The organism is Spirillospora sp. NPDC052269 (assembly GCF_040679435.1).
GTDB lineage: Bacteria > Actinomycetota > Actinomycetes > Streptosporangiales > Streptosporangiaceae > Spirillospora.
The window spans coordinates 1-57,671 of the sequence record NZ_JBFAUU010000034.1 but is presented as its reverse complement, the minus strand read 5'-3'; the positions used below and the strand labels follow the sequence as shown (position 1 = coordinate 57,671).

The 57,671-nt window shown below is 71.3% G+C and carries 48 protein-coding genes, 2 tRNA genes and 1 CRISPR repeat array (1 of these 51 running past the window's edge); of the genes, 19 read left to right on the top strand and 31 right to left on the bottom strand.

Translation table 11 applies throughout. The annotated features are described in order from the left end of the window. Both AB0L06_RS42300 and AB0L06_RS42295 read left to right on the top strand, forming a co-directional pair. Positions 1–1,679: the 3' portion of an RCC1 domain-containing protein gene (locus tag AB0L06_RS42300; RefSeq protein WP_500237305.1), read on the top strand. The gene continues 208 nt to the left of window position 1, outside the view; the window shows 1,679 of its 1,887 coding nt (coding positions 209–1,887); the start codon falls outside the window, past its left edge; its stop codon occupies positions 1,677–1,679. 181 nt (positions 1,680–1,860) lie between these two features. Beyond that, positions 1,861–3,837: an RCC1 domain-containing protein gene (locus tag AB0L06_RS42295; RefSeq protein WP_500237302.1), complete on the top strand. Its 1,977-nt coding sequence runs from the start codon at positions 1,861–1,863 to the stop codon at positions 3,835–3,837. A gap of 279 nt (positions 3,838–4,116) precedes the next feature. Here AB0L06_RS42295 and AB0L06_RS42290 read toward each other — a convergent pair whose 3' ends face one another. From AB0L06_RS42290 to AB0L06_RS42235, 12 genes are all read right to left on the bottom strand, one after another. Continuing rightward, on the bottom strand, positions 4,117–5,697 hold the full coding sequence (locus AB0L06_RS42290) for an AAA family ATPase (protein WP_500237301.1): 1,581 nt from the start codon (positions 5,695–5,697) through the stop codon (positions 4,117–4,119). A 49-nt stretch (positions 5,698–5,746) separates the two neighbouring features. Continuing rightward, positions 5,747–6,280, bottom strand: a complete 534-nt coding sequence (locus tag AB0L06_RS42285; RefSeq protein ID WP_500237299.1) for a GNAT family N-acetyltransferase — start codon at positions 6,278–6,280, stop codon at positions 5,747–5,749. A 31-nt stretch (positions 6,281–6,311) separates the two neighbouring features. Then, positions 6,312–6,734, bottom strand: coding sequence for a S26 family signal peptidase (locus AB0L06_RS42280; RefSeq protein ID WP_500237298.1), 423 nt, complete (start codon positions 6,732–6,734; stop codon positions 6,312–6,314). After that, a complete protein-coding gene (locus AB0L06_RS42275) occupies positions 6,731–8,632 on the bottom strand; it encodes an ABC transporter ATP-binding protein (RefSeq protein ID WP_500237297.1) in 1,902 nt (633 codons plus the stop codon). The genes AB0L06_RS42280 and AB0L06_RS42275 overlap by 4 nt, the downstream gene beginning before the upstream one ends. A gap of 2 nt (positions 8,633–8,634) precedes the next feature. After that, positions 8,635–9,123 carry a peroxiredoxin family protein gene (locus AB0L06_RS42270; RefSeq protein ID WP_500237295.1) on the bottom strand — a complete coding sequence of 163 codons (489 nt, stop codon included), beginning with the start codon at positions 9,121–9,123 and terminating at the stop codon, positions 8,635–8,637. Between the two features lie 191 nt (positions 9,124–9,314). After that, a complete protein-coding gene (locus AB0L06_RS42265) occupies positions 9,315–9,479 on the bottom strand; it encodes a hypothetical protein (protein ID WP_500237293.1) in 165 nt (54 codons plus the stop codon). Positions 9,480–10,034: 555 nt separating this feature from the next. Then, entirely contained in the window at positions 10,035–10,199 is a 165-nt protein-coding gene (locus tag AB0L06_RS42260; RefSeq protein WP_500237291.1) for a hypothetical protein, read from the bottom strand. Between the two features lie 797 nt (positions 10,200–10,996). Continuing rightward, positions 10,997–11,680: an NUDIX hydrolase gene (locus AB0L06_RS42255; protein WP_500237290.1), complete on the bottom strand. Its 684-nt coding sequence runs from the start codon at positions 11,678–11,680 to the stop codon at positions 10,997–10,999. 60 nt (positions 11,681–11,740) lie between these two features. Beyond that, positions 11,741–12,154, bottom strand: a complete 414-nt coding sequence (locus AB0L06_RS42250) for a hypothetical protein (protein WP_500237288.1) — start codon at positions 12,152–12,154, stop codon at positions 11,741–11,743. Between the two features lie 72 nt (positions 12,155–12,226). After that, a complete protein-coding gene (locus tag AB0L06_RS42245) occupies positions 12,227–13,579 on the bottom strand; it encodes an SPFH domain-containing protein (RefSeq protein WP_500237287.1) in 1,353 nt (450 codons plus the stop codon). A 194-nt stretch (positions 13,580–13,773) separates the two neighbouring features. Further along, positions 13,774–13,974, bottom strand: coding sequence for an NfeD C-terminal domain-containing protein (locus tag AB0L06_RS42240; RefSeq protein ID WP_500237286.1), 201 nt, complete (start codon positions 13,972–13,974; stop codon positions 13,774–13,776). A 151-nt stretch (positions 13,975–14,125) separates the two neighbouring features. After that, the gene (locus tag AB0L06_RS42235) at positions 14,126–14,860 is read right to left on the bottom strand and encodes a hypothetical protein (protein ID WP_500237285.1); all 735 of its coding nucleotides are present in this window, start codon (positions 14,858–14,860) and stop codon (positions 14,126–14,128) included. Positions 14,861–15,013: 153 nt separating this feature from the next. Between AB0L06_RS42235 and AB0L06_RS42230 the strand changes: the two genes are divergently transcribed. Beyond that, positions 15,014–15,589, top strand: a complete 576-nt coding sequence (locus tag AB0L06_RS42230; RefSeq protein ID WP_500237283.1) for a hypothetical protein — start codon at positions 15,014–15,016, stop codon at positions 15,587–15,589. Between the two features lie 179 nt (positions 15,590–15,768). Here AB0L06_RS42230 and AB0L06_RS42225 read toward each other — a convergent pair whose 3' ends face one another. Further along, entirely contained in the window at positions 15,769–16,440 is a 672-nt protein-coding gene (locus AB0L06_RS42225) for a lysophospholipid acyltransferase family protein (protein WP_500237333.1), read from the bottom strand. Between the two features lie 448 nt (positions 16,441–16,888). Beyond that, positions 16,889–18,256, bottom strand: coding sequence for an alkaline phosphatase (phoA, locus tag AB0L06_RS42220; protein ID WP_500237281.1), 1,368 nt, complete (start codon positions 18,254–18,256; stop codon positions 16,889–16,891). A gap of 302 nt (positions 18,257–18,558) precedes the next feature. On the opposite strand from phoA, the gene AB0L06_RS42215 reads away from it, so the two are divergent. Beyond that, a complete protein-coding gene (locus AB0L06_RS42215; protein WP_500237280.1) occupies positions 18,559–18,900 on the top strand; it encodes an STAS domain-containing protein in 342 nt (113 codons plus the stop codon). Positions 18,901–18,980: 80 nt separating this feature from the next. Here AB0L06_RS42215 and AB0L06_RS42210 read toward each other — a convergent pair whose 3' ends face one another. From AB0L06_RS42210 to AB0L06_RS42180, 7 genes are read right to left on the bottom strand one after another with little or no spacing between them, the layout of a single operon-like run. Next, positions 18,981–19,862, bottom strand: a complete 882-nt coding sequence (locus AB0L06_RS42210) for a glutamate ABC transporter substrate-binding protein (RefSeq protein WP_500237279.1) — start codon at positions 19,860–19,862, stop codon at positions 18,981–18,983. Between the two features lie 2 nt (positions 19,863–19,864). After that, a complete protein-coding gene (locus AB0L06_RS42205; protein WP_500237278.1) occupies positions 19,865–21,493 on the bottom strand; it encodes a GlnX family signal transduction membrane protein in 1,629 nt (542 codons plus the stop codon). Then, positions 21,490–22,239: a double zinc ribbon and FHA domain-containing protein gene (locus AB0L06_RS42200; RefSeq protein ID WP_500237277.1), complete on the bottom strand. Its 750-nt coding sequence runs from the start codon at positions 22,237–22,239 to the stop codon at positions 21,490–21,492. Before AB0L06_RS42200 ends, AB0L06_RS42205 begins: the two co-directional genes overlap by 4 nt. A gap of 5 nt (positions 22,240–22,244) precedes the next feature. Further along, positions 22,245–23,546: a vWA domain-containing protein gene (locus AB0L06_RS42195; RefSeq protein ID WP_500237275.1), complete on the bottom strand. Its 1,302-nt coding sequence runs from the start codon at positions 23,544–23,546 to the stop codon at positions 22,245–22,247. Then, entirely contained in the window at positions 23,543–24,988 is a 1,446-nt protein-coding gene (locus AB0L06_RS42190) for a PP2C family protein-serine/threonine phosphatase (protein WP_500237272.1), read from the bottom strand. Before AB0L06_RS42190 ends, AB0L06_RS42195 begins: the two co-directional genes overlap by 4 nt. Beyond that, a complete protein-coding gene (locus AB0L06_RS42185) occupies positions 24,985–27,477 on the bottom strand; it encodes a serine/threonine-protein kinase (RefSeq protein WP_500237271.1) in 2,493 nt (830 codons plus the stop codon). Before AB0L06_RS42185 ends, AB0L06_RS42190 begins: the two co-directional genes overlap by 4 nt. Beyond that, a complete protein-coding gene (locus tag AB0L06_RS42180) occupies positions 27,474–28,727 on the bottom strand; it encodes a hypothetical protein (RefSeq protein WP_500237269.1) in 1,254 nt (417 codons plus the stop codon). The genes AB0L06_RS42185 and AB0L06_RS42180 overlap by 4 nt, the downstream gene beginning before the upstream one ends. A 548-nt stretch (positions 28,728–29,275) precedes the next feature. Here AB0L06_RS42180 and AB0L06_RS42175 point away from each other — a divergent pair. From AB0L06_RS42175 to AB0L06_RS42160, 4 genes are all read left to right on the top strand, one after another. Continuing rightward, positions 29,276–30,799, top strand: coding sequence for a hemolysin family protein (locus AB0L06_RS42175; RefSeq protein ID WP_500237267.1), 1,524 nt, complete (start codon positions 29,276–29,278; stop codon positions 30,797–30,799). Beyond that, entirely contained in the window at positions 30,787–31,806 is a 1,020-nt protein-coding gene (locus AB0L06_RS42170) for a hemolysin family protein (RefSeq protein WP_500237265.1), read from the top strand. The genes AB0L06_RS42175 and AB0L06_RS42170 overlap by 13 nt, the downstream gene beginning before the upstream one ends. Positions 31,807–31,900: 94 nt before the next feature. Further along, positions 31,901–32,959: a cation diffusion facilitator family transporter gene (locus AB0L06_RS42165; protein ID WP_500237264.1), complete on the top strand. Its 1,059-nt coding sequence runs from the start codon at positions 31,901–31,903 to the stop codon at positions 32,957–32,959. Positions 32,960–33,057: 98 nt separating this feature from the next. Next, entirely contained in the window at positions 33,058–35,625 is a 2,568-nt protein-coding gene (locus AB0L06_RS42160) for a coiled-coil domain-containing protein (protein ID WP_500237263.1), read from the top strand. 92 nt (positions 35,626–35,717) lie between these two features. Here the strand turns inward: AB0L06_RS42160 and AB0L06_RS42155 are convergent, their stop codons facing one another. Both AB0L06_RS42155 and AB0L06_RS42150 read right to left on the bottom strand, forming a co-directional pair. Further along, positions 35,718–36,101, bottom strand: coding sequence for a phage holin family protein (locus tag AB0L06_RS42155; RefSeq protein WP_500237262.1), 384 nt, complete (start codon positions 36,099–36,101; stop codon positions 35,718–35,720). A gap of 97 nt (positions 36,102–36,198) precedes the next feature. Next, positions 36,199–36,942: a hypothetical protein gene (locus tag AB0L06_RS42150; protein ID WP_500237261.1), complete on the bottom strand. Its 744-nt coding sequence runs from the start codon at positions 36,940–36,942 to the stop codon at positions 36,199–36,201. A gap of 178 nt (positions 36,943–37,120) precedes the next feature. On the opposite strand from AB0L06_RS42150, the gene AB0L06_RS42145 reads away from it, so the two are divergent. Next, positions 37,121–37,792, top strand: a complete 672-nt coding sequence (locus AB0L06_RS42145; protein WP_500237259.1) for an HAD family hydrolase — start codon at positions 37,121–37,123, stop codon at positions 37,790–37,792. 72 nt (positions 37,793–37,864) lie between these two features. Beyond that, positions 37,865–39,865, top strand: a complete 2,001-nt coding sequence (recQ, locus tag AB0L06_RS42140) for a DNA helicase RecQ (RefSeq protein WP_500237258.1) — start codon at positions 37,865–37,867, stop codon at positions 39,863–39,865. A 200-nt stretch (positions 39,866–40,065) separates the two neighbouring features. Here recQ and AB0L06_RS42135 read toward each other — a convergent pair whose 3' ends face one another. The 3 genes from AB0L06_RS42135 to add are packed head-to-tail and all read right to left on the bottom strand — an operon-like array spanning position 40,066 to position 44,182. Further along, entirely contained in the window at positions 40,066–40,830 is a 765-nt protein-coding gene (locus AB0L06_RS42135) for an MBL fold metallo-hydrolase (protein WP_500237256.1), read from the bottom strand. Beyond that, positions 40,827–43,154 carry a phage holin family protein gene (locus AB0L06_RS42130; RefSeq protein ID WP_500237254.1) on the bottom strand — a complete coding sequence of 776 codons (2,328 nt, stop codon included), beginning with the start codon at positions 43,152–43,154 and terminating at the stop codon, positions 40,827–40,829. The genes AB0L06_RS42135 and AB0L06_RS42130 overlap by 4 nt, the downstream gene beginning before the upstream one ends. 23 nt (positions 43,155–43,177) lie before the next feature. Continuing rightward, complete coding sequence (gene add, locus AB0L06_RS42125) at positions 43,178–44,182, bottom strand: adenosine deaminase (protein ID WP_500237252.1); 1,005 nt, start codon at positions 44,180–44,182, stop codon at positions 43,178–43,180. 203 nt (positions 44,183–44,385) lie between these two features. Here add and AB0L06_RS42120 point away from each other — a divergent pair, with 203 nt between their 5' ends. The 3 genes from AB0L06_RS42120 (at position 44,386) to AB0L06_RS42110 (ending at position 47,252) form a co-directional block, all read left to right on the top strand. Next, positions 44,386–44,886 (top strand): hypothetical protein, encoded by a 501-nt coding sequence (locus AB0L06_RS42120; RefSeq protein ID WP_500237250.1) that lies wholly within the window; start codon positions 44,386–44,388, stop codon positions 44,884–44,886. A gap of 118 nt (positions 44,887–45,004) precedes the next feature. Continuing rightward, positions 45,005–45,688, top strand: coding sequence for a response regulator transcription factor (locus AB0L06_RS42115; RefSeq protein ID WP_500237248.1), 684 nt, complete (start codon positions 45,005–45,007; stop codon positions 45,686–45,688). Positions 45,689–45,854: 166 nt separating this feature from the next. Continuing rightward, positions 45,855–47,252 carry a sensor histidine kinase gene (locus tag AB0L06_RS42110; RefSeq protein ID WP_500237246.1) on the top strand — a complete coding sequence of 466 codons (1,398 nt, stop codon included), beginning with the start codon at positions 45,855–45,857 and terminating at the stop codon, positions 47,250–47,252. Here the strand turns inward: AB0L06_RS42110 and AB0L06_RS42105 are convergent. Both AB0L06_RS42105 and AB0L06_RS42100 read right to left on the bottom strand, forming a co-directional pair. Continuing rightward, positions 47,237–47,713, bottom strand: coding sequence for a macro domain-containing protein (locus tag AB0L06_RS42105; protein ID WP_500237244.1), 477 nt, complete (start codon positions 47,711–47,713; stop codon positions 47,237–47,239). The two genes, AB0L06_RS42110 and AB0L06_RS42105, sit on opposite strands and share 16 nt — an antisense overlap. Beyond that, complete coding sequence (locus AB0L06_RS42100) at positions 47,685–48,716, bottom strand: DUF6923 family protein (protein ID WP_500237241.1); 1,032 nt, start codon at positions 48,714–48,716, stop codon at positions 47,685–47,687. Before AB0L06_RS42100 ends, AB0L06_RS42105 begins: the two co-directional genes overlap by 29 nt. Before the next feature lie 219 nt (positions 48,717–48,935). On the opposite strand from AB0L06_RS42100, the gene AB0L06_RS42095 reads away from it, so the two are divergent. Further along, complete coding sequence (locus tag AB0L06_RS42095; protein ID WP_500237239.1) at positions 48,936–49,556, top strand: SMI1/KNR4 family protein; 621 nt, start codon at positions 48,936–48,938, stop codon at positions 49,554–49,556. Between the two features lie 269 nt (positions 49,557–49,825). Here the strand turns inward: AB0L06_RS42095 and AB0L06_RS42090 are convergent, their stop codons facing one another. Then, positions 49,826–50,659, bottom strand: coding sequence for a hypothetical protein (locus tag AB0L06_RS42090; protein ID WP_500237237.1), 834 nt, complete (start codon positions 50,657–50,659; stop codon positions 49,826–49,828). A gap of 248 nt (positions 50,660–50,907) precedes the next feature. Between AB0L06_RS42090 and AB0L06_RS42085 the strand changes: the two genes are divergently transcribed. Then, complete coding sequence (locus tag AB0L06_RS42085) at positions 50,908–51,318, top strand: Imm10 family immunity protein (protein ID WP_500237234.1); 411 nt, start codon at positions 50,908–50,910, stop codon at positions 51,316–51,318. A 767-nt stretch (positions 51,319–52,085) separates the two neighbouring features. Here the strand turns inward: AB0L06_RS42085 and AB0L06_RS42080 are convergent. Then, positions 52,086–52,158: transfer RNA gene (locus AB0L06_RS42080), tRNA-Arg, on the bottom strand. 254 nt (positions 52,159–52,412) lie between these two features. Here AB0L06_RS42080 and AB0L06_RS42075 point away from each other — a divergent pair. The 4 genes from AB0L06_RS42075 (at position 52,413) to AB0L06_RS42060 (ending at position 56,374) form a co-directional block, all read left to right on the top strand. Next, positions 52,413–52,841, top strand: coding sequence for a hypothetical protein (locus tag AB0L06_RS42075; protein WP_500237232.1), 429 nt, complete (start codon positions 52,413–52,415; stop codon positions 52,839–52,841). Between the two features lie 91 nt (positions 52,842–52,932). After that, positions 52,933–53,025, top strand: a tRNA-Ser gene (locus tag AB0L06_RS42070). A gap of 832 nt (positions 53,026–53,857) precedes the next feature. Further along, a CRISPR array of direct repeats spans positions 53,858–54,269; the repeat unit is 37 nt; unit sequence CCTTCACCGGCCTCTGCAGGCCGGTCCGCATTGCGGC. A gap of 502 nt (positions 54,270–54,771) precedes the next feature. Next, on the top strand, positions 54,772–55,647 hold the full coding sequence (locus AB0L06_RS42065; RefSeq protein ID WP_500237231.1) for an NBR1-Ig-like domain-containing protein: 876 nt from the start codon (positions 54,772–54,774) through the stop codon (positions 55,645–55,647). Between the two features lie 274 nt (positions 55,648–55,921). Next, positions 55,922–56,374, top strand: a complete 453-nt coding sequence (locus AB0L06_RS42060; RefSeq protein WP_500237229.1) for a hypothetical protein — start codon at positions 55,922–55,924, stop codon at positions 56,372–56,374. A gap of 736 nt (positions 56,375–57,110) precedes the next feature. Here AB0L06_RS42060 and AB0L06_RS42055 read toward each other — a convergent pair. Continuing rightward, the gene (locus tag AB0L06_RS42055) at positions 57,111–57,593 is read right to left on the bottom strand and encodes a transposase (RefSeq protein ID WP_500237332.1); all 483 of its coding nucleotides are present in this window, start codon (positions 57,591–57,593) and stop codon (positions 57,111–57,113) included. Positions 57,594–57,671: the final 78 nt, after the last annotated feature.

The following is a 57,671-nucleotide window of genomic DNA, read 5'->3' as shown; positions in this document are numbered from 1 at the left end:
CCCAGGTCTCCGGCGGGGACTACCACAGCCTGGCGCTGACCTCCGACGGCCGCGTCCTGGCCTGGGGACGCAACGACTACGGGCAGATAGGGGACGGGACCGGGACCAACCGCAACACCCCCGTCGAGGTGCACATGCCGTCCGGCGTCACCGTCACCCAGATCGCGGCCGGGAGGTCACACGGGCTGGCGCTGGCGTCCGACGGGCGGGTCTTCGCCTGGGGCGCCAACGGCGCCGGGCAGGTGGGAGACGGCACCAATACCAGCCGGTACACCCCGGTGCAGGTGCATCTGCCGCCCGGCACAACCGCCACCTGGATCGCCGCCTCGCACCACAGCCTGGCGGTGCTCTCGGACGGCCGGGCCTTCGCCTGGGGCCAGAACCCGCGCGGGGAGCTGGGGGACGGCACCACCACCAGCCGCAACACCCCGGTCGAGGTGCACCTGCCGCCCGGCGTCACCGTCAAGCGGGTCGCGGGCGGCACGAACACCGGCCTCGCGGTGACCTCGGACGGGCACGCGCTGGCCTGGGGCGACAACAGTTCCGGGCAGCTGGGGATCGGGTCCACCACCAGCCACCTCACCCCGGTGCAGGTGCATCTGCCGACGGGCTCCACCGTCACCCAGGTCTCCGCCGGGACGGCCCACTGCCTCGCGCTGACCTCGGACGGCCGGGTCCTGGCCTGGGGAAGCAACGTTCAGGGGCAGCTGGGGGACGACACGACCGACACCCGGTATTCCCCGATAGAAACGCATATGCCGCCGGGCGCGACCGCCACCCAGATCTCCGCGGGATGGTCCTTCAGCCTGGCGGTGACCTCGGACGGGCGCGCACTGGGCTGGGGACTCGGCGGCAGCGGACGCCTGGGAAACGGTGACACCGCCAACCGCTTCACCCCGGCGCCGATGGTGCTGCCCGAGTTCACGGCGGCGACCGCGGTCGCAGCGGGCAGCTACCACTCGCTGATCCTGGCCGAGCCGTTCGCCAGCAGAACCTCGCTGGCCGCCCACCCTCCCCACGCCCGTCCCGGACAGCAGGTCAGCCTGACCGCCACCGTCACCTGCAACGCGGGGATCCCGACCGGCACCGTCACCTTCACCGAAGGCGACCAGGTCATCGGCACCGCCGAACTCCAGGCCGACGGCACCGCCACCCTGACGACCACCGAACTGGACGAGGGCGAACACCACATCACCGCGCACTACGAGGGCGACGCCGTCTGCCCGCCGTCCACGTCCGACACCGTCACGGTCACCATCACCAACGAACCCTCGACCGCCGGCCTCCACCTCTCCAAGGAGTTCGACGGCTTCGTCGAACCGTCCGGCACCAAGGCCAAGCACATCCACCACGCCGCGAACAGGCACAACGCCCGCATGATGAGCGCCTGGCGCGAACACGACGCCATCCGCTACCGCTTCGTCGTCACCAACACCGGCGACGTGCCCATCAGCACCGTCCACATCCACGACTCCCATGTCGGGACCATCACCTGCTCGTCCCACGCCCTGGAGCCGGGCCAGTCGGCCACCTGCCATGGAACCCACAAGGTCACCTCGAAGGAGAAGTCCCGCGGCCACGTCGACAACACCGCCACAGCCACCGGCACCAGAACCGACGACGGCGAAACCGTCACCTCAAACAAGGCCCACCTGAGAGTCGACATCACCTACAAATGACGATCACGCTCGCCGCCCCCGGCCTCCCGGAGGGCGGCGAGCCCCGCCCTTCTCCCGAGCAGGTCAAGCGCATCGGCAATCCCCGCACAGAATCACCACGCCCCCCACCTCGGACGATCACTTTCCGCCTCCCCGCGGATACTGTGTGCCTCGACGAATTGATCTTGCCGGGGGATGTGCGATGAGTGTCGGGCAGGTCGGCCGGCCCATGAGCCGGGAAAGCGGTTGGACGCGACGGCACCGGTCGCGTGCGTGGACGCGCGGCCTGGTGGCCGCACTGCTGTTCGCGGCGTGCACGGTCGGGGGCCAGGCGCTGGCGCAGCGTCCGGTGGCTGCGGCTCCCCCCACCGACATCGTTCTCGCCACGGGCATGAACAGCTCCAGGCAGTTGGGGGACGGCACGACCACCAACCGCCTCGTCCCGGTCCGGCCCCTGCTGCCCGAGGGGGTGACCGTCACCCAGGTCTCCGCCGGGATCTACCACAGCCTGGCCCTGACCTCCGACGGCCGCGTCCTGGCCTGGGGGAGCAACGACTACGGAAGGCTGGGGGACGGCACCACGACCCCGCGCACCACCTACGTGTGGGTGCGCCTGCCGGCAGGCGTCACCATCACCCAGGTCTCCGCAGGTCACGACCACAACCTCGCGGTGGCCTCGGACGGTCGGGTCTTCGCCTGGGGACGCAACACCGAGGGGCAGGTGGGAGACGGCACCACCACCATGCGCCCCACCCCGGTCCAGGTGCACCTGCCGGCCGGTGTCACCGCGTCCCAGGTCTCCGCAGGCTCCGTCAACAGCCTGGCGGTGACCTCCGACGGCCAAGCCCTGAGCTGGGGCATGAACGCCGGGCGCCTGGGGGACGGCACCACCACCAACCGCTCCACCCCGGTGTACGTGCACCTGCCGCCGGACGTCACCGTCACCCAGGTCTCCGCAGGTCATGACCATGGTCTGGCGGTGACCACCGATGGCCGCGCGCTCGCCTGGGGGAGCAACGGCGAGGGAAGGCTGGGGATCGGCGGCGGCGCCGGCAGTCTCACTCCGGTGTTCGTGCACCTGCCGCCGGACATCACCGTCACCCAGGTCTCCGGCGGAGCGGCCCACAGTCTCGCGGCGACCTCGGACGGCCACGTCCTGGCCTGGGGAAGCAATGCCCAGGGGGCGCTGGGTGACGGCACCACCACGCATCGCTCCTCCCCGGTGTACGTGCACCTGCCGTCGGGCGCCCACATCACCGAGGTGTCCGGCGGGTGGTCCTTCAGCCTGGGACTGTCCTCGGACGGCCGCGCCCTGGGCTGGGGATCCAACGGCCAGGGACGCCTGGGGGACGGCACCGGCGCCAACCGCCTCACCCCGGTGTCCATGGTGCTGCCCCAGTACACGGTGGCGACCGCGATCAGCGCGGGAAGCTACCACTCGCTGCTTCTGGCCGAGCCGACCGCCAGCCGGACCGTGCTGACCGCCCATCCCACCCACGCCGCACCCGGTCAGGAGGTCACCCTGACCGCCCAGGTGACCTGCGTCATCGTCTACGGGAGCGGCACCGTCACCTTCATGGACGACAACGACCAGGTGATCGGCACCGGCGAACTCGGCCCCACCGGCATCGCCACCCTGACCACCACCGACCTGGCGGAGGGCCAACACCACATCACCGCCTTCTACGAAGGCGACGCCAACTGCCCACCGTCCACGTCCAACACCGTCACGGTGACCATCAGCACCGAACCCGCGCACCCCAGCCTCCACCTGGACAAACACTTCGACGGCTTCGTCAGCCCGACCGACCACGGCACGAAGCACACGGCCAAGCACGGACACCGCACAAAGCACCACCCCAGGCGCAACGCCAGGATGATGAGCGCCTGGCGCGAGCACGACATGATCCGCTACCGGTTCGTCGTCACCAACGACGGCGACGTCCCGATCAGCGCCATCACCATCCACGACTCCCTCACCGGGACCATCACCTGCTCGTCCGACACTCTCGAGCCGGGCCAGACGGTCACCTGCCACGCCGTCCACAAGGTCACCTCGGCAGAGAAGTCCCGCGGCCACGTCGACAACACCGCCACCGCAACCGGCACGAACGAAGACGATGGAACAACGGTCATCTCCAACGAAGCCCACCTGAGAGTGGACGTCACCTACGCATGACCACCACGCCCGCCGCCCCCGCGCCCCGGGGGCGGCGGGCCCGTTCCCGCCGGACGCCTCAGCCCACGCGCCCCAGACTCCGGATGGCCCTGCCGATCAGCTCGTCCGCGCGCCGCTCGTCCAGCGTCACGTTTTCCTCGTCGGCGTCGGTCTCAGCGCTGACAAGCCCTGCCTGCGCGAGTCCCCGGTGGAGTTCGCGCCACCACGCTATCGAGCGCGTTCGTCCTTGATGGCGGGCGAGGGCGCGCCATTTCCACAGCCCGCGGTAGCGGCTGCCGCTCAGGCGTGGACGAGCGTGATCTTCCGTCCTGCGGGCGATTCGACGGACTCCACCGAGGTGCGGACGGCGACGGGCGGGGCGCTCTTGCGGCGGTCGAACACGATCAGCGTGCCGGTCTCCAGGCCGAGGCCGTCGAGGTAGCCGTCCAGCTGCGTCAGACCGTTCGGAATCGGGTCAACCGACTTGTCCGCGTGGACATTGAGTTCGTATGCCGACCACTGCATCGCGCGACGTCCGTCCTCATCGACGTACGGCTTGCGGATGGTGAGATCGACGCGTTTGCGGCCGAGCGCGTACTCGCGGTCGATGAAGCCGCCGCCGTTCACCGCTCGCTGCAGGAACGCCATGAACGCGAGGTGGCAGGCCGCCTCATGGTAGGTGTGATGGTTGTCCAGGATCTCCGCGTTCGCTATCCAGAACGCGATGAACTCTTCGAGCAGCTTGTCAGTGTCCAGACGTCCGTCCGGGAGCAGGAAGGCCTGCGGTTCGATCCGCACATCGTTCTGGACGGACCGGGACAGGACCCGGAGGATCACTTCCTGATAGATCGGGTTGGAGATCTGCGGCGGCAGTGTCCGAGTGACCAGGCCAAGGTCAACCGCGTAAGACAGGTCTTCCACATACGTCTGACCGAAGGTTTCCCCACCGGCGATCATCGGCTCAATGATGCGCTGAACACGCGGCTCGTCCAACCGCGCGGCCAGAGAGTCGAGGTGCGTGGCCTGCTGGTAGATCAGTCGCTCCACGGCCTGATCCATCAGATCGTCGGTGATCGACTCGGACACGGGAACGTCCATGACCTCGATGATGTCCCTGGCCAGGGCGTTCACCAGCCACGGCTGCCCTTGACTCGCCTCGAACGCGAGCTGGACGGCCCGCGCCTCGAAGACCTGTCCCGTCGCCTCGGTGTGCTGGCCGTACAACTCGGCAACCTCGTCAAAGCTGAAATCGCCGATGCGCAGCGACGCGACACTGATATTGAACGGGCTGGCCGTGCCCAGGCGAGCCGGGTCTCCCCCCGACGCCGCCTTGTAGTCACGGACGTTCCGCATCCCGCACAGCACCACCGAATGCGGGAACGGCGCAGGACGCTCGGTGTAGCCGTCGCGTAGCTGTGTGAGCACACTGATCAGGCTGTTTCCGGCCAGCGCGTCGACCTCATCGACGAACAACACCACCGGGCGCGGGCAGGTCACCGCCCACTCCTGCAGGACGGCGTGGAGCAGCAGTCCAGGGGGCGCCTCGGGCCACGCGTCCGGCGGCTGACAGTCGAGCGGCAGGTCCGAATAGCGCGCGGCCTTGCGCAGCGACCCGATCAGGTTCTGCTGGGCCCCGACGAAGTCTTCTCCGTTCACACGTGCCGCTTCGGCAGAGAAGCGAAGGGCGGCATGGCCACCCGCCGCATTCAGTTCTCGCGCCAAGGCCGCCAGCGTGGTGGTCTTGCCCGACTGCCGGGGAGCGTGGACGACGAAGTACTTGCCCTGTTCGGCCAGCCTTCGTGCTTCCGGCAGGCGGGCGAGAGGGTCGAGCATGTAGTGCTCGCCCGGGATGCAGGGGCCTGCCGTATTGAACTCCTTCACGCTTCGTACCGTATCGGTCACGCAGAGCCCCTGCGGGTGGTTCAGGACGTCAGGGGCGAGAGTGCCATTCGGAGGCGAGGAGGCCGTAGAGCTCGTCGTTGTGGAAGGCGCCGTTGGCCCAGAAGGAGTCGCGGAGGCTGCCCTCGTGGGTGAAGCCGATGCGTTCGGCGGCGGTGCGCATGGCGACGTTGTCGGTGAGGGTCTCGAGGGCGATGCGGTTGAGGCCGCGGGTGACGAAGCCGTAGTGGCAGAGGGTGCGGACGACGTCGGTGGAGAAGCCCTTGCCCCGGGCCACCGGACGGAGGGTCATGCCGATGTGGGCCGAGCGGCTGTGCAGGTCGATGCCCCAGAGGACGGCCGCGCCCGCGAGTTCGCCGGACGCCAGGTCGACGACGGAGAAGTCGGCGGCCTTCAGATCGTCCGGGTCCTGGACGGCGAACGGGGACGCTTCCGCGCCCAGGGGACGCCATGGGCGCGTATCCGCACGTGAGCGGGTTTCGACGTCGTTGTACAGCTCGTCGTGGAGGACGGGGACGTCGTCTGCGTGGCGGGCGCGGAGCCCGATCTTCTCTCCTCGGATCATCCTCCTTGGTATCCGAGGAGTACGCGGATGATCAAGAGGCGGTGTTCACGCGGGTGAGGAGGACTCCCAGGACGCGGGCCTTCCGGACGTGGCCGAAGTGGCGGGAGTCGTAGCTCGCGGGGCGGTTGTCGCCCATGACGACGATCGCGTCCGTGGGGACGGTCGCGTCGGCTATGGACTCGACGTCGAACTCGGCCCACTCCTTCGGGAGGTGGTCGCCGGACACGGCCACGGTGCGCTTCAGGAGCAGGTAGTCGTGGGGTTCCGAGCGCAGGAGGGTGATCTGGCCTCGGCGGGGGCGGCGGGTTCTACGGATCAGGACGCGGTCGCCCGAGTGCAGGGTCGGTTCCATGCTGTCGCCGTCCACGGTGGTGAGGATCAGGGTGCGGTGGGCGGCGACGGCCGACGCGGCGACGGCGGCCAGGACGCCGAGGGCCAGGATTCGCGGGGTCATGGGGTCGCCTCCTGGTAGCCGCTGGCCTGGAGGCGGAATAGGTGGGCGTAGCCGCCGTCCGCCGCCAGGAGGGTTTCGTGAGTGCCCTGCTCGGTGATGCGTCCGTCCTCGAGGACGACCACCCGGTCGGCGTCGCGGACGGCGCTGAGGCGGTGGGAGATGAGCAGGCTGGTGCCGCCGCGACGGTGTTCGCGCATGAGGGTGTGGACCTCGTGTTCGGCTTCGGGATCGAGGCCGGAACTCGGTTCGTCCAGGATCATCAGGTCGCGGTTCTCGCGGACGAGGGCGCGCGCGAGGGCGAGGCGCTGCCACTGTCCGCCGGACAGGACGACCCCGGTCGCGGAGTCGTCGCCGAGGGCGAACATCCTGGTCAGGGACGTGTCGTAGCCCTTCGGGAGGGCTGCGAGGCGGTCGTGGACACCGGCGCGCATCGCGGCGCGTTCAAGGCGGGACGAGTCGTCCAGGGCGGTGATGTCGCCGACCGCGATGTTGTCGCGGGCGGACATCTCGTAGTTCATGTGGTCCTGGAAGACGGCGCTGATGCGATCGCGCAGTTTCTCCGGCGGGATGTCGCGGATGTCCTCACCGTCCCAGAGGATCCGCCCCTTGGACGGGTCGTACATGCGGCAGAGGAGCTTGACCAGGGTGCTCTTGCCCGCGCCGTTCAGGCCGACGAGCGCGACGGCGTTCCCATGCGGGATGGTCAGGTCGAGGCCGCGGAACACCCAGGGCAGGTCGTCGCCGTACCGGAACCAGACGTCGCGGAACTCGATGCCGCGGCGCAGCGGCGGCGCCTCACCGGTGAGCGCGCGCGGCAGGTCGGACGGCGCGCGGACGACGGCGACGTAGTGCGTGAACGCGAGCAGGCGGGCCTGGCCACCGGAGATCGCGGAGGTCAGCGTCCCGAGTGAGCTCTGGACGCCCGCGACGGCGGCGAGGAACATGGCGATGTCCCCGACGCTGAGCGTGCCGTGCCGGGCCGCGTTCGCCGCCCACCACAGGCCGCCGCCGGCAACGAGTGCGCCGAGCGCGGTGAGGCCGCCCTGGGCGCGGAGTTCCCGCAGGTCCATGCGGCGTTGGGCGGCGTTGGAGGCACGCCGTTCGCTGATCATCCGGCCGCGCAGGAACGCGCCGATGCCGAACAGCCGGATCTCGGTCGCAGGGGACGTGTTCGTGAGGAGCCCACTGTAGAAGTACTCGCGGCGGAAGTGGTGCTCGATGTCCCACTCCATGGCCGTCCGCCGCCGGGCCAGCATGATCTCGGCGACGAGCGCGGGCAGCGCGGCGGCGAGGACCAGGCCGGTCATCGCCGGGCTGAGCACGAGCAGCGAGCCGAGGAACCCGGTCAGCGACAGGACACCGCCGAGCAGGCCGCCGAAACCGTCCACGATCTCCGGGACGCGGCGCACGCCGTCCTGGGCGAGCCGCAGCCGGTCCTGGTAGGCGGGATTCTCGAAGGAGCGCAGGCCGACCTGGCGTTCGGCGGCGCCGAACAGCCGGTCGGTGCCGGCGAGGCTCGCGGCGCGTCCGATCTGTCCGCGGGCGAAACGCGAGACGGAGGGCAGCGCGGCCGAGGCGAACCCGGCGGCGGCCAGGCCGAGCGCGAGGGCGCCGATCGGGGCGTTCCCGCCGGTCAGCCGGTCGATGACCAGCTTGGTCAGCCACGCCGTGGTGATCGGCGCGGCGGACGTGGCGATCACCACGACCAGGAAGATCGGAACCTCGGCGGGGGCGGCCCGGAACATGAGCGCGACCGCCTCGGCGGCGGACGCCCGCAGCGCCCGCACGCCGAACTTCCGCGCGCCCGGGTCGTCTTCGGCGGGCGTTCCGTCCTGAGAGGTCGGCTCATTCCGCGTGGCCTTCTCGCCCGGACTGGTCTTCTCGTCCTGGGTGGTCATCGTCAGCTTCCAGAGGCCGAGACGGGGAGGGTGTGCAGGGGGAGCTCGTCCATGCGGGCGCCGGTTCCGATGATTCGGCCGTCCTGGCCGAGGAGGTAGAGCGCGGGCGTCCACTGGTTCTGGAAGGCGTGGGCGACGGGACCGCCTGCCCTGTCGGCCTGGACGACCCGTGCGACCTGCTCCAACTTGGCGACCGTCTCCGGCTCGTCACCACCGAAGACGGCAAGAACGTTGTCACGCCCCAGGGTCCGGGCGCGCTCGAGGAAGCTCGGCAGCAGGTCGTGGCAGCCGTCGCAGTTCGCGGAGAAGAACGCCACCACCCCGGCGGCCGACTCACGCGTCACCGACTCACCCTGCGTGGTGACACCGCTGAACTCAGGCACCACCGAACCGGGCTTGAGCGCGAACATGTCTCCGGCCCCCGGGGCCGTCCGGCCTCCCGCGGCGGCATCCGCCCGCATCCGGCGAAGAATGCCGAACGTGAGCATCATGTTCAACACGGAAAGAACACCGAAGAGGACGACAGCAGCCGCCAGATAAGGCATTTCCGGTTCCTCGCGAAGGGTTGGGAGTTTCACTGAAGAGGACGATCGGCCACGGCCTGGCAGAGCCGCGGCCAACACCAGGCGGGACGCGGCGCCGCGTCCCGCCAGGCTGAGCTCAAGCTGTGATCACTTCAGGATCAGCAGCCGCCGATGTAGGACCACTCGCAGCCGGTCTGCACGCAGCAGAAGCGGAACCAGTAGCCGGGGTGACCAGCGGCGTTACAGAAGTAGACGCCACTGCAGGCGGAGGCGTCCTCCTGGGGGACGAGGCGGTCCAGGACGCGGTCGACGAGACGGCTCATGGCTTTCTCTCCTTTCATGACGGTGCCCGGGAATTGACGGTTTAAGTAAACAGGCGTCGACTTTGCGCGCGCGGTGTTTTGCAGTCGGCGCCCGCTTTCCCGGAAACTCCCAGGTTTTCGGGGCACTCCAAATTAAGAGGTGCGATCGCTCTTTTCGCAAGCCCCATGATCATCGACCGTCGGCTCTTTGTGAGGTCATGACGAACGACTCCGGCATAGATGATCAACTTTGCCTGTTTGCCCGGCGCACGACGGCGTTTCGCCTACAGAAACCGGAACCTGTGACGACGGAACGTGATCTTCCTTCTTGATGAATCTGCCGTCAGGACGCTTTCTCGCCCCCGATGGCGCCGGTGGGGGCAGGCTCAAGGCCGTCCGCCTCCCCTGGGACGTGCCCGCGGCGTTCTGGATGGCATCTCGCCCTGGGGTGGCCACCGTCCATTGCCGGCCGCCAGGACGGAAAGGGGCGGGGCCGCGATCAAGGCCGGGCGGGACGTGGCGCCGCGTCCCGCCCGGCGTTGATCAGGTCAGGTCAGGTCCTGCTCACCACGAGGGTCAGCAGGGGCCGATGTAGGTCCATTCGCAGCCGGAGTCCAGGCAGCAGAAGCGGAACCAGTAGCCGGGGTGGCCACCCGCGTAGCAGAAGTATTGGGCGCTGCAGGCGGAGGCGGTCTCCTTGGGAACGAGGCGGTCGAGGACGCGGTCGACGAGACGACTCATGCCTTCTTTCCTTTCGTCACGGTGACGTCCGGGAATCGAAGGTCAAGGCAAACGGCCAGCGACATTGTGCGCGCGATGTGTTGCGGACGGTGCCCGATTTCCCTGAAAACTCCCGGAGTTTTCGGGGCACTTCAAAGTAAGAGCCATCCGCTCCCTTTCGACAAGGCCCGTCATCGTCGACCGCCGACGCTTTGTAAGGAAATGCCGAACACCCCGGCGCGAAAGTGAACAAGTTTGCTGGTTTGCGCAACCTTCAACGCGGTTCCGCCTGATGGAAATGCAATCAGGACAAGACAGCCGGTGACGGTCGCCACGACCCGGCCGCCAGGACGGATCCGGAGCGAGGCCGAACGCGGGAAGCAGGGAGGTCCAGGCCGTCCACCTCGATCGGGACGGGCGAGGCCCGGGGCCCAACGGTCGTGCGAGAGGCGTGTCCGGTAGCGCGACCGAGTCCGGCCGGGGGCACGGTCGACGAGACGGCTCATGCCTTCTTTCTTTTCATCACGGTGGCGTCCGGGAATTAAGGACAGGACAAACGAGTGTCGACATTGTGCGCGCGATGATTTCGGTCGGCGCCCGCACTCCTGGGAAACTCCCGGGAGCTCTCGGGGCACTTCAAAGTAAGAGTCATCCGCTCCCTTTCGACAAGGCCCGTCATCGTCGACCGCCGACGCTTTGTAAGGAAATGCCGAACGCCCCGGCGCGGAGGCACCCATCGTGGCCACGACCACTGCCGCCGGTCAGCCGGTTTTCCGGTGTTCCCAACCGATCGGACACCGGGTCCGGCCCCCTGCGGTTCAGTCAGGGCAGGGGCGTTGGCGGAGCATCGGGGGGCGGAGCTGTTCGGCGTCGCCGCGCGTGTAGAGCTGCGCGGGACGGCCGCCGTCGCGGGTCGTGGTGCGGCCCGTCGGGACGAGGAAGCGGTCGGCGCCGGTGACCTTGCGGTGGAAGTTGCGGGGGTCGAGCGGTGTGCCCCAGACGATCTCGTAGACGCGGCGCAGCTCGGCGACGGTGAACTCGGGCGGCGCGAACGCGGCGGCGAGCGAGGTGTACTCGAGCTTCGCGCGGGCGCGCTCCACGCCGTCCAGCAGGATGCGGCGGTGGTCGAACGCGGCGCGGTCGCGGTGCACCAGGTCGTCCATCGGCTTCCAGAGCACCTGCGCGCGGCTGGAGGCGGGCAGGTCCGGGGCGAGCCCGAGGTAGGCGACGCTGACGACGCGCTGGCGGGGGTCGCGGTCCGGGTAGCCGTAGGTGGCGAGCTGCTCCAGGTGGATGCGCACGTCGGCGAGCCCGGCGCGTTCGGCCATCAGCCGGGACGCGGCGACCGGCAGGTCCTCGTCGAGCTGGATGAACCCTCCGGGCAGCGACCACGCGCCGTCGTACGGATCCCGGTCGCGCCGCCACACCAGCGCGCTCAGCCGCTGCTCCCGGACGGTGAGGACGACGAGATCGACGCTGACGGCGAGCCGGGGCACGGACATGCCACGAACGTTATCCGGGTCGGGCGCCCGGTGGGACCCGGTCGGCGCGGAGGGCGATCATCACCCGTCGGCGTCGATGTCGGCGTCGGGAACGGCGCCGGGTTCGGGCGGGAGCTTCGCCACGATGGCGTCCAGCAGCTCCCAGCCGTCGAGGTCCAGGGCGGACCGGGTGTCCCAGCCCTGCTCGATCGCCGCGTCCAGGATCGCCCGGACGACGGACGGGAGATGCAGGTTCAGGGTCACGTCGTCCGCCGTCCGGCAGATCAGGCCGTCGTGCATCGGGTAGCCGTCGTTGACGAGTCTGCCTGGCCCCGTCCGGAACGTGACCTCCAGGCCGCGGTTGCGTTGCTCTGCGCGGGCGATCCGCACGACCTCGCGGCAACTCTCCGGATCGCCCCGCGTGTGAGCGTGCCCTGACCAGCGCCGGTAGGTGTCCGCGCCGACCTTCAGCGGACGGTTTCTGTGCTTGCTCAAGGGATTCACCGCCTGGAAAAGAGCCGGGGCCCGGACGCGTCGCGCGTCCGGGCCCCGGCTGGGAGGAGTGGGTCAGGCCTCCGGGGTGTCGACAGGGCCCGCGGCGGGCAGGCTCGGAGCCGTGCCGTCCACCGGCTTCTGGCCGTTCGCGGACGGCGTCCCGGCCGAGCCCGCGAGCAGGTTCCGCGCGAGGCCGAGGCCCGCGCCGCCGAGCGTCAGCGCCTTGGCGAGCATCTCCTCGATGCCCTCGGCGCCGTTCAGCACGACCATGTTGTCGACGTTGCCGAAGACACTCGCACCGGCCTCGACGATCTCCGGCCAGCGCTCGGCGAGCTGCTGGGCGATGACCGCCTCGGTGTTCTCGGACAGGGCCTGCGCGCGCGCCTTGATGGCGTCCGCCTCGGCGAGGCCCTTGTTGCGGATCGCCCCCGCCTGCGCCTCACCGAGGATGCGCGTGGCCTCCGCCTCGCGCGCCGCCTTCAGCTGCGTCTCGGTCGCGGCGGCCTGCGCGTGCGCGACGCGCTCCTCGCGCTCGGCCTCGGCCAGCTTGACCCGCTCGTACGCGCGCGCGTCGGCGGGCTTGCGGATCTGGCTCTCCAGCAGCTTCTCGGTGCGCTCGGCCTCCAGCTCGGCGTTGCGGGTCTCCTTCTCGATGACCTCCTGCTTCGCCTGCTGCTCGGCCTGCTGCACCTGGCCCTCGTACTCGGCCTTCTTGATCTCGGTGTCGCGGATGACGGCCGCGTTCTGCCGGGCGGCCTCCTGCTCGCGCTCGGTGGCCTCGCGGTCCCGCTCGGCCTCGGCGATGCGGGCGGCGGACGCGACGGCGGCGGCGTGCGGACGGCCGAGGTTGGTGATGTAGCCGGTGGCGTCCTCGATCTCCTGGATCTGGAGCGAGTCCACGACCAGGCCGAGCTTGCTCATCTCGTCCGCGGCGCTCAGCCGGGTCTCGCTGGTGAGGCGCTCGCGGTTGAGGATGAGGTCCTCGACGGTGAGGCCGCCGATGATGGAGCGCAGGTGACCGGTGAACAGCTCGTGGATCGCGCCGTCCATCGACTTCTGCTGGTCCAGGAAACGCCGGGACGCGTTGGCGATCGAGACCAGGTCGTCCCCGACCTTGTAGATGACCACGCCCTTGACCTGCACCGGGATGCCCTGCTGCGTCACGCAGTGCACCTCGAGCGTGGTGTTGTGGATGTCGAGCCGGAGCCTGCGGGCCACCTGGAACCCGGGCATCACCATGGTGCCCTTGCCCGTGACGACCTTGAAGCCGAGGCTGTCCAGCCCGTTGACCGGCTTGGACCGCGCGCCCAGGCCGGAGATGATCAGCGCCTCGTTCGGCTCCGCGACGCGCCAGATCATCTTGAACACGACGATGATGAGTATGACGGCGACGACGACCGTTACCGCCACGATGAGCACTGGCATCCGCCCCTCCAACCGACCCGGCCGAGACCGGGACAACGACGCCGCCGGGGAGCCTGTTCGTCCGGTTTCCGGAGTCGTTGACCACTAGACGGTATGCCGTGGTGATCGGTTCCCTCACACGGGGCTCACCCCTCGACCGGCCTGTCCGGATGCGGACGAGCCCGTGGAACCGTCGGACCAGGCTGGACGAGAGGTCAGGCCAGGGCGCGGGCGACGTAGACGGTGCGCGGCGGGTGGTACTCGACGACGACCACGATCTCGCCGACCCCGATCTCCTCCTTCGGGTCGACCGGATGCGCGTAGAACGCCTCCGAGCCGCCCCGGACCGGGATCATCACCTCGCCGACGAGCCGCGGCCCGATCCGGCCGATGACCCGCCCCTCTTTCCCGATCACGCGTCGCTCCCCGATCCGCCCGTCCCGCGCCGTCGCCTCTCGGACGGCCGCCGCCTGCACGCTATCCGGAGGACGCTCACAGCAGGTAGTGCCCACCGCTGCCCGGCACCCGGAGGTGGTGCCCGCCGCGGCCCGGCACCCGGCCGGACGGTCACGGGAGGTAGCGCTCGCTGCGGTCGTAGGCCTGGCGGGCGAGCTGCTCGACCTCGGTGCGGGTGGCGTTCGGGCCGAACAGGCTGACGGTGGCCACCGAGTGCCGTCCGCGCAGGACGACGTACCAGGCGCGGGTGTGGGAGGAGCCGCTGACGGTGGTGACGCCGACGGTGCGCGAGCCGCGTCCGATCGTCCCGCCGGGGAACTCGGAGACGCGGTGGTCGGCCCAGCGCGTCCCGACGCGGGTCCGGAAGGCGAGGCAGCCGGACGGGACGCGCCGCTCGAGCTGGTGCTGGGCCGCCTCGTCCGTCATGCCCATGAGGGTCTCGGTGACGACCTGCCCGTCGCCCCGGTTGAAGCTGGCCAGCGCGGCCGGGGCGGCCCGGTCGACGGCGGGCTGCGCCGCCGCGGAGTCGGCGCAGCGCGGCTTGTCCAGGGTGACCTGCCGCTGGAGCTGCCCGAAGTTCTGGATGCCTTTGAGCGAGCCGTACTCCCCCGAGTCCGGCTCGCCGACGCGCTGGTAGCCGGGGACGTCGGCGAGGAGGGCCTGCTTGAGCTGGTCGGACGTGTAGCCGGTCAGCGCGAGCGCGGCACGCTTCCCCCCGCCGGCGCCGTGCGACCCGCCGCCGCACCCCGCGAGCCCGGCCAGCGCCGCGGTGACCAGCACCGCGGCCCGGAACGTCGGACGGAGCGGCGTGCGGAACGCGGGTGGGAACGGCGCTCGGGAGGACATGTCCGCGACCTTACGGGGCGTCCGGGCCGGAACCGCGCGGACGACACGCCATCGGACGAGCCGGACCGCACCGCGCTTTCAGATCGCCGCGCCCTGGGTAGAAGTGCTACCGACCGTGACCGTTCGGTCACGGAAGACAGGGGGAAGATGACGATGCCACGCAGACTCCTTGTGCTGCCCGTCCTGCTGACGCTGGCGCTCCTCGGATCGGGGGCGTGCGGGAGCAAGTCCCACCACGCGTCGGGGCCGTCGGGGGTCTCGTCGCCCGGCGCGGCCGGCGGGCAGAACGCCACGGGGACCGCGGCGCCCGGGACGTGCCCGTCCCAGGCCACCAAGAAGTTCGCCAAGACCCGGTTCGTCGCGGACGCGGGGCTGGCGTTCGGCGCCTTCCACCGCTGGATCTACAAGCCCTGGCAGGCCGGGAACTTCAAGTCCGGCGCGCAGGGCCAGAAGAAGGCCATCGTGAAGGGCGCCGCCGCGGGCGCGTTCGCCCTGACCCGCCTCAACGCGGCCCGCAAGCTCGTGGACGCCGACCCGACGCTGTGCTCGAAGCTCAAGCAGCCGCTCGAATCGCTCAAGAACAACATGACCGGCCTCACCGACAAGCTGAAGTCGGGCAACGCCGACCCGTCCCAGATCGGCTCGGCGGGCGGGGCGGTCGAGAACTTCCGCAAGCAGGCGGCCGAGAACGGCGCGACCATCAAGGACCAGACCCCGCCGAACGTCTAACCGCGAACCGCGGTCGGCACGAACCACGGCCGACGCGAACCGCGAACGGCGCGAGCGCGCCGCCAAGCCTGTGAGGGGCGACGCCGAGGGCGAGCCCCTCACAGGCTTGACCACGAAGCGATACCGCGCTCGCACGAGTCTTCGGGCCCACGACTCTCCGAGCCCTTGGAGCCGAAGGCTCAGTTCAGCTCCGAGTGGTCGTTGTAGCAGCCCGCGAAGTCCTGGCCTGAGAGCTTCTGGATGTGCTGGACGATCTCGTCGGCGATGAGGCGGCGGGCCTTCGCGGGCGGCAGGTTGCGGTAGTGCGAGAAGTCGAGCGGCTCGCCGATGCGGACGGTCGGGCGGGGGCCGAGGAAGCGGGGCATCGAGTCGCCGATCGGCTGGATCTCCTCGGTGCCCGTGAGGCCGACCGGGAGGACGCGGGCGCCGGACTCCAGCACCAGCCAGCCGACGCCGGTGCGGCCGCGGTAGAGCCGTCCGTCGCGGGACCGGGTGCCCTCGGGGTAGATCGCGAACGCGCCGCTGTTGCCGAGGATCTCGGCGGCCTGCTCGAGCGCGCCCATCGCGGCGCGCTGCGCGCCGCGCCGCACCGGGACGTGGCCGAGGGTGGTGAGGAACCACTTCACGAACCGGCCCTTGAAGCCGGAGCCCTCGAAGTAGTCGGCCTTGGCGATGTAGGTGACCGGGCGCGGGACGGCCAGCGGGATGATGAAGCTGTCGATGAACGACAGGTGGTTGCTGGCCACGATGAGCGGACCGTACTTGGGCACGTTCTCCAGGCCCTCGATCCGGGGCCGGAACAGCAGACGCAGGATCGGAGCGACGATTCGCGTCATGAACGTGTAGAACACCCGGCCTCCAGAATTCGGCACCCGCAACTGTAACGCCGGAGCCGTTACCGGCACGCCGCGGAGCAGTTCCCGTTCGCCGGACAGGGGCCACACGGCCACCCCAGCCGCAGGTCAGCGTACCGAGGATGCCTGAATTCCGGTAATTAGCCCGAGCACCGAGGCTACCTTTCAGTAGGTTTCCGGTGAGTAGGTTTCATCTTCCCGATAACGCGAATAGCGGCGATACCACAGGATGGACGCCCGTCCCACGGCACCCCCATTCGGGCCCCCGTTCCCGCTGCGCACAGCGGCGACCCGCCCTTGGAAGCGGACACGCAGGGAAGCGGGCTCCGGCACGTCCGGAACAACGGTGAACCCACCCCCGCCGCGAGCGCCCCTTCCCGGACGTGAGAGGACCCGTCCGGTCCCGGGTGCGCGGGGTCGGACGGGTCCGCAAGAGCGGTGGCGCCTAGTGACGGAGGCCCAGCGCGCGGGTGATGGTGCCGAACAGGTCGGTCTGGTTGGTCACGCCGACCACGTTCGCGGCCTGCGGGCCCTGGGCGGCGATGCGCACCTGGGTGCCGGTGTGCTCCTGCGACTGGCCGGCCGGGTTGGTGGCGTAGTTCATCTTCATCTGGGCGCCCTCGTCGGTGACCAGGGTCGCGGTCTGGCCCGGGCTCTGGGCCTCCAGCGGGATGATCTGGCTGGTGTGGCCGTGGTCGGCGGTGGTCACCACGAGCGTGTCGGGGTGCTGCCGCGCGTAGTCCATGGCGATCTTGACGGCCTTGTCGAACTCGACGGTCTCGCCGATCTGGCCGCACGGGTCGGCCGAGTGGTCGCGCTTGTCGATCGACGCGCCCTCGATCTGCAGGAAGAAGCCCTTCTTCCCGTGGCGGGTCTGGTCGGAAAGGACGTCCAAGGCCTTGGACGCCATCTGGGTCAGGTGCGGGCCGCTGAACTGGGCGTTCGGGGCGCAGCGGGACGGGTCGGTGCCGCCCGCCTTGGCGAGCGGACCGGTCCACTCCTGCGGCATGTTGCCGTCCGAGAACAGGCCGAGCAGGCGGCCGTCCTTGCCCGGACGCGCCGACTGGAGCCCGTTCGCGTCGGTGACGACGTCGTAGCCCGCGGCCTTGGCCTGGTCGATGACCGTCTTGCCCTTGAACTGCCCGGCCTGGACGGTCTGCGCGTAGCGGGCCTTGCCGCCGCCCAGGTAGACGTCGGCGCCGGTCTGCACCTGCTGCTCGGCGATCGAGCCCGCGCCGCCGTTCTCCTTGGCGTTGGTCGGGCACGCCTTCATGTCCGTCGGGCCCTGGCAGGAGCGGTCGACCACGTGCGAGGCGAGGACGGCCGGGGTGGCGTCGCTCAGCTCGGCGGTCGTGACGTCGCCGGTCCGGTAGCCGGCACCCTTGGCCAGCTCCAGGATCGTCTGCTGCGGCTTGCCGTCCGGGGTGACCGAGATGGCGCCGTTGTAGGACTTGCGGCCCGTCGCCCAGCCCGTCCCGGAAGCGGCCGAGTCGGTGACGTAGTCGGGCAGGTTCGGGTTGGCCTTCTGCAGCGCGTAGGTGGTGTACGCGCCGGTCAGCGGCAGCCGGTCCATGTTGAGGCGGCCGGCGGCGCCCTGCGAGTAGTTGCGGGCGGCGGTGATCTCCGAGTCGCCCATGCCGTCGCCGATCAGCAGGATGACGTTGCGGGCCTTGCCGCCCTGGATGGCGTGCCGCACGTCACCGGTGCGGTCGCCGTTCCAGGCGTTCGCCGCGCCGGACGCGACGACGGTGGTGGCGGCCCCTGCCGCGAGCGTGATCGCGGCGAGCCGCCGCACCTTTCCAGCCGCAGACATCGGCTGACCTCCCCTTTGTTTCGTGCAGTCGAAGCGGGGTAACCACACCAGCCGCAGATGACCGGTATGCCCGTTTCAGGTGGACGCCACGTGAACGATCAAGGACCCGACGTGCCCGTTACGGGCACAGAACCGCCCCCTGGGCGACCCGACCCATTCCCGCGATCCGCTTGGAATGCCTCCGGCGGTGCGGGATTCTGGGAGGTCCGGCCCCGCTCGGCCGGCACCGGACAGGGGAGACGCCCGGTGCGGACGAGCCGGCCGGGATGGCCGCTGCTCTCGGGAGGGGTGGGGGGACGAGCATGGACTTCGACGTGAACCTGATGCGCCATGACCGCTGCACCCTGGTGCGCGTTCAGGGTGAGATCGACGTGGTGACCCGTCCGGCCTTGGAGAAGACGCTGACCGACGTCATCGACATCGGCCAGCCGCTGGTCGTCGACATGCGGCACGTGACGTTCTGCGACTCCAGCGGGCTGAACGCGGTCGTCGGCGCGAACCGCCGGGCGTCCGAGCGGGAGCTCGGCTTCGCCCTGGTGGCGCTGCCGCCGCGCGTCCGGCGGGTCTTCCGGATCACCGGGATCGACCAGTACATCCCGATCTACGACACGCTACGGGAGGCCACCGACGCCGTCGGCGCCTGATCGGCCGCGCCCTCAGCGCCTGCCCGGCCACGCCGGTGGCGCCTGATCGCCACGTCGGTGGCGCCTGATCGCGCGGGTTTCTACGAGCAGCCCTCGAACTGGGGGACGCTCGTGGTGAGTTTCGCGCCGGTGTTGGCGAACCAGTGGTTCAGGAAGCGGCCCGCCGAGCCGTCCTGGTACATGCGGGTGAGGATGCGGTTGACGGCCTCGCAGCCCGCCAGGTCGCCCTTGCGCATGCCGATGCCGTACTTCTCGTCGGTGAACGGCTCGCCGATGAGGTGCACGTCCGGGTGGCCCGCCGCGAAGCCCGCGAGGATCAGGTCGTCGGTCGAGAACGCGTCGATCTTCCCGCTGGTCAGCAGCGGCATGCAGTCGCTGTAGGTCGCCACGTCCACCGGGACGGCCGGGATGCTGCGCTCGTCGGTGATGCGCCGCCACGAGTTGGATCCGGTGACCGCGCAGATCTTCTTCTTCGCCAGGTTGTGGACGTTGGCGATGGAGCGGTCGTTCGTGCGGACCAGGGTGTCCTGGTGCGCGACGTAGTAGGGGCCCGCGAAGGTGATCTGGGTCTTGCGGGCGGGCGTGATCGAGTACGTCGCGACGACCATGTCGACCGTGCCGTCCTCGATGGCCTTCTCGCGGACCGACGACGGCGTGGTCCGGAACGTGATCCGCGACGCCGGGACGCCCAGCCGCCGCGCCACGTACGTCGCGACGTCCACGTCGAAGCCCTGGTAGTGGCCGTTCACCTTCATGCCGAGGCCGGGCTGGTCGCCCTTCACGCCGATGACCAGCGAGTGCCGGTGCAGGATCGACTGCTGGTCAGACGAGGACAGCGCGCACCCGGCGAGCGCCACCGGGGCGCACGCCGTCACCAGCGCGACGGACGCCGCGCGCGTCCGCCGCAGGGGCCGCCGGCGCGGGGGTCCCTGGCGCAGGGGCTGCCGGGAGTGGGACGGCATCGTCAGATCCTTCCGAACTCGGCGAGCCGGGGGCGGACGCCCACCAGCACCAGGGCGGCGATCACGACGGCGGCGACCGGCGGGATGGCCTTCCAGCCCTTCAGCCCGCCGTCCGCCTGCTGGATGGCGTGGTCGAACGCGCCGCTGTGGGTCGCGGCCAGGGAGCGCAGCGCCGCGTCGTAGGCGTCGAAGTCGCGGATGGCGGACGAGCCGCGTCCCATCCGGAAGTCGATCGCGCCGCGCCGGTCCCCGGACGCGACGAGCGCCCGCATGTGCTGGTCGTTGGACAGCACGGTCGCGTAGGCGTCGAGGGCGCGTGAGAGCGCGTCGCTCTCGGTGCCCTTGCGGACCTGGCGCGCCTCGTCCCCGAGCAGGCCGAGGAACGCCGACCGGTTCTCCGGTCGGTAGTCCTTCGCGGCCTTCCCGGCGAGCTTGTAGTAGGTCGCGAGGTTCGCCGGGGTGTCCTTCGGGGGCTCGACGAACAGGATCGTCGACGCCTTGTCGAGGTAGTTCTGCTCGTAGGTGTCGGCGCGTCCGGGGTCGAGGAGGAACCGGGACTCGTCCGCGAACGCGCTGTGGCTGATCGCGCGCGCACGAGACATCGTCAGGACGGAGTCGAACCCGTCCCGTTTGGCGCGCAGCAGGTGCCCGGCCTGGGAGTCCAGCACCCCGACCCCGACCGACACCAGGACGATCGTGCCGACCGTCGCGAGCGCGAGACCGGGGTTCAGCAGGCGGCGGAACTCGCGTCCGATGGCGAGCTGCCCGATCACCAGTACCAGCAGCGCGGCGCCGCCCGCCGCGAGCACCCAGTACCGGCCTGAAAGGACGCTCGTCCGCTTCTCCTGGTAGGACTGCCGGACGGTCGCGCCGCTGTCCAGCGTCAGGTTGTACGCCTTCGGCAGCAGCTCCAGCTTCATCAGGTCGGACGCCTGCTGGTAGGTGCCGACGACCGACTGCGGGGCCTCCCCGACCGGGTGCAGGGACTGGTCGTTCAGGGTCAGCGCCTGCCCGACGAGCCGCTGGTACTGGCCGAGGCCGTCGATGACCTCCTGGACGGTCTGCTTGCGGTCGTTGTCCTTCCCGGCGAGCTGCGCGGCCTGGATCGCGGCGCGGCTGGCGTCCGAGCGGGCCTGCTCGTAGCGGCGCAGCGACTCGGTCCGGCCGATGCCGAGCGTCTGGTCACGGCCGATCAGCAGGATGTCGGCGACCTGCGCGTCCATGTCGCTGAGCGCGAAGTACAGGTTGCCGGTCGCGACGACCTGCGGGCCCGCGTCGTGGCCGATGGTCTGCACGCCCTGCCGCGCGTCCTGGATGCCGAGCATCAGGGCCAGCGCGATCGCCGCGACCGTGACCACCGCGAGGACCGTCCAGCCGCGGATCCGGCCCGGGATGGTCTTCAGCCATCGCCCGCGCACGAGCGTGACCAGGGCGCCGCGTGGGCGTTCCAGGGTCCGTCCCGCGCGCGCGGCGCGGGACGTGGTCGGGACGGCGGGCTGCTTGGCCGGGACGCCGGGCTGCCGCGAGGGCGCGGCCGGTCCCCGTGTGGACGTGGCGGGACCTCGTGACGGCGTGGCCGGGGCGGGCGGCTGCTTCGTCGGGACGTCCGGTCGCCGTGGCGGCATGGTCATTCCAGGCTCCTGAGGCTGTCCGGGCTCCTGAGGGTGATGGTCGTCCACGCCCCCACGTGGACGCGGTCGCCGTCCTTCACCGGCACCGGGACGTTCACCGGGATCGGGTCGAGGCCGTCGTTGAGCGTCGTGCCGTTGGCGGATCCTAGGTCCACCAGCGTCCACGAACCGTCCGGCTGGGCGACCAGCACCGCGTGCTGCCGGGACGCGCCGGGGTCCTCGGGCCGGACGGACAGGTCGATCTCCGGCTCGATCCCCCGGGACGCGCTGCGCCGCCCGATCCGCACGCGCTCGCCGTCCATCGGGACGCGTCGCTCAAGGTAGTACGCGGGGAACGCTATCGCCGCCGCCTCCGAGCCGCCCTGCGCGAGGACGGCGTCGAAGTAGGCGCGGTCGGCCGCGACCACGGCCGTCCAGACCCTCGGCCGAGGCTTCGGCGGCGGGGTGGCGCCGTCCGGTCCGGTGAAGGCGGCCGGCTCGGTGAAGGCGGCCGGACGTTCGGCCTGCCTGCCCGTGTCGAAGTCGTAGCCGTCCACCTCGCAGAACCGGCCGGACTTGTTCGCTCCGCAGACCGGGCAGACCGCCACCGGGCTCTCGCGCCGGGGTTCCGCCGCGCCGCCGCCGTTCTCGCGGGCGAACTCCAGGCGCGGCGCGGACTCCACGCGCGACCCGCACGCGTCGCAGAATTCGTCACCGGGATGCAGTTCCTCCGCGCACACGCTGCACTTGCCCACGGACTCGGCCACCTCGGTCAGCCCTCCGTCCCGGGATCCTCGTCGTCCTGCCTCGTCCGCACCGTCCGGACGGAGCGGGTGTCGAGCGACATCTCGTCGGCGACGTCCACGTCCTTCTTCAGCCGGACCGTCCCGGACTCGCGGTCGACCTCCACCATCCGGTCGAGCAGCCCGGAGATCTCGTCGTTGCCGACCTCGCGGGCGAGCGCCACGGCCCGGCCGAGCCGGGTCGTCGCGCGCTCCTCGTCGCCGTCGCGGCGCGCGGCCAGGCCCTCCTGGATCGCGTCGGCCAGCTCCGACTGGCCCGTGTGGTGCGCGACGCGCGCGTTGATCCGGGTCGACAGGCCCTCGTCGTCGGTCCACTCGACCAGGACGTTCGCGTGCGCCAGCTCCTCCCCGCCGTCCGGGGCGACCAGCTTCACCCAGGCGGCGCGTCCCTGCCGTCCGACGTCGCCGGGCGGGACCTCCACGCAGAGGTGGTACTCGCGGCTCTCCGCGCCCCACGCGCCGAGCGGGTAGTCGCCGATCTGGCCCTGGTCGGTGCGGCGCTCGGTGAGGTCCTCGACGGTCGGGACCATCTGCTTCACGAACCGCAGGCGGCCGTTCTGCGGCGTCCAGACGCGCAGCGCGAGGTCGGCGACGCGCTTGCCCATCGCGTCCTTCATCATCGCGCGGAAGTCGCGTTCGAGGTCCGCCGGGTCCGGGACGTCGAGGAAGCCGCCGAGCAGCACGGACGTGATCTTCCGCAGCTCCGCGACGTCCCAGTCCGTGCCGACGCCGCGCGCGTCGCAGCCGAAGTGGCCCTCGCACTCGCGCAGCGCCGCGTCCAGCTCCTCGGCGGTCTCGTGCTGGTTCTTGCCGTCGGTCAGCAGGATCGCGTGCCGCACCGCGCCCTCCTGGCCGGCGAGGAGCCGGCCCGCGAGCCGCAGCCACGACCCGATCGCCGTCCCGCCGGACGCCTCCAGCCGGGACACCGCCTGGACCGCCTCCGAACGCGTGCGCGCGTTCATCTCGACGAGCGTCTGCCCCAGCGGGTAGACCATGCCCGGGCTGTTCGCCCCGGCGACGACGGCGAACCGCACCCCGTCCCGGACGACCCGCAGCGCCGCCTCGGCGGCCCGCTTCGCCGCGGCCATCTTCCCGGCGTAGGACATCGACCCGGACGCGTCGATGATGATCACTTCGGCGGCCCCGGCGGCCGGGCCGGCGGGCGCCGTCCCGGACGCCTCGACCGTGACGACGGCGTGCATCTCCTGCCCGCCGGCGCCGAGGTACGGGTTCTGGTCGACCTTGATCGTGAAGGGCGGACGGTCGGTCATCGCCGGCTCTCCCTGCTTGTCGCTGGCCTCGTGCTCGCCTGTGGCCTTGTGCTCGTCTCGGGCCTCATGCTCGTCTCCGGCCTCGTGCCGGCCACCGAGACGGCCCTCGTCGTCGGCTCGTACGGCATCGGCGCGTACGCCGTGCCCGTCGCGTCGTCCTCATCGGACGCGTCGTCCCCGAGGCCCGCCCCCCGCGCCCGCTTTTCGGACATCCGCGATCCCGGTTCCGACCCGGCGGAACCCCGGCCGGGTGGGGCGGCGTCCGCGCCGGACACGGCGTCCGGCGGCGGGAACGGGATCAGGACGGCGGTGACGTTGTCCCGTCCGCCCGCCCCTAGCGCCACGTCCAGCAGGATCCGGACGCCTCTCACCGGATCGGCCACCGCGCCGAGCGCCGCGGCGAGGTCGGCGGCGTCGGGCAGGTAGTTCCACAGGCCGTCGCTGCACACCAGCACGACTCCGGGACCGTCCGGCGCGAAGGCGGCCACGCTGGCCGACGCGCCCCCCGCGTCCGCGCCCAGCCACCCCGTCAGCAGGTGCGCCCGCCGGTCCGCGTGGGCCGCCTCCGGCGTCATCGCCCCCGACCGGATCATCTCCTCGGCCCACGAGTCGTCCCTGGTCAGCGCCTGTCCGTTCGCGACCGCCCGGGGCGCGAACTCCACCGTCGCCACCCGCGCCCCGTCCAGGCCCGGACGTGCGGGCGCGGGTGGGCGCACCGCGATGTCGGCGCGGGTGTGCGGCGTCGCGTCCGGGCGGGGACGGAACCGGACGAACGGGATCCAGTAGGCGCGGCTGTCGCCGACCCAGCCGACCGTCACCGACGTGGCGTCCACCAGGACGGACACGTACGTGCAGGCGGGCGAGCCGGACGGGCCGGGGACGGCGAGCGCGGCGACCTCGGCGGCGGCGCGGTCGATCGCGGCGCGGGTCGCGGCCAGGCGGCCGTCGCCCGCCGCGAGCCGCTGCCCGAGAACGGTGGCGCCCGTGTCGGCCGCGACGCGGGACGCCTCGTCCGAGCCGGGCGCGGTCGCGACGCCGTCGCAGACCACGGCGCAGACGGCCGCCGGGAGCAGGGACATCGCGAACGCGTCCTCGTTGCGCCTGCGCCGCCGTCCGACGTCGCTGACGCCCGCCGCCGCGACGTATCCGTCCGGGCCGGTGAGCGCGATCTCCATGTGCTCGCGTCCGGTCGGCTGGCGCAGGCCGCAGCGGCCGCAGTAGCCGTCCTCGTCGATGTCCAAGGCCCCGCAGTCCACGCAGCGCGCCGGGTCCGGCCCGTGCCCGGCGGCGCGTCCGTCGGCACGGGCGGCAGCGCGTCCGCCGGGGCGGGCGGCGGCGCGTCCGGTGGCGCCCGGACGCTCCCTGCCGCACCGCTCGCAGAACTGGTCGGTCGGCTGGACGGGATCGCCGCACGTCGGGCAGGGGCGTGCGGAGGCGGTCACAGGAGCGTCCTCGGACGGACGGTGTTCGCGCGGCGGACCATCGCGTGCCGGATGTCCGGACGGTCGGCGAGCTTGGCCAGGTGGCGGTAGACGGTCTCCAGCTTGCGGCGCAGGTCGCGCTCGTTGAGCGGCGTGCCGAGCAGGTGGCCCGGCGGCCTGCCCCCGCCGTCCGGCCGCGCGCCGGAGCGGAGCCAGCCGAGGGCCGCCTCCAGCACCTCGGCGGTGAACCGGTCGCGGCGCTCGGTGTCCAGGTGCATGCCGGTCAGGCGGCGGCCCGTGGACATCAGCGTCCCGGGATCGAGCTCGCCCGGCGGAGTGCCCCGCACGGTCATCGCGACGGCCGCCAGCTGCGCCGACACGTAGTAGCTGGACACCCGGGGCACCGAGTCCAGGACGGCCTGCGCGCCGCGCCGGTCGCCGCCCGCCAGACGCGTCCTGGCCAGGCCGAACGCGGCGCTGACGTAGGTCGGGTCGGTGCGCCAGACGGTCTCGTAGTGCGCGGCGGCCGTGGCCGTGTCGCCCTGGAGCTCGGCGCAGAACGCCAGCCCGAGCTTCGGCGCGAGCTCGCCCGGCATGAGGTCGTACAGGTCGTCGAACGCCGCGGCGGCCATGCCGGGACGGTCGTGCGCCAGATCGCGGACGGCCCGGTACCAGTCGGCGCGCCAGTCGTCCTCGTGGTCGTCGCCGAACGCGGTGATGATCTCGTCCGCGGTGTCCAGGTCGCCCAGCTCGATCGAGACGCGGGCGAGCGCGAGCCGCACCTCCGGCGACGCGGACGGCGCGCCCGACAGCGCCGCCGCCAGGTCCTCGGTGTCGCGGGCGGTCAGCCCGGCCAGGAACCCGGCGGCCGGATCGTCGGTCGCGACCAGCGGGACGGGCAGCGCCGCCGCCGCGACGCCCGGCGTCAGCCGCCGCAGGATCGGCGCGCCGCCGTCCAGCTCGTCCTCGATGTCGGCGACCTCGGCGCCCGCCGCGTTCTGCTCCGGCCCGAACAGCGGGGACGGCGCGGACGGCACCCGCGCGCCGTCCGCGGACAGCACCTCGCGCAGCACCCCGGTGAGCTGCTCGGCCATCTCGGCGGCGCTCTGGAACCGGCGGGCCGGGTCGCCGTGGCAGGCGCGCCGCAGCAGCCGGTAGTACGACTCGTTCCGCTGGAACAGCGGGACCTCTTCGCGCGGCGGCAGGCTGCGCAGGTGCCGCTTGGTGTACCCCCGGAACGGGAAGCTCAGCACCGCCAGCGTCCGCCCGACGGTGTACAGGTCGGACGGCACCGACGGGCCGCGCGCGGCGATCTCCGGGGCCTGGTAGCCGGGCGTCCCGAAGATCGGGCTGCCCGAGTCGAACGAGCGCCGCACCCCGCCGAGGTCGATCAGCTTGAGCTGCTCCTCGCTCTGGATCGCGTTGTCCGGCTTGAAGTCGCAGTACAGCAGCCCGACGTTGTGCAGGTAGCCGAGCGCGCTCAGCACCTCCAGCCCGTAGGCGATCACCTGCGGCAGCGGCAGCGCGGCGTCCTCGCCGGCCTTCCGGCGGCGGCTGAGCAGGATGTCCTTCAGCGACCGCCCGCCGACGTACTCCATGACGATGTAGCCGGACCCGCCGTGCCGGACGAAGTTGAAGATCTTGACGATGTTGGGGTGCTCGACCTCGGCGAGGAAGGCCCGCTCGGCCGTCGCGGCCGCCATCGCGTCGGTGTCCCCGACGTCCAGCAGGCCCTTGAGGACGACCCAGCGCCCGGACACGTTGTGGTCGCGGGCCAGGTAGATCCAGCCGAGCCCGCCGTGCGCGAGGCAGCCGAGCACCTCGTACTGGTCGCCGAGGGTGTCGCCGGGCTGGAGCTTGGGCGTGAAGGAGAACGGGTGCCCGCAGTTGCGGCAGAACCCCTCGGTGCGTCCCGGCTTGCCCTCGCGGGCGCGCCCGACCGGCTCGTCGCACTGGCTGCAGAACCGCCGGTTCTCCGGGACCTCCGGGTTCTCCATGATCGCGTCGGCCGGGTCCCGGTAGGGCACCGGCGGCACCTCGACCAGGCCCGCGCCGAGCCCACCGCGCTGCCCGGGGCCGCGCGACCCTCCGGAGCCGCTGCCGCGCGTGGCCGTCCGCCCGGTGCCGCGCGTCCCGCGCGATCCCGATCCGCCGCTACCGGATGATCCGGAGCCGCCTGATCCGGAGCTGCCCGAACCGCCGCTGCCCGTCTCGGACGTCCCGTTCCCGGCCCCCGCCGTTCCGCCCATCGGGACCTCGATGCGCCGTCCCGCCGCCACCGACCAGCCCGGTCCCCGCTCCTTCGGGGCCCGCCCGCCGGGCCTCGTCGGCAGCGCCCCCACGTCCGGCCCGGGAGCCTTCGGGGTCCGCTTGGGAGCCTTCGGGGCCGGGGCCTTCGCGGCGGGCGGGGTCAGGCCGCAGAGATCGCAGAAACCGTCGGATTGGACGGTCCCGGTGCAGTCGGGCTGGGCGCAGGGGGACGGTCGGCGTGGCGGCCGTTTCGAGGTCATCCGCGGGTTCCCGTCTCGGTCTCGCACGCCCGGATGGCGCGCTGGTACTCGGCGACCGCGGCGGTGGACGCGCGCAGGTCGCAGGGGGCCGTCCAGAGCAGGTCGCGCGCCCGGTCGTGCAGGCCGGACAGCACGGCGTCCTCGGCGAGGCCGAGGCGTCCGGCCTTGGCCTGGTACGCCTGGAGGCGGCCGCGCAGCTCCGAGCGGCGGTCGAGCAGCCCGGCGCTGAGCGCGTGGTCGTCCTGGACCCGGCCCAGCGCCGTCCCGACCGCCCGTTCCAGCTCGGCCGCCCGGACGCCCAGCTCGCGCCAGCGGCCCTCGGCGCACAGCGTGGCCAGCGCGGCGAGCCGGTCGCGCAGCCCGGCGGACGGCTCGACCGGGTCCGGCAGCCCCGGCGAGTCGATCTTGGTGAACGCGGTCTCCCGGGACCGGCGGGCGGCCCGCTCGGCCTCGGCGACCTCGTCGATCGCGGCCGTCAGCCGGTCGATCAGGGCGGTGTGCCCGTCCCGCGCCGCGACCGCGTCGGCCAGCTCGGCGCGGACCTTCTCCAGCGCGACGCGGAGCGCCTCCAGCCGCGAGGCGTCCGCCTTGGCCTCGCTGCCCGAGCCGCTGACCAGCGACAACGGGTCGGTCCGGACGGTCCGTCCGAGGGCGGTCAGCTCCCGGCCGATCCGGTCGAGCTCCGGATGCCGGACGCCGTCCAGCTCGTGCGCGGCACGCGCGGCGCGCCGCCAGCCGTCCTCCACGTCGTCCAGCGGGAGGAGCAGGGCCGTCCAGGCGTTGTCCGCCGCGACCACCACGGCCGCGGCCTCCTCGTAGGCGTCCGACATCAGCCGGACGGCCTCCTCCAGCGTCACCCGCCTGCGGTCCGGGCCGAGCAGGGTGCGCTGGTCGAGCGGGACCTCGCCGTCCGGGAGGTCCACCGACGGCCCGCTGAGCATCCCGCTGAGGATCAGCAGCGCGTCGGCGTCCGGACGGGCCGACTCGGCGCGCAGCGCGGTCGCCTGGTCGAGCACGCGGCTGTAGGCGTCGAACAGCTTCCACAGCGTCGCGACCTTGCGCTGCGTCTCGTCCCAGCGCCGCCAGGTCTCCCCGGTGAGCCGCGCGCCCTTGAGGAGCCGCGACCCGGCGTGCGCGTCCAGGTCGAGCAGCGCCGACGAGATCCGTTCCGCGTCCGCGCGCAGTTGGGTGAGGGCGTGGTCGACGCCCTCGCGGCTCATGGGCGCCGCCCCGGTTCCGCTCTCGTTCACCTCGGCCCCGTGTCCCTGACCCGTCCTCGCACCGACAACGCCTGTGCCGGCGCCGGCGCCGAACCGCGCCGGCACCGACTTCGATTCGCGCCGCGGCCCGCGGGTTCCCGATCACCGGGTTCCCGAGCACCCTCCGGCCGCCGTCCGTCCAGGATCGGGCCTCCGTCTTCCGTTCAGTGTGATCCGGGGCACTTTCCGGCACAAGCGTGTTCACCGCCCCCGACATTTCGGGAGCTTCGCGACCCGCCCCTGCGAAACACGGTGAACAGCGCATCGCCGTGAACTGCGAATCATGGTGAACGCGGACCCCCGGCCGCCGCACCGAAACGTCCGGGAGGCCGGACTGGCCGCCTTCGGCCACCTCAGCGGGGTCGGGACCGTTAGCAAAAACACACAGAGTCACTGCAGCACGACTTGTGTCAGGGGAACGTCGTGGTGTGAAGTGACGTTCTGTAGATGACGTCCCCCCTGGGGGACGTGGCTGAGCAGTCGATCGAGAGGAGTTGAGAGTCCGCAGTGTCGGACCCCAGTCATAGACCCGGTGCACCGTGCTGACCGCCGCACTGGGCCTCTTCGCCGTCATCCTGCTCACCGCCGCGACGGGCTACTTCGTCGCCCAGGAGTTCGCGTTCGTCGCCGTCGACCGGTCCCGGCTCTCCGCCGCCGCCGACAACGGCGACGCCGCCGCGGGCCGCGCCCTCCGGGTCGTCGGCCGGCTCTCCTTCATGCTGTCGGGCGCCCAGCTCGGGATCACCATGACCACCCTGGTGGTCGGGTTCATCGCCAAGCCCGCCCTGGCCGAGCTGATCGAACCGCTGCTCACGTCCGCGGGCGTCCCGTCCGGCGCGGTCGGCGCGATCGCGCTCGCCGCCGGGTTCGTCCTCGCCACGCTGATCCAGATGCTGCTGGGCGAGCTGTTCCCCAAGAACCTCGCGCTCGCCCGGGCCGAGGGCCTGGCCCGCGCGCTCGCCGCGTCCACGCTGGCCTACCTGACCGTCGCCGGGCCGCTGATCCGGCTGTTCGACCGGGCCGCCGAGCGGCTGCTGCGCGCCGTCGGCGTCGAGCCCGTCGAGGAGCTGCACAGCGGCGCGACCCTGGAGGAGCTGGGCGACATCATCGACCGCTCCGCCGGGGCCGGGCACCTGCCCGCCGACCTGTCCCGCCTGCTGGACCGCGCGCTGTCCTTCGGCGACCGGACGGCCGACGAGGTCATGGTCCCGCGCCCGCAGGTCCGGTCCCTCGCCTCGGACGCCACGGTCGCCGAGCTGATCACCCTGATCCGCGAGAACGGCAACTCCAACTACCCGGTCTACGGCCAGGACATGGACGACGTGATCGGCGTCGTCGGCGCCCGGGAGGCCGCGGCCGACCGGCTCCCGCCGTCCACGCCGGTCTCGGCGATCGCCCGGCCCGCGCTGATGGTCCCCGGCAGCCAGCCGCTGTACGGGGTGATCGACCGGATGCGCGAGGCGGGCGAGGAGTTCGCCTGCGTCGTGGACGAGTACGGCGGCCTCGCCGGGATCCTCACCTTCGAGGACGTCGCCGAGGAGCTGGTCGGCGAGATCACCGACGAGAACGACGCCCGCGAGGAGGCCCCGGTCGGCTCCGCCGACGGCTCCTGGCTCCTGGACGCCGGGCTCCGCGTCGACGAGATCGAGCTGACCACCGGCCTCGCCCTCCCCGAGGGCGACTCCTACGACACGGTCGGCGGCCTGGTCATGGCCGAGCTCCGCCGCCTCCCCCGGCCCGGCGACCGGCTGGTCGTCCCGCTGGGCGAGGACCCGGACGAGCCGGACGGCCACGCCGAGATCGAGGTCGTCTCCGTCGCGCGCCGCGTGGCCCGCCAGGTCCGCGTCCGCGCCCTGGCGACGGCCGACGCGGTGACCGCCGACGCGATCGCCGCGGGCGTGGTGGCCGAGGCCGCCGACGTGCTGGAGACCGACGTGCTGGAGGCCGACGGAGCGGTGCGGGTTCCGGCGCAGGGCAAGACGGGCGTTTCGTCCGGTTCCGCGGGCGACACCGAGGACGAGGGCGCGATGGCGGCCTCCGGGGAGGGCCCGTGGACCCGCTGACCTCGCTTCTGATCACGGTGCTGCTGCTGGTCGGGAACGGGTTCTTCGTCGCGGCCGAGTTCGCGCTCGTCGCCGCGCCGCGCGCCCAGCTGGAACGCGCCGCCGCCCGGGGCAGCCGTCCGGCCGCCGCCGCCCTCGCGGGCACGCGCGAGCTGTCCCTGATGCTCGCCGGGGCCCAGTTCGGCATCACGATGTGCTCGCTGGGCCTCGCGATCGTCACCGAACCGGCGTTCGAGCACGTCTTGGAGCCGCCGCTGCACGCGGCGGGCGTCCCGGAGGCGGTCGCCAAGACCATCGCGCTCGGCTGCGCGCTCGGCGTCGTGACGTTCCTGCACATGGTCATCGGCGAGATGGCCCCGAAGTCGTGGGCGATCGCGCATCCGCGCAGGTCGGCGCTGCTGCTGGCGGTGCCGTTCCGGGCGTTCGCGAAGGTGTCGCGGCCGATCCTCGCGGCGCTCAACGCGCTGACCAACGGCCTGCTGCGGCTCTTCCGGATCACCCCGCGGGACGAGCTGGACACCCCGGCCGACGTCCGCTCGCTGGGCCACCTGGTCGGCGAGTCCCGGCGGCTCGGCCTGATCGGACGGCACGACCACGAGCTGCTCCGCCGGGCCATCTCGGCGCGGGAGGTCACGGTCGCGCACCTGGTCGTCCCGGCCGAGCAGGTCGCCCTGGTGCCGTCGGACGCGACCGCCGCCGACGTCCGGCGGGTCGCGACCGCGAGCGGGCACAACCGGCTGGTCGTCCTCGGCGCGGACGGCTCGGGCCCCGGCATCGTGCACGTCCGGGCCGCCGTCACCGAGCCGGACGCCGGCCGCCCCGCGACCGAGCTGGCGCATCCGGCGCCAGTCCTGACCGGCACGACGACCGTCCTGTCGGCGGTCTCGCTGATGCGCCGCTCGCGCGCGCAGCTCGCCGTCGTCGGGACCGGGGAGGGCGGCGAGATCGCCGGGATCGTGACCCTGGACGACCTGCTCGCCGAGCTCCTGGCAGCCAACCCGCACTAACGACCACGCATCCGCAGTCGCGACCCTGTCGCGGCTGCGGATGGTGCGTTCCTGTCGAAGTGCTGCAACGGATTCCGTGGTCCATGGTGGGGACATGGGCACCCAACACGGGCATGGTCACGGGCACGGCCATGATCATGATCACGGGCATTCGCACGGGCGCGGGCTGCGGGAGCGGCTGACGCACGCCGTCCGACCGCACTCGCACGAGGCGGCGGACAAGGTGGACGCGGCGCTTTCGGCCAGCGCCGACGGGATGCGGGCGTTGTGGATCTCGCTGCTCGTCCTCGCGGCGACGGCCGTCCTGCAGGCGGTGGTCGTGGCGTTCAGCGGGTCGGTCGCGCTGCTCGGCGACACCCTGCACAACGCGGCGGACGCGCTGACCGCCGTCCCGCTGGGGATCGCGTTCATGCTCGGCCGCCGTCCGCCCACGCGGCGCTACACCTACGGGTACGGGCGGGCCGAGGATCTCGCGGGCGTCTTCGTCGTCCTGGCGATCACGGTGTCCTCGGCGGTGGCCGGGTACGAGGCGTTCCAGCGGCTCGCTCATCCACAGCCTGTGACGCACCTGTGGACGGTCGCGGCGGCGGCGCTGATCGGCTTCGCCGGGAACGAGCTGGTCGCGCGGTACCGGATCCGGGTCGGCCGCCGGATCGGCTCGGCCGCGCTGGTCGCGGACGGCCTGCACGCGCGCACCGACGGCTTCACGTCCCTGGCCGTCCTGCTGGGCGCGGCGGGCGTGGGCGCCGGGTGGACGTGGGCGGACCCGGTGGTCGGGCTGCTGATCACCGCCGCGATCCTGGTCGTCCTGTGGCAGGCGGCCCGCGAGGTGTGGCGGCGGCTCATGGACGCCGTCGACCCCGAGCTCGTCGCGACCGCCGAGCACGCGCTGCGGCACGTCCCGGGCGTGCTGGCGGTCGGGACCGTCCGGCTGCGGTGGATCGGGCACCGGCTGCGCGCCGAGTGCGACGTGGTCGTCGATCCGGGCTGCACGCTCGTCGAGGCGCACGACGCGGCGGTCCGCGCCGAGCACGCCCTGATGCACGCCCTGCCCCGGCTGACCGGGGCCCTCGTCCATCCGGATCCGCAGCCGCGGGACGGTGTTGATCATCACGCGGCGCTCGCGGGGCACCGGAGCGCTCCCGGCCTGTGAGACGTTAGACATGGACGGAGAGGGAGAAAACCGGAGGGGATCCGGCGCGTTCCCCTCGCGGAACCGGTTACCGGGATGGCACAACGGTGGAGCACGCTGTGGACGAGACGGAGCGGCTGCGGGAGCGGGTCGGCGAGCTGTGCGCGGAGCTGACCGAGCGCTACGAGCGCCTGGAGGCCGAGCTGCTCGAGACGGTCCCGCCGGAGGGCGAGCAGCCGCTGGGATGGTCCGGGCGGATCGCGACCCTGCGCGTGTTCGCGATGCGGGAGCCGACCGACGACTGGACGGACCTGGCCCGCCTCATGATCGAGCCGGAGACGCTCGACGAGCGGGTCGCGAGCATGATCGACCTCTCCGGCGCGGACGCCGGGGACGCGGGGAACGCCGGGAACGCCGGTGACGTCGCGGTCGCGGGTCCCGCCGGGGACGTCGGGGCGGCCGTCCGGGAGATCACCGACGCCCTGGACGGCCGCATCCTCCTGCTCGCGCCGTCCCGGGACGAGGCCGCCGGGCTCCTGGAGGCGCTGGCCCACCGGGAGCTTCCGCTGATGCTCGAGGAGGTCGTCCCGCCGCCGCCGTTCAAGCGCCGCGAGCACAACGGCACCGTCGAGTTCCGGTCGATGAGGGAGGCCCAGGGCGCGGGCGCGCAGCCCCCGTCCCCGTCCTTGAACGACCCGGACGCCACGGTCAGCGACCTGGGCACCATCCGCATGGAGGTGATCCCGGACGACGTGGCGGAGACGACCCGTCCCAACAGGATCATCTCGGAGGAGATGCTCGCGTCCGTGGCCCCGCCCCAGGCGGAGGAGCCGAGCGAGCCGGACGAGCCGGACGATCGTCCGGCAGAGGAGGTCGTCCGGCGGATCGTCGTCCGGCCCGTCGGGGGCGTCTGGAAGGAAGACTGGGAGCGGGAGCTCCGCGGGCTCCAGCTCGGCCTGCTGTGGCTGGAGCAGTGGCCCCGGGACGTCGCGACGGTCGAGCGGCTCCAGGTCGAGGGCGTCCAGCGGCGCGAGGAGCGGCGCGCCGACATCGCGGCGCTGGAGGCCTCGATCGTCGACCGCAAGGCCGAGCTCGTGACCGCCCAGGAGAGCGTGACCACCGCCGAGGCGGAGCGGGAGCGGACGGCGGCCGAGGAGGAGCAGGTCGCCGGAGAGGCCGTCGAGCCCCGGCAGGAGGCCGTGCGGCTCCAGGCCGAGGCGGACGGGATCGCGGCGAAGGCGGCCGAGGCGGGTCGCATCGCGGACGAGGCGTACGCGCGGGTCACGGCCATCGACGCGCGGTCGTCCCAGGCGCACTACGAGCTGAACACGGCCAGGGAGCAGGAGCGGCAGCTGATCGCCGACCTCGCGCGGGCGCGCGAGGAACTACCCGCCGCCAAGGCCGAGACCGAGCGGCTGGTGGCGGAGGACAGCACCGCCATGGCCGAGGGACACGCGTCCTATTACCGCGTCCGGGCCGCGGAGTCGGCGGTCGCGTCCGCCCGGGGGAAGATGACGCTGACGCAGCGGCTGCACGTCGCGCCGTCCCCGCCCGAGCTGAAGCAGGCGCGCGCCGACCTGAAGGACAAGGTGCGGCAGGCGGACGACGCGGTGAAGCGCGCGCACGAGACGAAGGAGGCGGCCGAGCGCGCCGCCCACCACCAGGGTGGCCTGGAGCACTTCCTGGAGAACGGGGCCGAGCGGCTCGAGGCGGCCAGGCACGCGCAGGAACGCCTCGCGGAGGAGCTGACCCGCCTCGCCGCGGACCGCGAGAGCGCCATCGACACGCACCGCGAGCAGGCGCGGACCGCCGCCGAGGCCTCCGACCGGGCGACGCAGGCGGGCGCGTCCGCCCGCTACGCCGAGCAGACGGCCCGCGCCGCCGAGGAGCGGCTCGCCGTCGCCCGCACCGCCCGCGAGATCGCCGAGGCCGCCCTGGCGCGCGCCGAGGCGGACGTCGAGTCGATCGCGAACCGGATCACGCAGACGGAGAACGCGCTGGCCGAGCGCCGCTCGAGCGCCGAGACCGAGAACGCCGAGGACGAGGCCGACCTCACCGTCGCCGTGGAGGCCGAGGCGCGCTCCCGCGACCAGGTCGCCGCCCTCTCCGGCGAGGACGAGCCCGACATGGCCGATCTGCCCGCCGTCCAGGAGCGCGCGATGTCCCGGGTCGAGGAGCTGACCGGGCTGCTCACCGCGCTCGCCGACAGCCCGCACGACACCGAGTCCGACTTCGGCCAGACGCTCCTCGGCCTGGCGAGCGTCGTGGGCGGCTCGCCGTTCGCGATCTCGTCCGGCAACCCCGGGCACTTCGACGAGCTGCTGGTCAGCGGCGCCGAGCGCCTCGGCCCGGACGACCTGCTCATCGGCGCCACCCACGCCCGCCACTGGACCTTGCTCACCACGGCCGCCGCCGTCCCGGACTCCGAGCCGGACCCCGCCCCCGCCCCCGAGTCGGTCGAGCCGCCGGTCGAGGAGACCCTCCCGGATCCAATCGCCGAGACCGTCACGCCCCCGGCCGCGAATCCCGTCGAGGAGACCGTCACGGATCCCGTCGAGGAGACCCTCGTGCAACCCGTCGTGGACGACCCGGTGGCGCCGCCGCCGTCCGAACCGACGCCCCAGGCCGCCGAGCCCGAGGGCGAGGGCGAGGCTCCGAAGCAGTCGTCCACGAACGAGACGGCCTGACACGACAAAAGGAACACCCGCGCGGCCCTGCCTGACAGGGCCGCGCGGGTGTTCGCGTTCGTGGCTCGTGGTTCGTGGGGTGGAAGGAGGGGTCAGTCCTTGTCGTCGTCTCCGGGGATCAGGATGTGCAGGATCCAGCCGACGACACCGACGACGATGGCGCCCCAGAAGGCGGGCCAGAAGCCGTCGACATGGAACGGGAGGTGGAACCTGCCCGCCAGGAAGCTGGTCAACAGGAGCAGGAGGGCGTTCACGACCAGGCCGATGAGGCCCAGGGTCAGGACGTAGAACGCGCACCCGAACGTCTTGATGATGGGCTTGAGGACGGCGTTCACCACGCCGAAGATCACCGCGACGCCGAGCAGCGTCAGCACGCGCTTCCCGGCGGTGTCGCCGGTGACGGTGATCCCGTGGATGAACAGTTTCGCCACCCACAGCGCAGCCGCCGTGATCGCGACCTTGATGATGATTCGCACGGTTACGATCCTCCGCCCCCGGACACCCTGCGGTCATCCCTCCGCACGGCGATATCCAGCACTCTGAACTCGTCTTCTAGAACGACCCGCGTCTCCATCAATCCGCCCTGTCGAAGAACGGGGACGAGGCGTCGATGCGCGGACCTGCCTGGCGGGGCGGGGCGCCGCGTCCGGCTGCGGCGGGGTCGCCCGCGGGACGGGGCGGGGCTCCGCCACCGCGCGTGGACGAGGGGACCGGGGTCGGCCCGCCGGCCGAGGCGGGAGCCGGGGCGGGACGACGACGCCGGCGCGTGGGGGCGGAACCGGGACCATCGGGTCCAACCGGTCCACCGGGGCCGATTGGGCCAGGCGCGGGGGCGGCGCCGCTACGGGCGGGACCGGCTCCTGCGGGCACAGGGGTGGTGACGTCGGGACGGCGCGGACCGTCCCCCCGAGCCGGGGGACCGTCGCCACGGGCGGGACCGTCGCCCCGGGCCGGGACTTCACCGCCGCGGGGCTCGCCGCGGTCGCGGCCGCGGCCCGGACGGTCGGGGGCCTCGCCGCGACGGGCGCGGGCGAGCTGGTCCTGGAGCTGCTTCTTCTCCATTTCCAGGGTGGTCAGCGAGTCGCGCAGGTCGCGGCGGTTCGACAGCATCCTGCCGAACCCGATCCACAGCATGATCATCGCGAGGACGAACAGCGCGGCGGTGACGGCGCCGGCGAGGAAGACCTGCCAGAGCGAGGTGATCCCGGGGACCCGCTGGTCGAACAGGGTCAGCTGCGCGGGGCCGGTATCGAAGATGACGACCGCCGCTCCGAGCGCGACGGCGGCGGCGGCGAGGATCAGTCCGAAGAACAACACCTGGGCGTTCTCCTCTCCATTTGGCGGGTGCCCCACCATGCCAGAGTCGCCTTGTTTATGCCTGTTTTCGACTATCAGGGCTGGTCAGCGGGTTCGCGGGGGTCCGTGGCGGGTAATGATCGTCCCCAAGCGTCCGTTCGCGTCCGGCCGGTCCCGGCCGGGGAGGAGGAACCCCCTGATGACACCCCCGCAGGCCATCGTCTTCGACCTGGACGGAGTGCTGGTCGACTCCGAGCCCGTGTGGGAGGAGGTCCGCCGCGGCTACGTCGCCGACAACGGCGGCGCCTGGCGGCCGGACACCCAGGACCGGCTCATGGGCATGAGCACCGCCGAGTGGGCCGACTACCTCGCCAACGACCTGATCGGCGGCGACCTCACGACCGACCGGGTCGCCTACGAGGTCGTCGACCGGATGTCCCGCCGCTACGCCGACGAGATCCCGCTGATGCCGGGCGCGGTCGAGGCCGTCCGGCGGATGGCGGACGTCCTGCCCCTCGGCCTGGCCAGCTCGTCCCCGCGCGCCCTGATCGACATCGTGCTCGGCCACCTCGGCGTCGCCGGGCTCTTCCGGGCCACGGTCTCCACCGAGGAGGTCGACCTGGGCAAACCCGCCCCGGACGGCTACCTCGCCGCCGCCGCGCGGCTGGAGGTCCCGGCCGGGACGTGCGTGGCGGTCGAGGACTCCAGCAACGGCCTCCGCTCGGCGCACGCGGCCGGGATGCGGGTCGTGGCCGTCCCGCACCCCCGGTATCCCCCGGCGGCGGACGCGGCGGCGCTCGCCTCGCTGACGATCAAGAACCTGGACGAGCTGACACCGGACGCCCTCAGGGGTCTGGAGGGGCCCGCCTAGAGGGATGTGGGGGTTGTCCACAGGAGTGCCGGAAGGGCCTCGGCTGTCGGCGGGCGCTCATAGTATGAGCCGGTGGCTTCTCCCGAGGACGACGGGTTCCCGCCCCCGTACGACGACCAGCTGAGCGAGGCGGACCTCGCCTACGCCGACGCCTACGACGGCTACGACGCGCCGGGCTTCGTCCCCGACGACCCGCAGGCGGGCGGCGGGTACGACCCCGCCGACCTCGGCGAGGCCCCGCCGCGCCCGGAGTACGGCACGCCGATCGAGGTGCTGAACCGCGTCTTCGGGTACGACGCGTTCCGCGAGGGCCAGCGGGAGATCATCGAGCACGTCGCGGACGGCGGCGACGCCCTGGTCCTGATGCCGACCGGCGGCGGCAAGTCGCTCTGCTACCAGATCCCCGCGATGGTCCGGAAGGGCGTCGGCGTGGTGATCTCCCCGCTGATCGCCCTCATGCAGGACCAGGTCGACGCCCTCCGGGCCGCCGGGGTCCGGGCCGGGTTCCTCAACTCCACCCAGGATTTCGAGGAGCGCCGCCTCGTCGAGGCGCAGTTCCTCCAGGGCGAGCTCGACCTGCTGTACCTGGCGCCCGAGCGGCTGCGCGTCCCCGCGACGGTCGAGCTGCTCGACCGGGGCACGGTCTCGCTGTTCGCGATCGACGAGGCGCACTGCGTGTCGCAGTGGGGGCACGACTTCCGCCCCGACTACCTCATGCTGTCCCACCTGCACGAACGCTGGCCGGACGTGCCGCGCATCGCGCTCACCGCGACCGCCACCCCGGCCACCCGGCAGGAGATCGCGACCCGGCTCAAGCTGGACGACGCCCGGCAGTTCGTCTCCTCGTTCGACCGGCCGAACATCCAGTACCGGATCGTCCCGAAGAACGACCCGAAGCGGCAGCTCCTCCATCTGCTGAAGACCGAGCACGCCGGCGACGCGGGCATCGTCTACTGCATGTCCCGCGCGTCGGTGGAGAAGACGGCCGAATTCCTCACCGCGAACGGCATCGAGGCGGTCCCGTACCACGCGGGGCTCGACGCGTCCGTCCGCGCCGCCAACCAGTCCCGCTTCCTGCGCGAGGACGGCCTGGTCGTGTGCGCGACGATCGCGTTCGGCATGGGCATCGACAAGCCGGACGTCCGGTTCGTCGCGCACCTCGACCTGCCGAAGTCCGTCGAGGGCTACTACCAGGAGACCGGACGCGCCGGGCGCGACGGCCTGCCGTCCACCGCCTGGCTCGCCTACGGCCTGCAGGACGTCGTCAGCCAGCGCAAGTTCATCGACTCGTCCGAGGGCGACCAGGAGCACCGGCGTCGCCTGGCCCTGCACCTCGACTCGATGCTGGCGCTGTGCGAGACGGTCGAGTGCCGCCGCGTCCAGCTGCTGAACTACTTCGGGCAGCCGTCCGAGCCGTGCGGCAACTGCGACACCTGCCTGTCGCCGCCCGAGTCCTGGGACGGGACGATCCCGGCGCAGAAGGTGCTGTCCGCCGTCTACCGGCTCGACCGCGAGCGGCGGCAGAAGTTCGGCGCCAGCCACATCGTCGACATCCTGGTCGGCAAGAAGAACGCCAAGGTCATCCAGTTCGACCACGACGCGCTGTCGGTGTTCGGCGTGGGCTCCGACCTGCGCGACGTGGAGTGGCGCGGGGTGATCCGGCAGCTGCTCGCGCAGGGCCTGCTCGCCGTCGAGAGCAACCACGGCACGCTCGTCCTGACCGAGCGGAGCCCGGCGGTGCTGCGCGGTGACCACCGGGTCATGATGCGCCGCGAGCCGGAGCGCGCCCCCGCGAAGGCCACGACGTCCCGGTCGTCCAAGGAGCGCAAGGCCGCGGTCGAGCTGTCCGCCGAGGCCACGCCGCTCTTCGAGCGCCTGCGCGCCTGGCGCGCGGCGACCGCGAAGGAGCAGGGCGTCCCCGCCTACGTGATCTTCCACGACGCGACGCTGCGCGAGATCGCCACCGCCGCCCCCGGCTCCCTCGCCGAGCTCAGCGGCATCAGCGGCGTCGGCGAGAGCAAGCTCGCCAAGTTCGGCGACCAGGTCCTCGAGGTCCTCTCCACCGAGGAGTGACCGCCCTCTGAGCCGGGCGGAAGCGAAACTCCCGCCCGGCCCCGAAACCCGCCCCGACCAGCACCGATCCGGCCCATCGACACCCCGGGCCGACGATCAACACTGGTCGTGGACGCCACGCCGTGCATGCCCACGGCCACGGCCACCGCCGCCCATGACACCTCGGTGGCCTCCGGGAGGGCCGGGTTGGGCGACCTGGCTCAGTCGAGTTGGAGGGTCGCGCCCGGGGTGAGGATGCGGACGGACGTGTGCGGGGCGGCCGTGCGAGCGTGGGCGGCGAAGGCGTGCTCAGGGCCGAGGAACCGGCTGGGCCGGACGTGTTCCAGCCCCATCGGCCAGAACGTGCCGTAGTGGATCGGGACGGCCAGGCCCGCGCGGACGCGCCGGACGGCCTCGGCGGCGCGTTCCGGGTCGAGGTGTCCGGGGCCGAGCGTCGGGCCCCAGCCGCCGATTGGGACGAGCGCGGCGTCGACCGGCCCCAGGCCGTCCATCTGCGGGAACAGGTCGGTGTCGCCCGCGAACCAGACCCGCCGAACTCCCTCGATCACGTAGCCGAGGGCGGGCCCCTCGTATCTGGACCAGGGGGTGCGGCGTCCACTGTGCGCGGCCGGGACGGCACGGACGCCGATGCCGTCCAGCTCGGTCTCGCCACCGGGACGCGTCTCCACGCTGCGGTCGGCGAGGTCGGCGCGCCCCGCGTCGGCGAGGAACCGGGCCGTGCCACGCGGGACGATCAGCGGCACGTCGTCCGGAAGCAGGCTCAGGGACGGCAGATGCAGGTGGTCGGCGTGCAGATGCGAGATCAGCACGGCGTCCGCGCTCAACGCGACGGCGCCCGGTTCCGGCCCGCGCCGCCTGCGTAGATGTCCGATCCGCCCGGTCAGCACCGGATCGGTGAGCAGCCGCACCCCGTCCACCTCGACCGTGGCCGTCGCATGCCCCCACCACGTGATCGCCGCCCTCACCCGCCACGCCCTTCCGGCGGCCCCGCAGCGGGCGGCTCCACGGCGGGCGGGAGGTTCTTGCGGTGGCCGAGGTTCTCGAGCCAGGTGACGAGCCGGCGGTGGACAACCTCGGCGCCGTGGAGGTCGTGGGCGTCCAGCGGCCAGTCGGCGGGGTGGACGAGGACGGCCTCGGTCTGCCAGCCGCCGAGGCCGCCGTGGCTGCCGACCTGCTCCTCGAACGCGGCGACCTCGCTGGTCCCGGGGTCGAAGAGGCTGTGCAGGTAGATGTCGGGGGCGTGGTCGAGGATGGCGATGCGGGCGAAGTCGGCGGCGGCGTGGTCCGGCAGGCCGATCATCGGGTCGGCGCCGTCCACCCGGCCGGTGGCGAGGTGCCGGACGCCGTCGCGGCCGACCGCGAGCGGGCCGTGTGCCCCGGACAGGACGACCACGACACCGATGCCCGGATGCGCCGCGAGACCGCCGACCAGGCCGGGCCAGCGGCGTTCGATCTCCTCGTAGTGCAGCCGGTCGGGGTACCGGGTGAAGAAGACGAGGCCGAGGCAGCCGGACGCGCAGACCACCAGGTCATCGCCCTTTTCCTGCGATTGGTCCGGGCCGAAACCCGACTCGGCGCGGTCGCCGAGGACACGGCGGGCGATCTCCGCGCTCACGCTGTCCTGCTGGACGAGCTGGTTGAGGAAGGTGTTGACCGGGCCCCAGTCCTCCACGCTCTCCGTCGCGGCACCGACCTCGGCGGGGCGGCCCATGAGGTTCCGGACGACCTCTTCCAGCGGCGTCCCGAAGCGCTGCCGGAACGTCGCGCCCTGCGTCTGCCCATGGTCGGACAGCACGACGAACGCGTACGGGCGCGGCGTCCGCTCCGCGACCCGCTCCAGCACGCCGAGGACGCTGTCGAGTCCCTCCAGCGACCGCATCGACTCGGGACGGACGGGACCGGCGTGGTGCGCGATCTCGTCGTAGTCCACGAAGTCCACGTAGATCGACCGGGCGCCGCGCATCATCTGCTCGACGACCAGCGCGATGTTGAGGTCGCGCAGCATGACGTTGGTGATCCCGCGCAGCGCCACGTACCACCCGGCCCGCCGGATCCGCGGCTCGATCCCGCGTTTGCGCTGCGTGCGGGCCTGCCACAGCTCCTTGACCATCTCCCCGACGGTGAGGACCAGCGCGCGGGTGAAGCCGAACGGGTGGGTGAAGAACGAGGCGTAGGACGCCGACGGCCCGAGGCTCGCGCCGCGCGCCGGGCCGCTGCTCATCGTGAGCAGCCGGATGGACGCGTCCCCGGAGAACAGGTTGCTGACGCTGACGCCGTCGTCGGCGAGCAGGCCCCGGCCGTCCGACAGCCGCTTCTGGATGATCTCCGCGTCGGCGGGACGGTTCGCGACCATCATCCGTCCGGACGCCTTCTCGAACCAGCGGAAAGCGGGCATCCCCTCGGTCGTCCCGTGCAGCAGGCCCGCCTGGGAGACCGGCGTCGTGGACGGGACCCGGGCCGTCCAGCCGCGCACGACGTGCCCGCCGGACCGCACCCAGCGCGACAGCGTCGGCAGGTTCCCCGCCCGCAGCGCCCACTCCAGGACGGGCCGGGGAAGCCCGTCAAGCTGCACGAACACCACGCCGGTCAGGCCGTCGTCCACGGGCTTCATGCCGCGACGGCCACGGCCGCGGGTGGCGTGCCGCATGACATAGCCGACGAACTCGTCCTCCTGGTTGACCACGAGCAGCCACGAGAACACCGACGTGAACAGCGCGGTCAGCCAGGTCACGACGATCGCGGCGCCGAACCCGGAGATCGTCACGCCGGGCGTGAGCCGCAGGCCGACGTAGGTGACGACGGCCTGGGCGAGCAACCCGATCACGAACACCCCGAACCAGGACAACGCGATCGCGAGCGCGGTCAGCAGCGGACGCAGCACCACGCTGACCGCGGAGATCACCAGCGCGGCGAGCAAGACCGATCCGGCCCCGTCCCGCACCGAGATCCCGGGATGCAGGGAGATGATCAGGCCGAGCACGCCGGCGTTGAGCGCCCACGAACCGAGCAGCCGCCCAACGTCTCCCCAAGTCGGACGCCGTCCGCGCAGCAGCCACACGACAAGATGCCGCCCCCGCCCGACCCCCGCACGCGCATCACCGCCCTTGCGCACGCCGTCACCCTTGCGCACGCCATCGTTCGCACGCGCGCCGTCGTTCGCACGCGCGCCGTCGTTCGCACGCGCGCCGTCGTTCGCACGCGCGCCGTCGTTCGCACGCGCGCCGTCGTGCTCATGCTCGGGCGTGCTGTCGTGCTCGGGCGCGTTGTCGTTCGGTTCGGTGTTCGCCATCGTTCCCCCGATGGGCGCGCCGCTCAGTTCGACGCGGCGTATTCGTCCAGTTCGGCGAGGTAGGCGTCCTTGGCGGCGCGTGGCAGCCAGGCGATCTCGAAGGCGTTCCGCTGGAACTGCAGCAGTTCGTCGCGGCTCAGTCCCAGCTTCTCCTGGACGGCCTGGAGGTTCTCGGACACGTAGGCGAGGAAGTAGGCCGGGTCGTCGGAGTTGATGGTGACCTTCAGCCCGAGGTCGAGCATCCGGCGGATCTCGGCGGCCTTCATGTCGGACGTGACGAACCCGTTCGACACCGGGCAGACGGTGAAGCCGAGCCCGCGCCGGGCGATCTCCGCCGTGAGCGCCTCGTCCTCGAGGGCGTTGGAGCCGTGGTCGATGCGGTCGACGCCGATCACGTCCAGGCACTGCCGGATGTGCTCGTGCGTGTTGGGCTGGTCGATGTCGCAGTGCGCGGTGATGAGGTAGCCCTCCTCGCGCGCCCGCGCGAAGACCTTCTCGAACTTCAGCGGCGGATTGTCGCGTTCATCCGAATCCAGGCCGACGCCGACGATCCACTCGCGATACGGCAGCGACTCCATGAGCGTCGCCATCGCGAACCCGGCGGAGAAGTCGCGCAGGAAGCACATGATGAGCTGGGCGCGGATGCCGAGCAGCCGCTCCGCGTCCAGGACGGCCCGGCGCAGCCCGCGGATCACCAGGTCGAACGGCACTCCGCGCGAGGTGTGCGCCTGCGGATCGAAGAAGATCTCCACATACCGGACGTTCTGGGACGCGGCCTTGGTGAGGTACGCGGTGGCGAGGTCGTAGAAGTCCGGCTCGGTCACCAGGACGTTCATGCTCTCGTAGTAGCCGACCAGGAAGGACGTGAGGCTGTCGAACCGGTAGGCGTTGCGCGCCTCCTCGACCGTCCGGTACGGCATCCGCACGTGGTTGCGCTCGGCGAGCATCATCTTCAGCTCGGGTTCGAGGGTGCCCTCGATGTGCAGGTGGAGTTCGCACTTCGGCATTCCGGCGATGAACGCGTCCACAGCCGTCCTCCTCGCGGGTTCGTCCCGTCGCGGATCACCCTGCTCCTGAGGGTATCGCGGCAGGTCAGAGAGCTTTCTGGGCGGGCCCGCCCCGACTGGCAGGGTAACCCGGAAGAAAGTCGGGACAACTTTGCGGACACTCTCAGCTTTCTCTCAGGTATCTCAGGGCCGAACTCCCAGGCGCCAACGGTTGAGTGATCGGTATGAGAGCCAACAAGAAGACGATGGCGGCCGGTGTCGCCGCCGCCGGTTTGCTCGGTGTGGGGCTGTACGCCGCCGTTCCCGCCTTCGCGGCGAGCCCGTCGCCGTCCGCGCATCCGTCCGCGTCCGGCAAGGGACACCACGGGATGGGACGCGACGGCCAGTGGCGGCACGGCGGCAAGGGCGGCAAGGGAGGTCACCGCGGCGGCATGCGCGGCGTCCACGGCGAGGCCACCGTCCAGGCCAAGAACAACACGTTCAAGGTCGTCGACTGGCAGCGCGGCCAGGTCACCGGCAAGACCGGCGCCACCCTGACCGTGAAGAGCGCGGACGGCGTGACCTGGACGTGGACGGTCGACGCCAAGACCCGCGTCGTGAAGTCCCGCGCCAAGTCCACCCTGAACGCCGTCGCGAACGGCGACCAGGTCGTCGTGTTCGGCGCCCGCAGCGGTGACACCCGCACCGCGGCCGCCGTCCGCGAGCCGCTCAAGAAGGCCAACTGAACCGGCGCGGCTGCCGGTTCCCGCCCCGCCACCGTCCCCTTCCCCAAGGGGGCGGCGCGCGGTACGGGCGGCCCGCAGTAACGTCGATGAGGATGCTGCGGGTGATGTGCGGAGGCCGATGAACGAGGAGCGGCGGGTGCTCGTCGTCGACGACGAGGCGAACATCCGGGACCTGATCGACACCGCGCTGACCTTCCACGGCTTCGCGGTGGCGACGGCGGACGACGGCGAGGGCGCGCTGCGCGCCGCCCGGGCCGAGCGCCCGGACCTCATCCTCCTCGACGTCCTGCTCCCCGACCTGGACGGATTCGAGGTGTGCCGCCGGCTCCGCGCCGCCGGGGACCAGGTGCCGATCATCTTCCTGACGGCCCGCGACACCCCGTCCGACACGGTCACCGGCCTCACCCTCGGCGGTGACGACTACGTGACCAAGCCGTTCTCGATCGACGCGCTGGTGGCGCGGGTCCGCGCGGTGCTCCGCCGCACGACCCCGCCCGCCGCGCCCGAGGAGGACGACCTGCTCCGCGTCGCCGACCTCGAACTCTCGGAGTCCCGCTGGACGGTCCGCCGCGCGGGCACCGACATCGACCTGTCCCCGACCGAGTTCCGGCTGCTCGCGTGCCTGATGCGCAACGAGGGCCGCGTGCTCACCCGCGCCCAGCTGCTCGAGTCGGTCTGGGGCTGGGACGGCAACCCGCAGGTCGTCGAGACCTACATCAGCTACCTCCGGCGCAAGCTCGACCCGCTCGGCCCCTCACTGATCCACACCCGCCGCGGCGTCGGCTACACCCTCCGCGCGTGATTCCGGTGGACGCCGCCCGCACAACGCGCAGTGGACGCCGCCCGCACAACGCGCACATGATGCGCTCAGAACACCTCCCGAAAGAAACGCGGGTGGCGCGCCTCCCGCACGGGATGCGGGTGGGACGCTGCCCGGACGACGCGCACGAGAACCGAGCGGGTGACGGATGAGCCTGAACGCGCGGCTGCTGACCGGGCTGCTCGCGGTCACCTGCGCGGGCCTGCTGCTGATGGGCCTGGTCAGCGCGTTCGTCCTGCACAACTACCTGATGCACCGGGTGGACGGTCAGCTCACCGCCACCCGTGACCGGGCGGTCGCTCGCCTCAAGCCGGGCCTGCCGGACGACGGCATGGCCCCCGCCCGGTTCGTGGTGATCAGCGTCGCGCCGTCCGGGCGGATGAAGGTGCTCAGCGGCGACGACCCCGACCCCGGCGCGGCCGAGGACGAGCTCCAGCGGCTCGGCCTGGACGTCCTGACCCGGCGCGCCAACGACCGCAAGCCGTTCTCGCTGCCCGGAATGCGGGCGGTCGCCCGGACCCGTGTGCCGCGGACCGAGGTCGCGAGCCTCCCACCCCCCTCATCCCACGGGAACGACGTCGTCGTGGTCGCCGCGCCGCTGGAGGAGATCCGCGCGGCGATGCTCAGCCTGGTCGTCACCGAGCTGGCGACGACCGTCCTGCTCCTGGTGGTGCTGGCCCTCGTCGGCCGCTGGCTGATCCGGCGGGGCCTGCGGCCGCTGCACCAGATGGCGACGACCGCGCAGGTCATCGCGCTCGGCGGCACCCTGGACGAGCGGATGCCCGGCGCCGACCGCCGCACCGAGACCGGCCGCCTCGCCGGAGCGATCAACGTGATGCTCGGCCGGATCGAGCAGGCGTTCACGGCGCGCGCCCGGTCCGAGGCGCGGGTCCGCGAGTTCGCCGCGGACGCCTCGCACGAGCTGCGCACCCCGCTCACCACGATCCAGGGCTACGCCGAGCTGTACCGGCAGGGCGCGCTCGGCCCGGACCGGCTGCCCGACGCGATGCGGCGCATCGAGGAGGAGGCCCGCCGGATGAGCAGCCTGGTCGGTGACCTGCTGGAACTCGCCCGCCTGGACCGCGAGGCGTCGCTGGAGCCCGCCCCCGCGGACCTCTCCGCGCTGGCCCGCGACGCCGTCGCCGACGCGCAGGCCGCTGATCCGGACCGTCCGGTGCGGCTGACCGCGCCGTCCGAACTCGTCGCGACCGTGGACGAGGGACGGATCCGGCAGGTGCTGGCGAACCTGCTGGCCAACGTGCGCGTGCACACCCCGTCCGGCACCGCGGCGATCGTCCGGGTCGCACCGGCGCAGGACGACCAGGTCACGCTGGAGGTCGCGGACGAAGGCCCCGGCATGTCGCCCGAGGACGCCGCCCGCGCCTTCGAACGCTTCCACAGCGGCGGCGCGTCCGGCGCGGGTCTGGGCCTGCCCATCGTCGCCGCGATAGCCGCCGCCCACGGCGGACGCGCCGAACTCTTCTCGGCTCCGGGCGCCGGGACGACCGTCCGCGTGACTCTTCCCGCAGGTCAGTCGGTGTCGTAGACGGTCACGGGCACATCGCGTCCGACGAGATGGCGCTCGATGAGCGGCTCGACCTCGGACCATCGTCCGCCCGCCAGCCCGCACCCGATACGCGGCATATGGACGGACGCCTCCAGCTCGATGGCCCGCGCGCCGACCCGCTCCAAGCACTCACCCAGCGCGTCGTACCGAATCGGGACACCCTTGCTGCCGCGCTTGATGCCCCGCTGCGCGACCATGTTCGCCACATGCACATACGGCTCGACCTGGACGAACCGCACCGCGCCGAGTCCGAAGTCGTTGGCCGCCCGGTGTCTGTGCCATTCGCGGTAGACGCGTTCGGGCTCGTCCCAGCGGCGGGACACCGCGAGCACGAACCCCTTCCCCCACCCGCCGAGGTCGTTGCAGACGTGCGCGATCACCTTCACGCCCTTGGCCTGCGGGGACGTCGCATCACCGCGCACGTATCGGATCTCGCTCACGAACAGGACGATAGGCAACACCACCGACATGCCCAACTGGTTTTTCCGACGCCGCCCGCTTCGAAGCCCGTCCGCGCTTCAGCGCACCGTCGCTCCTCGGCGCACCGTCGCGCTTCGGCTTCTGCGCACCGTCGCGCTTCAACGTCGACGCCACCCGCAGGTCCTCCGCGGGCTCCGGCGCCGGTGCCACCTGCGGGGCGGCCACGTCGTTCGCGAGCCGCGGCACCCCCTTCAGGCACCCGGCCCCGTCGAGCAGCTTCGGCGGACGCGCCGGAAACACCCCGACCCGGCGAACGTCCACCTTCCGGGCACCCGAGCGCAGCCCGGCGACGTCCACACTGGCCGTCCGGCTGCCCGCGACGCGGAACACCCCGTCGCCGTCGAAGAACGCCGCCGTCACGCGCCCGACCCCGAGCCGTCCGAACCGCTTGACGCTCCCGGTACGCGGGTCGATCCGGACGAGGTCGCCATGCGCGTTGTCCACACCCCAGATCTGCCCGTCCTTCGGCCGCACGGCGAAGTCGTCCAGCTTCAGGTCCTCGCTCACCTCGAACGACCGCACGACACGCGCCTTGTCCTTGACGTCCACGACCTGAACCGTGTTGCGTCCGCGCACGTAGAACAGCCCGTCCCGGGAGACGGCGCCAGCGGTGTAGACGTCCTGAGGCAGCGCCTCGGACGCCTTCGTGCTCCCATCCTCCGGATCAATCGTGACGACGTTGGGCGCCCCTCCGTCCACAGGACTGTTCTCAACGCCGTACAGAACCCTGGCCTCCGGGTCATAGCCCAGCGCATCGAGACCGGGCTTGGGAGCGATCGGCTTGACGACCCCGGTCACCATGTCGAGCCGTCCGAGAACCCGCCGCCCGTCCCCCCGAACCCGCCGCGCATGCCGCGCCCGCCGACGTCGCTGCCCATGCTGTGCACCGGCGACCCGCAGCTCAGCCACCACATAGGCGACACCGTTGCAACGCGACGGCCCCTCAGCGGCGGTCGCGTCCACCCCCGCCCCCAGGACGACGAGGAACGCACACCCGCAACCCCACCGAACCAGCCCACGCATGGTGTCTCCCCGCACTACCGCCGAGCGAGGCACACCACCTCCGCCAGGCCCCCATGGAACGCTCTGCGGACGTGTTTCCCGATCATGAAACCGACCGAACCCAAGCCCCGGTCAAGCCGTCCCGGTGGCCATGTCGGACCCTCCTGCCACGATCCCCGCGTGACCGACCACGACGACCTCCTGGAACGAGTCGCGCACCGAGCCGGCTACGATCTCCCGTGCGCCACCCCGGCCCAGATCAAGGAAGCCGAAGCCGCACTGGGCTTCCCTCTGCCCTCACTCCTGGCACGCCTCTACCAGGAGGTCGGGAACGGCGGCTTCGGCCCCGACTACCAGCTCATGCCCCTCATCGGCCCGAAGGCGCCCACCGCCGTCGCCACCTACCAGGCCCAACACGCAACCGGCGACTGGCCCACCGGCGTCCTCCCCATCCTCGACTGGGGCTGCGCCATGTACGCCGCCATCGACTGCACCGCCCCGGAGGCCCCCGTCCTCCTCTACGAGCCCAACGCCGTGACGGACGACCGAACCCTTGCCTGGTTCAAGGACACCGACTCCCTGGCGGCCTGGCTCGACAACTGGCTGACCGGCGAAGCCTGGTACGAGGACGACGACCCGGACCTCCACCTCTGGCGCCAGGCCCCCCACCGCATCCCGTCAGCGCCGCGCACTGACCACCACCAGCGCCACGACCAGCCCGACCACGAGCAACGCACCAAGCCCGAAAACGGCCAGCACCGCCAGACCACCAAGCCCCAACGACACAACAACCTCCCCTAACGTTCACGCGCCCCACTAGGACGCACGCCGACACACTGCCGTTGCCCCGGACGCACACCGCTTCCAACCAGTTCCGTGGGGGTCACCACGTGGGCAAGCAGTCAGGAGGAACAGCCGACGAGGAAGAACCGCGTCCGCAGTGATCGTCGGCGCCATCACGATCAGCGCTGTCACCCCCCACGCGGCCGTCGAACCGCACACTGTCCGGCAGGGGTTGGACGCCCTGGTGCGCGCCGACGGCGCCCCCGCCGCGAAGCACGCCGAGGCCGTCATAGACAACACTGACCCATCCCGGCGTCCCTGAACACAAGGCCGCTCATCGCCCCTGCTGGACGCGCACGGAGCGCGACGCGGCAGACCACCCCGGCCTTCAGTGCGGAGGTGTCGGCGCACCTAAGAGGTGGTCGGGTCCGACAGGGACACCTCCGGGCTCCTGACCAGTGAACTGCTCGGACTGGTCGGACTGGACGGCCCTGACGGGCGGGTGACCTGGACGTAGCTGGGCTTGCCCGGAGGTTCTGATGGATCACCACGCGGGTCGGCGGGCCTTCGGCGACCAGCCACACCGCCAGGGTGCAGATCGTCCCCTGCGCGAGCACCTTGTGCGCGCACTCCTCGGCGGCGACCAGGACCCCCTCGCTCTCAGCCGCGATGTTCCCGATCCGCAGCGCCGCGCCTCCGGTGCTCTTGAGGGTGATCGTCTTCAGGCAGCCCTGGCCACGGCCGGCGCAGGTGAACTCCACGTTGTCCGGCGTCACCTCGAGATCGGGCCGCGCACCGCTCTCAGTGTGCCCCGACCCGCCCGACTTACCGGACAAATGCCCGCTCTGGTTCGCGTCCCCCGGAAGCGGCAGGTTCTTCGGCTTGTCACCGAAGACCCCGAAGGTGATGGAGAATCCGCCGTAGGCGATGGCCAGGCCGATGGCGGCCGCCAGCACGGCCATGCTGAGCCTGAGCATGTGGAACGGCCCGGTGGTGGCGATCAGCGGCGGTATCGCCGCCCCCAGAATGGTCGCCAGCAGCGTCCCCAACGGCGGCGCGCCCGCCCCGCTCGCCAGCAGCGTTGTCAGGACCGAACCGCACACCGCCGTGAGCACGGCCACCAGACGCATACTCTGCCCGCCCGTCGCGGACCCTTGCCGAGTGCCGTTCATTCGCACCGCCCCCAAGCCCGACAACGAGGCCCAACCCGCGACTCGCCTGCTTGGACGGGGGCTTACCACCCTCGATTCGAGATCACCCGACCACTCCCGGCCACCCGCCACGGCGGAAGGCCAGGGGCGGAACCCAACGCTGGCGACCAGCGACAACCCCTTGGTTCAAGCACGCCGGCTGGTCTTACGCTGCTGGCATGGTGTTCACGTTCACCGCTCGCGCTGTCGCGGCGGAAGCCGACGAAGACGACGAGACCTACGTAGCCGGGGTGGCGGAGCAGGAGTACGGCGGCGGCCACGAGCTGACCTTCATGTGCTGCCTGTACGAACCCGACGAGCAGGACATCGCCCTCGGCCTGGACTCCTACTGCCTGGTCACACCCAACCAGGGCACCGCCTACGGCGGCGTCAAGGAGGTGCGGATGAAAGGCCGCGTCCTTCGCGTCGTCGTGGATCCCGGCAAACTGGAGGCACTGGGACTGGACGAACCCGAGATCGAAGTGACGTTGGACGTCGAGGAAGCCCAGATCGAGCAGCTCCGCGAAGGGCTGCGCCGCGTCCTCACCCATGGACGCCCCAGCGAACGCCCTGCCGTACTGGAGCTCTGAGCGCGGCGGCCCACCGCCGGATGGCGGCAGAACGGCATCCGATGCCTGGCCGGGCACACGGGCCCGTGACCGGCGCCCACACCACACGCTCCGGCGGCGGCGGGCCCGTGAGCGCCGCCGCCCCTACGTCAGACGCGACCGAGGGGGTGGCGCCTGACGGGGACGGCTGGCAGCGTTAGATGTCGTCTCGATCGAGTGTGAACGAGATTTCATACAGACCCGGATGGGCTTGGCCGAACGCCTTGTTGCCCTCCAGCAGCCCTTGAGCCCTCAGGTGCTGAATCACCCGCTGGGCGGCGGCGAGGTCCTCGCTCTGGGCGTAGTTGACGACGCGTGTGCCGTCCAGGCACCTCGCTGGCGACCTCGGCCGCGCGGGCCAGATAGTCGATCAATGGTTGCTGACGGCCGGATTCGACGGTGAAGACGTTGATCTGCGTCACCGACGAGCCAACACGGATGACGGGCATTTGCCTCTCCTCCACTCGGGCGAGACGAGAGGCGAAGGACTCGACAGACTTCTCGAAGGACAGCCAGCGTCAAGCCCATCGGCCGCTCGCCGATGGCTTGTCGCGGGTTCGCCACCGCAGCGGCGAACGGAGCCTCGCTTCGAGGGGGCCGGCAACGCCCACGTGATCAATGAGGAGCTCACGGAGGCGGCGGAGAGCTTCGTTCGGCGGATTGAAGCAGGAGCCGAATAGAGGGCGCTGTCAGCAGGCCCAATAGCAAAGAAGGCACTTCCGAGGACCGGAAGTGCCTTCTCACTTATGCGCACCCGAAGGGATTCGAACCCCTAACCTTCTGATCCGTAGTCAGATGCTCTATCCGTTGAGCTACGGGTGCTCGCTTCAGGTTTTCGGCCTGTCGCGTTGTCGCCTGGGGAGTCTACCAGCTCTGGGCCTTGCGGCTGGAGCCGGTGGGTTCCGTCCTTGCGACATGCACCAGTGTAGGGCACCGGAACCGGTGGTCGCGCCCGGGATGTGAGGGGAACCGAACGGGGGCGATATGCGCCAAAGGGGGGACCGAGTCGGAGGTTGGCCGGACGGTGTGGTTTCGTCCGGTACCCCTGCTCCCCCCGAACAAGGAGAATCATTCAGATGCGCATGTCCGCCACCCGGCTGATCGGGACCGTCGCCCTGGGCGGGGCCCTGCTCGCGTCGGCCGCCTGCGGGCCGCTCGACAGCGTCACCGGCGGGAACAAGAAAACCGCGTGCAACAACATCAAGTCGGAGCTGTCCTCGATCAAGAGCAAGATCAGCCAGCCGGACGCCGGCAACCTGCGGTCCAGCTCGGCGGCGAACGCCCAGCTGTACCGGGACACGGCCAGCAAGATCCGGAGTGAGGGCGCCAAGGCCGGCGGGGACGTCCAGTCGTCCTCGGACAAGGTCGCCGGTGACCTGGAGTCGCTGGCCACGGTGCTCGGGAGGATCGGCTCGGGCAGCAGCGGCACCCCGGACATGAGCGGGAGCCGCAACTTCATCCAGGACGCGGCGGACCTCGGCCGGGCCTGCGGCTACACCGGCTGACGTCGAGCACGACCGGAAGAGGCTATCCTCGTATCGGCTTTGCCGGTTGGCCCGCCGACCGGTAACCTGTGCTGAGCCCAAGGGCTCATCTGGAGGATTCGCCTAGTCCGGTCTATGGCGCCGCACTGCTAATGCGGTTTGGGTTTACCGCCCATCCGGGGTTCAAATCCCCGATCCTCCGCCACCTGACCAGGGGCTTCGCCGACAGCAAGATCACCGGCGGAGCCCCTGTCGCGTTCCCGAATATCCGGTTTGATGGGACTGGAGTGCACAGGATGAGCCTCTCCGCCTCCGCCCCCCGTTTCAGACTCCACTTGGGATCATCACGGCCGTCACTCAGCGTGTTCACGTGGCCAACCCTCTCAGGCGTCGCCAGGTTTCGCGGCTCAGGGGGTGCGTGACTGAGTTCACTCAGCCATGCGGAAGTACTCCAGATCTCATGGACCCGTCTGAAGCGCCGACAAGGCAGCGGACCCGCTGATCACCAAGGCTCACCCAAAGAGCCGGCGGATCGACATCAGGTTCACACGAGATATGGATCTTCTGGACCTGATCAGTTCCCCACGCCGCCTGATTGGGAGATCGCGCTCAGCGCCGACCGGCGCAAGCGCGCTGCGCTGTCTCAACCTGCTTCGGAACCTATAGCTCTCATAGAATCCCTGGGAGGTTCCGAAGTCCAAACAACTCCAGAGTGGAACGAAACGGGCAGCCCACAGTGCTTCTCGTGCTCACTGAGCGCGATACTGCCTGGCCATCTACCGTGGCACCGGCCCTCACGGACCAGTCCTCCTTCACCCCCGCAGGTCAGCGCGTCGGACGGGACGGAAGGCCCGAGCCGTGGCACCGGCCCTCACGGACCAGTCCTCCTTCACCCTCGTCACGACCGAAGCCCCGTCCCTGGAGAACCGCTTCGTGGCACCGGCCCTCACGGACCAGTCCTCCTTCACCGTGATTGCGGAGAGTCGCCCCGCGACAGGGGCCGGCTAGCGTGGCACCGGCCCTCACGGACCGGTCCTCCTTCACCGGCCTCTGCAGGCCGGTCCGCATTGCGGCTGGTCGAACGCGCCCACGGTGCCGTTCGGGCGCACAGCCCTTCACCGGCCTCTGCAGGCCGGTCCGCATTGCGGCAGGCTGATGCCGACACCGACCGAGCGGCCGGTCCGGCCCTTCACCGGCCTCTGCAGGCCGGTCCGCATTGCGGCACGGTCACCCATGGATGCGAGTAGCCAGCGCCCCGCTTGCCTTCACCGGCCTCTGCAGGCCGGTCCGCATTGCGGCCATCTCGTCCGCGCGGCGGTGGCGAAGCCGAACGGGGTGCCGCCTTCACCGGCCTCTGCAGACCGGTCCACATTGCGGCTGCTCCTTGGCCTTCTACCGCTCGACAGGGGCCGCCCTCACCGGCCCGTGTGGGCCGGTCCGCATTTCGGCTTTGAAAGGTCGATTGAACCGTGCGAGCAGCGATGCCCACCTTCACGGGCTTCTGCGGACCAGTCCACATTCAGCTACGCACCGTAGGCAACTTCCCTGCTCAGCAAGGCAGGTCAGCGGAGGTTGGTGGGCACATGGTGGGCACGGACTGCGTGTGATCATGGAACGTGGCGGCACACCATCTGGACCTCCGACCTGCGAAAACATCTGGTGGATGGCGTATCACCACAAAGCACGCGTCTGAGGGCTCTGCGTGATGCGGTGGTCAGGGTCCAGAGTCACCGGCGAACGCCTGACGCGCCGGGCGGCGTCGGTGGGAGCGGAGTGGCCCGGAGAGGAGGCCCACGCCGGGATGGTCGTTGGGGCCGTGTCCGGGCGTCGATTCGTCGGCCGCCGCCTGCCGTCCCAGCCGGGTTGATCTCCGGACCGGGCGCCCTGCCGGCGCTCGGTTAGGATGATCGTCCTCGTTGGTGGATGACGGGTTGGTGGGTGGACCTTGAGCATGTCCGGTATGCCATCGTCCGGCGGGAGGCGGGAAGCGCGGGAGCGTTTCGCGGAAAGCCTCCGGCGTTTGCGTGCGGAGGCCGGAAATCCCTCGTTCCGGGAGATGGCCGCATCGAGGACGGTCAGCCATACGACACTGCATGAGGCCGCCCGGGGGACGCGGTTCCCGAGCTGGACGACGACGCAGGCCTTTGTCGAAGCGTGCGGCGGTGACGTCGAAGAATGGCGCAAGCTCTGGACCGCGGCACTCGGATCGGATGCCCCTGCCGTCAAGAATGTCACGGCCCCTGCCCCGGAAACCGTCACCGCATCCGAACCCGCTCCCGACGGGATCGCGGACACCGGACCGATTCCCACTCCCAAAACAAAGGGACGGCGCGGACGAAGCATCGCGCTCGCCGTGGGGTGTGGAACGCTGGGCGCCGCCGCGATCGGCGGGTACGCGATAATGAATTCCGGAGAACACAAGCCCGATTCGAAGCCCACGGATCAGGCGACGACCGCGAACGGTCCGGTTCTCACCGGGGACAAGAGCGCCTTCATCGCCGACCTGACCATCCCGGACGGCGCGAAGGTGAAGGCCGGGCGGAGATTCGTGAAGACCTGGGAAATCGCCAACGTCGGCACCGTCCCGTGGCACGGCCGCTTTCTGGCGCGCGCGGCACTCCCCAAGGACAACGGCACCTGCTCGACGCCCGGGAAGGTCCGGTTGCCCGACACCGAGCCGGGCGGCCACACGAGGGTGAGCGTCCACGTGACCGCGCCGAACACTCCAGGGTCCTGCTGGGTCGGCTGGAAGATGGTGGACGGCCAGGGCGCGCAACTCCTGCCCGCGGCCCGTCCGATCTACTTCGAGGTCAGGGTCGTCGGATAGCGTCCAAGCACGTCAGAAGCGTACGAACACGTTGTAAGCGTACGAACACGTCAGAATTTGTCAGACGGGGTACCTGACATGGGCGGATCCTCGGCAGAGTGATCACTGCCCGCGCTCCGGCGGGCCGTGACCGAGGGACGCTCCGACCGATGAACCCGTCCGCCAAGGGTGCGGTGACCGCACTGCTCGTGGTTCCCGCGATCGCGGGGATTCCGGACGGAGCCTCGGCCAGGACCGGCAAGCGCCGCTGACCCGAACGACAGGAGACGACGAAATGCGTATGCGAGCCCGTGCGGCAGCGGTCCTTGCGGCCCTGGCCGTCAGCGTGACCCCGGCCGTGGCCCTTTCCGCGCCGGCTGCCAATGCAGGCGGATACGGCTGCTCCGGAAATCTGGTCGACACCTATTCGGTGAAGTCCAAGTGGAACACGCTCAGCCACGTGTACCTGTACTACAACGCCAAGACCGGCTACAACTGCGCCGTCAATGTCAAGACGAAGTACTACTCGCAGTTCAAGCACAAGATCAGCATCCACATGTACAACTCGACGTGGGCTGAGGACAACAACCGTCCGGGCGTGAACACCGACTACGACGGCGGCAAGTTCCTGAAGTGGGCCGGTCCGGTGAAGGTCAAGGGCAAGGGCCTCTGCGTCTCGATCGTGGCCGACACCTACTACTACGACGAGCACGGCCACGCCTACCTGCCGCACAAGCACTGCCGCTGACCTCCTCCTCGCTCCCCCGAACAGGGGCTCCGCCGAGAGCAAGACCCTCGGCGGAGCCCCTGTTCGCGTTCCCGGATCGACTGGTCAACCTCAGCGATTTGGATTCCTCAGGACGTTGACTACGCAGCGTGAGACCTTCTCACCACCGGCAAGCAAGCGGGCAGAGGCTGGTGGGCACATGGTGGGCACGGACTGCATGCGATCACGGAACCTGGCGGCACACCCTCTGGACTTCTGACCTGCAAAGACAGGAATCGGACGGATGGCGTATCACCACAAAGCACGCGCCTGAGGGCTCCGCTAATGCGGTTTGGGTTTACCGCCCATCCGGGGTTCAAATCCCCGATCCTCCGTCTCTGAACAGGGGCTCCGTCCAAGATCGAGATCTTGGACGGAGCCCCTGTCGCGTTCCAGATGACCGCTTTGTTGCCTCTGGATGGCACGTGGAGAGCACGAGATCTCGTGGCGACGTCACCGGTCCCAAGTCAGAGCTCCCAAAGTGGATCACGGCATCAACTACCCTGCGTGTTCGGCTCGCCCCATACGCCGGTCCGCCAGGGAGACCACGTTAGGCGGGACAGGGGAGGCCGTCTCCTCGGCTGCCGCGTCGTCCGCCTACATGCGTGGAACGACGGCGACGGCCTCGGCAGCGGCTCTCTACACCTCCGGCATACCGAGGTGTAGGTGTCGGCGGTGAACGAATGACGCGAGTGCCTGAGCGTCTCGTTGATCACCTTCATGTCGACCTTGCCGAGCAGCACCGGCGTGGCCGCTCCGTGCCGCAGATCATGGAAGCGGATCGGCGGCAATGGGACGCCTCGTAGCATCCCCTGTACGGCCCTTTCGCTGACGCGGTGCCGACGCGCGATCCGGGCCGACGCCATCGCCGGCCGGGCCGATCCCGACGATCCGGCTGCGCGGCACCCGCAACCACAAACCCCATCCCGCGGTCGGTCAGGGCATGGCGGAACTTGTAGTCCTGGCCGTAGACCTCATCGGCGGTCACCCACAGCGCGGGCACTCCGGCGTCCAGGGCACGTGCCGGCATCCGCAACGCCTGAGCACTCCTGGTGGCGAAGGCCACCGGTTCGGGGATCGCCTGCGGCAGCAGCCCCGGCCAGCCACGAACTGGGAGATATAGCTCTCGGTCGACCAACACAATCCCAGACAAGGTCGCATACGCCAAGAACACACCGACCTGGCAGTGAGTCTTTTTCAGTGGTGTCTGGGGGGCTGCTGGTCACAGCATGATCGCGGGCGGCGCGGCGGGCCGGGAACGCAACAAAGCCCCTGGTAG

Excerpts from the sequence above, each read along its gene's own strand:
- AB0L06_RS42245 (WP_500237287.1), bottom strand. The coding sequence starts at position 13,579 with ATGCCAGTGCTCATCGTGGCGGTAACGGTCGTCGTCGCCGTCATACTC.
- AB0L06_RS42285 (WP_500237299.1), bottom strand. The coding sequence starts at position 6,280 with ATGATCCGAGGAGAGAAGATCGGGCTCCGCGCCCGCCACGCAGACGAC.
- AB0L06_RS42265 (WP_500237293.1), bottom strand. The coding sequence starts at position 9,479 with ATGAGCCGTCTCGTCGACCGCGTCCTGGACCGCCTCGTCCCCCAGGAG.
- AB0L06_RS42060 (WP_500237229.1), top strand. The coding sequence starts at position 55,922 with ATGCGTATGCGAGCCCGTGCGGCAGCGGTCCTTGCGGCCCTGGCCGTC.
- AB0L06_RS42205 (WP_500237278.1), bottom strand. The coding sequence starts at position 21,493 with ATGACCATGCCGCCACGGCGACCGGACGTCCCGACGAAGCAGCCGCCC.
- AB0L06_RS42115 (WP_500237248.1), top strand. The coding sequence starts at position 45,005 with ATGAACGAGGAGCGGCGGGTGCTCGTCGTCGACGACGAGGCGAACATC.
- AB0L06_RS42085 (WP_500237234.1), top strand. The coding sequence starts at position 50,908 with ATGGTGTTCACGTTCACCGCTCGCGCTGTCGCGGCGGAAGCCGACGAA.
- AB0L06_RS42215 (WP_500237280.1), top strand. The coding sequence starts at position 18,559 with ATGGACTTCGACGTGAACCTGATGCGCCATGACCGCTGCACCCTGGTG.
- AB0L06_RS42275 (WP_500237297.1), bottom strand. The coding sequence starts at position 8,632 with ATGACCACCCAGGACGAGAAGACCAGTCCGGGCGAGAAGGCCACGCGG.
- AB0L06_RS42130 (WP_500237254.1), bottom strand. The coding sequence starts at position 43,154 with ATGGCGAACACCGAACCGAACGACAACGCGCCCGAGCACGACAGCACG.
- AB0L06_RS42280 (WP_500237298.1), bottom strand. The coding sequence starts at position 6,734 with ATGACCCCGCGAATCCTGGCCCTCGGCGTCCTGGCCGCCGTCGCCGCG.
- AB0L06_RS42235 (WP_500237285.1), bottom strand. The coding sequence starts at position 14,860 with ATGTCCTCCCGAGCGCCGTTCCCACCCGCGTTCCGCACGCCGCTCCGT.
- AB0L06_RS42110 (WP_500237246.1), top strand. The coding sequence starts at position 45,855 with ATGAGCCTGAACGCGCGGCTGCTGACCGGGCTGCTCGCGGTCACCTGC.
- AB0L06_RS42270 (WP_500237295.1), bottom strand. The coding sequence starts at position 9,123 with ATGATGCTCACGTTCGGCATTCTTCGCCGGATGCGGGCGGATGCCGCC.
- AB0L06_RS42260 (WP_500237291.1), bottom strand. The coding sequence starts at position 10,199 with ATGAGTCGTCTCGTCGACCGCGTCCTCGACCGCCTCGTTCCCAAGGAG.
- AB0L06_RS42145 (WP_500237259.1), top strand. The coding sequence starts at position 37,121 with ATGACACCCCCGCAGGCCATCGTCTTCGACCTGGACGGAGTGCTGGTC.
- AB0L06_RS42065 (WP_500237231.1), top strand. The coding sequence starts at position 54,772 with ATGTCCGGTATGCCATCGTCCGGCGGGAGGCGGGAAGCGCGGGAGCGT.
- AB0L06_RS42255 (WP_500237290.1), bottom strand. The coding sequence starts at position 11,680 with ATGTCCGTGCCCCGGCTCGCCGTCAGCGTCGATCTCGTCGTCCTCACC.
- phoA (WP_500237281.1), bottom strand. The coding sequence starts at position 18,256 with ATGTCTGCGGCTGGAAAGGTGCGGCGGCTCGCCGCGATCACGCTCGCG.
- AB0L06_RS42230 (WP_500237283.1), top strand. The coding sequence starts at position 15,014 with ATGCCACGCAGACTCCTTGTGCTGCCCGTCCTGCTGACGCTGGCGCTC.
- AB0L06_RS42195 (WP_500237275.1), bottom strand. The coding sequence starts at position 23,546 with ATGACCGACCGTCCGCCCTTCACGATCAAGGTCGACCAGAACCCGTAC.
- AB0L06_RS42185 (WP_500237271.1), bottom strand. The coding sequence starts at position 27,477 with ATGACCTCGAAACGGCCGCCACGCCGACCGTCCCCCTGCGCCCAGCCC.
- AB0L06_RS42210 (WP_500237279.1), bottom strand. The coding sequence starts at position 19,862 with ATGCCGTCCCACTCCCGGCAGCCCCTGCGCCAGGGACCCCCGCGCCGG.
- AB0L06_RS42120 (WP_500237250.1), top strand. The coding sequence starts at position 44,386 with ATGAGAGCCAACAAGAAGACGATGGCGGCCGGTGTCGCCGCCGCCGGT.
- AB0L06_RS42075 (WP_500237232.1), top strand. The coding sequence starts at position 52,413 with ATGCGCATGTCCGCCACCCGGCTGATCGGGACCGTCGCCCTGGGCGGG.
- AB0L06_RS42165 (WP_500237264.1), top strand. The coding sequence starts at position 31,901 with ATGGGCACCCAACACGGGCATGGTCACGGGCACGGCCATGATCATGAT.
- AB0L06_RS42295 (WP_500237302.1), top strand. The coding sequence starts at position 1,861 with ATGAGTGTCGGGCAGGTCGGCCGGCCCATGAGCCGGGAAAGCGGTTGG.